This window comes from Seminibacterium arietis (genome assembly GCF_042675725.1).
GTDB classification, from domain to species: Bacteria; Pseudomonadota; Gammaproteobacteria; order Enterobacterales; family Pasteurellaceae; genus Seminibacterium; species Seminibacterium arietis.
The window spans coordinates 115,343-173,013 of the sequence record NZ_JBHTJN010000011.1 but is presented as its reverse complement, the minus strand read 5'-3'; the positions used below and the strand labels follow the sequence as shown (position 1 = coordinate 173,013).

Annotated in this window: 52 protein-coding genes, 4 tRNA genes, 1 pseudogene and 1 riboswitch (2 of these 58 running past the window's edge); of the genes and pseudogenes, 31 read left to right on the top strand and 26 right to left on the bottom strand. The window is 34.6% G+C overall.

Features of this window, described 5'->3' with window-relative positions; genetic code table 11:
• The 3 genes from tig to clpX all read left to right on the top strand — a co-directional run.
• Positions 1-395, top strand: the final stretch of a protein-coding gene (tig, locus tag ACFQ02_RS06460; RefSeq protein WP_380820780.1) for a trigger factor. Its footprint begins 904 nt before the window's first position; 395 of the gene's 1,299 nt are visible here — the last part of the coding sequence; its start codon lies off the left edge, out of view; its stop codon occupies positions 393-395.
• 82 nt (positions 396-477) lie between these two features.
• Positions 478-1,068 (top strand): ATP-dependent Clp endopeptidase proteolytic subunit ClpP, encoded by a 591-nt coding sequence (clpP, locus tag ACFQ02_RS06455; RefSeq protein WP_380820777.1) that lies wholly within the window; start codon positions 478-480, stop codon positions 1,066-1,068.
• A 1-nt stretch (position 1,069) separates the two neighbouring features.
• Positions 1,070-2,359: an ATP-dependent protease ATP-binding subunit ClpX gene (gene clpX, locus ACFQ02_RS06450; RefSeq protein ID WP_380820775.1), complete on the top strand. Its 1,290-nt coding sequence runs from the start codon at positions 1,070-1,072 to the stop codon at positions 2,357-2,359.
• Positions 2,360-2,489: 130 nt separating this feature from the next.
• On the opposite strand, the gene ACFQ02_RS06445 is transcribed toward clpX, so the two are convergent.
• The 9 genes from ACFQ02_RS06445 to ACFQ02_RS06405 form a co-directional block, all read right to left on the bottom strand.
• On the bottom strand, positions 2,490-4,334 hold the full coding sequence (locus ACFQ02_RS06445; protein ID WP_380820774.1) for a DEAD/DEAH box helicase: 1,845 nt from the start codon (positions 4,332-4,334) through the stop codon (positions 2,490-2,492).
• Between the two features lie 142 nt (positions 4,335-4,476).
• On the bottom strand, positions 4,477-5,412 hold the full coding sequence (nlpI, locus tag ACFQ02_RS06440; RefSeq protein WP_380820772.1) for a lipoprotein NlpI: 936 nt from the start codon (positions 5,410-5,412) through the stop codon (positions 4,477-4,479).
• Positions 5,413-5,491: 79 nt separating this feature from the next.
• Entirely contained in the window at positions 5,492-7,621 is a 2,130-nt protein-coding gene (pnp, locus tag ACFQ02_RS06435) for a polyribonucleotide nucleotidyltransferase (protein ID WP_380820770.1), read from the bottom strand.
• A gap of 263 nt (positions 7,622-7,884) precedes the next feature.
• A complete protein-coding gene (locus ACFQ02_RS06430; RefSeq protein WP_380820768.1) occupies positions 7,885-8,475 on the bottom strand; it encodes a NapC/NirT family cytochrome c in 591 nt (196 codons plus the stop codon).
• Positions 8,476-8,485: 10 nt separating this feature from the next.
• A complete protein-coding gene (locus ACFQ02_RS06425; protein ID WP_380820766.1) occupies positions 8,486-8,935 on the bottom strand; it encodes a nitrate reductase cytochrome c-type subunit in 450 nt (149 codons plus the stop codon).
• On the bottom strand, positions 8,932-9,801 hold the full coding sequence (gene napH, locus ACFQ02_RS06420; RefSeq protein ID WP_380820764.1) for a quinol dehydrogenase ferredoxin subunit NapH: 870 nt from the start codon (positions 9,799-9,801) through the stop codon (positions 8,932-8,934). The genes ACFQ02_RS06425 and napH overlap by 4 nt, the downstream gene beginning before the upstream one ends.
• Complete coding sequence (gene napG / locus ACFQ02_RS06415; RefSeq protein ID WP_380820761.1) at positions 9,801-10,547, bottom strand: ferredoxin-type protein NapG; 747 nt, start codon at positions 10,545-10,547, stop codon at positions 9,801-9,803. Before napG ends, napH begins: the two co-directional genes overlap by 1 nt.
• Positions 10,548-10,593: 46 nt before the next feature.
• On the bottom strand, positions 10,594-13,071 hold the full coding sequence (gene napA, locus ACFQ02_RS06410; RefSeq protein WP_380820759.1) for a nitrate reductase catalytic subunit NapA: 2,478 nt from the start codon (positions 13,069-13,071) through the stop codon (positions 10,594-10,596).
• 53 nt (positions 13,072-13,124) lie between these two features.
• Positions 13,125-13,391, bottom strand: coding sequence for a chaperone NapD (locus tag ACFQ02_RS06405; protein ID WP_380820756.1), 267 nt, complete (start codon positions 13,389-13,391; stop codon positions 13,125-13,127).
• Positions 13,392-13,629: 238 nt separating this feature from the next.
• Here ACFQ02_RS06405 and narQ point away from each other — a divergent pair, with 238 nt between their 5' ends.
• Complete coding sequence (narQ, locus tag ACFQ02_RS06400; RefSeq protein ID WP_380820753.1) at positions 13,630-15,339, top strand: nitrate/nitrite two-component system sensor histidine kinase NarQ; 1,710 nt, start codon at positions 13,630-13,632, stop codon at positions 15,337-15,339.
• A gap of 9 nt (positions 15,340-15,348) precedes the next feature.
• Positions 15,349-16,374 carry a UDP-N-acetylmuramate dehydrogenase gene (gene murB / locus ACFQ02_RS06395; RefSeq protein WP_380820750.1) on the top strand — a complete coding sequence of 342 codons (1,026 nt, stop codon included), beginning with the start codon at positions 15,349-15,351 and terminating at the stop codon, positions 16,372-16,374.
• On the opposite strand, the gene ACFQ02_RS06390 is transcribed toward murB, so the two are convergent.
• Positions 16,369-17,079, bottom strand: a complete 711-nt coding sequence (locus ACFQ02_RS06390) for a class I SAM-dependent methyltransferase (RefSeq protein WP_380820748.1) — start codon at positions 17,077-17,079, stop codon at positions 16,369-16,371. The two genes, murB and ACFQ02_RS06390, sit on opposite strands and share 6 nt — an antisense overlap.
• 21 nt (positions 17,080-17,100) lie before the next feature.
• Here ACFQ02_RS06390 and gloB point away from each other — a divergent pair, with 21 nt between their 5' ends.
• Both gloB and hemA read left to right on the top strand, forming a co-directional pair.
• Positions 17,101-17,802, top strand: a complete 702-nt coding sequence (gene gloB, locus ACFQ02_RS06385) for a hydroxyacylglutathione hydrolase (protein ID WP_380820746.1) — start codon at positions 17,101-17,103, stop codon at positions 17,800-17,802.
• Positions 17,803-17,939: 137 nt separating this feature from the next.
• A complete protein-coding gene (gene hemA, locus ACFQ02_RS06380; RefSeq protein ID WP_380820744.1) occupies positions 17,940-19,256 on the top strand; it encodes a glutamyl-tRNA reductase in 1,317 nt (438 codons plus the stop codon).
• A 78-nt stretch (positions 19,257-19,334) separates the two neighbouring features.
• On the opposite strand, the gene purU is transcribed toward hemA, so the two are convergent.
• Positions 19,335-20,171, bottom strand: a complete 837-nt coding sequence (gene purU, locus ACFQ02_RS06375) for a formyltetrahydrofolate deformylase (RefSeq protein ID WP_380820742.1) — start codon at positions 20,169-20,171, stop codon at positions 19,335-19,337.
• Positions 20,172-20,241: 70 nt separating this feature from the next.
• On the bottom strand, positions 20,242-20,637 hold the full coding sequence (locus ACFQ02_RS06370; protein WP_380820740.1) for an H-NS family histone-like protein: 396 nt from the start codon (positions 20,635-20,637) through the stop codon (positions 20,242-20,244).
• A 218-nt stretch (positions 20,638-20,855) separates the two neighbouring features.
• Positions 20,856-21,031, top strand: a riboswitch (Lysine riboswitch).
• A 97-nt stretch (positions 21,032-21,128) separates the two neighbouring features.
• Here ACFQ02_RS06370 and ACFQ02_RS06365 point away from each other — a divergent pair.
• The 3 genes from ACFQ02_RS06365 (at position 21,129) to ilvN (ending at position 25,039) form a co-directional block, all read left to right on the top strand.
• Positions 21,129-22,664 carry a Na+/H+ antiporter NhaC family protein gene (locus ACFQ02_RS06365; protein WP_380820738.1) on the top strand — a complete coding sequence of 512 codons (1,536 nt, stop codon included), beginning with the start codon at positions 21,129-21,131 and terminating at the stop codon, positions 22,662-22,664.
• 165 nt (positions 22,665-22,829) lie between these two features.
• Positions 22,830-24,548: an acetolactate synthase 3 large subunit gene (locus ACFQ02_RS06360; RefSeq protein ID WP_380820736.1), complete on the top strand. Its 1,719-nt coding sequence runs from the start codon at positions 22,830-22,832 to the stop codon at positions 24,546-24,548.
• The gene (ilvN, locus tag ACFQ02_RS06355; protein ID WP_380820734.1) at positions 24,548-25,039 is read left to right on the top strand and encodes an acetolactate synthase small subunit; all 492 of its coding nucleotides are present in this window, start codon (positions 24,548-24,550) and stop codon (positions 25,037-25,039) included. The genes ACFQ02_RS06360 and ilvN overlap by 1 nt, the downstream gene beginning before the upstream one ends.
• 98 nt (positions 25,040-25,137) lie before the next feature.
• Here ilvN and pflA read toward each other — a convergent pair whose 3' ends face one another.
• The 4 genes from pflA to focA all read right to left on the bottom strand — a co-directional run bounded on the left by pflA (position 25,138) and on the right by focA (position 30,228).
• Positions 25,138-25,878: a pyruvate formate lyase 1-activating protein gene (pflA, locus tag ACFQ02_RS06350; RefSeq protein WP_380820730.1), complete on the bottom strand. Its 741-nt coding sequence runs from the start codon at positions 25,876-25,878 to the stop codon at positions 25,138-25,140.
• 134 nt (positions 25,879-26,012) lie between these two features.
• A complete protein-coding gene (locus ACFQ02_RS06345) occupies positions 26,013-26,816 on the bottom strand; it encodes a 5'-nucleotidase, lipoprotein e(P4) family (RefSeq protein WP_380821021.1) in 804 nt (267 codons plus the stop codon).
• 157 nt (positions 26,817-26,973) lie between these two features.
• A complete protein-coding gene (gene pflB, locus ACFQ02_RS06340; protein ID WP_380820727.1) occupies positions 26,974-29,286 on the bottom strand; it encodes a formate C-acetyltransferase in 2,313 nt (770 codons plus the stop codon).
• An 87-nt stretch (positions 29,287-29,373) separates the two neighbouring features.
• A complete protein-coding gene (gene focA / locus ACFQ02_RS06335; RefSeq protein WP_380820724.1) occupies positions 29,374-30,228 on the bottom strand; it encodes a formate transporter FocA in 855 nt (284 codons plus the stop codon).
• Positions 30,229-30,492: 264 nt separating this feature from the next.
• Here focA and hinT point away from each other — a divergent pair, with 264 nt between their 5' ends.
• Genes hinT through nagZ form a run of 3 tightly spaced genes read left to right on the top strand, consistent with a single transcriptional unit; the run spans position 30,493 to position 32,254 of the window.
• Positions 30,493-30,843: a purine nucleoside phosphoramidase gene (gene hinT, locus ACFQ02_RS06330; RefSeq protein ID WP_380820723.1), complete on the top strand. Its 351-nt coding sequence runs from the start codon at positions 30,493-30,495 to the stop codon at positions 30,841-30,843.
• Positions 30,840-31,193: a YcfL family protein gene (locus ACFQ02_RS06325; RefSeq protein ID WP_380820721.1), complete on the top strand. Its 354-nt coding sequence runs from the start codon at positions 30,840-30,842 to the stop codon at positions 31,191-31,193. The genes hinT and ACFQ02_RS06325 overlap by 4 nt, the downstream gene beginning before the upstream one ends.
• Positions 31,194-31,201: 8 nt before the next feature.
• Entirely contained in the window at positions 31,202-32,254 is a 1,053-nt protein-coding gene (gene nagZ, locus ACFQ02_RS06320; RefSeq protein ID WP_380820718.1) for a beta-N-acetylhexosaminidase, read from the top strand.
• Between the two features lie 89 nt (positions 32,255-32,343).
• On the opposite strand, the gene manA is transcribed toward nagZ, so the two are convergent.
• The 6 genes from manA to manX form a co-directional block, all read right to left on the bottom strand.
• Positions 32,344-33,543, bottom strand: a complete 1,200-nt coding sequence (gene manA, locus ACFQ02_RS06315) for a mannose-6-phosphate isomerase, class I (RefSeq protein WP_380820715.1) — start codon at positions 33,541-33,543, stop codon at positions 32,344-32,346.
• 15 nt (positions 33,544-33,558) lie between these two features.
• The gene (locus ACFQ02_RS06310; protein ID WP_380820713.1) at positions 33,559-35,052 is read right to left on the bottom strand and encodes a methyltransferase regulatory domain-containing protein; all 1,494 of its coding nucleotides are present in this window, start codon (positions 35,050-35,052) and stop codon (positions 33,559-33,561) included.
• Between the two features lie 84 nt (positions 35,053-35,136).
• The gene (locus ACFQ02_RS06305) at positions 35,137-35,592 is read right to left on the bottom strand and encodes a DUF986 family protein (protein WP_380820710.1); all 456 of its coding nucleotides are present in this window, start codon (positions 35,590-35,592) and stop codon (positions 35,137-35,139) included.
• A 48-nt stretch (positions 35,593-35,640) separates the two neighbouring features.
• On the bottom strand, positions 35,641-36,477 hold the full coding sequence (locus ACFQ02_RS06300; RefSeq protein ID WP_380820708.1) for a PTS mannose transporter subunit IID: 837 nt from the start codon (positions 36,475-36,477) through the stop codon (positions 35,641-35,643).
• Positions 36,478-36,491: 14 nt separating this feature from the next.
• Entirely contained in the window at positions 36,492-37,292 is an 801-nt protein-coding gene (locus ACFQ02_RS06295; protein WP_380820705.1) for a PTS mannose/fructose/sorbose transporter subunit IIC, read from the bottom strand.
• Between the two features lie 11 nt (positions 37,293-37,303).
• Entirely contained in the window at positions 37,304-38,284 is a 981-nt protein-coding gene (gene manX / locus ACFQ02_RS06290) for a PTS mannose transporter subunit IIAB (protein ID WP_380820703.1), read from the bottom strand.
• Between the two features lie 296 nt (positions 38,285-38,580).
• On the opposite strand from manX, the gene galE reads away from it, so the two are divergent.
• Both galE and ACFQ02_RS06280 read left to right on the top strand, forming a co-directional pair.
• Entirely contained in the window at positions 38,581-39,597 is a 1,017-nt protein-coding gene (gene galE, locus ACFQ02_RS06285; RefSeq protein WP_380820701.1) for a UDP-glucose 4-epimerase GalE, read from the top strand.
• Positions 39,598-39,703: 106 nt separating this feature from the next.
• Positions 39,704-40,981 carry an AmpG family muropeptide MFS transporter gene (locus ACFQ02_RS06280; RefSeq protein WP_380820699.1) on the top strand — a complete coding sequence of 426 codons (1,278 nt, stop codon included), beginning with the start codon at positions 39,704-39,706 and terminating at the stop codon, positions 40,979-40,981.
• Positions 40,982-41,030: 49 nt separating this feature from the next.
• Here ACFQ02_RS06280 and ACFQ02_RS06275 read toward each other — a convergent pair whose 3' ends face one another.
• On the bottom strand, positions 41,031-41,393 hold the full coding sequence (locus ACFQ02_RS06275; RefSeq protein WP_380820697.1) for a c-type lysozyme inhibitor: 363 nt from the start codon (positions 41,391-41,393) through the stop codon (positions 41,031-41,033).
• A gap of 194 nt (positions 41,394-41,587) precedes the next feature.
• On the opposite strand from ACFQ02_RS06275, the gene adk reads away from it, so the two are divergent.
• Complete coding sequence (gene adk, locus ACFQ02_RS06270; RefSeq protein ID WP_380820695.1) at positions 41,588-42,232, top strand: adenylate kinase; 645 nt, start codon at positions 41,588-41,590, stop codon at positions 42,230-42,232.
• Between the two features lie 12 nt (positions 42,233-42,244).
• On the opposite strand, the gene ACFQ02_RS06265 is transcribed toward adk, so the two are convergent.
• Entirely contained in the window at positions 42,245-43,102 is an 858-nt protein-coding gene (locus ACFQ02_RS06265; protein ID WP_380820693.1) for a DNA ligase, read from the bottom strand.
• A gap of 234 nt (positions 43,103-43,336) precedes the next feature.
• On the opposite strand from ACFQ02_RS06265, the gene nagB reads away from it, so the two are divergent.
• From nagB to ACFQ02_RS06215, 10 genes are all read left to right on the top strand, one after another.
• The gene (gene nagB, locus ACFQ02_RS06260; protein WP_380820691.1) at positions 43,337-44,140 is read left to right on the top strand and encodes a glucosamine-6-phosphate deaminase; all 804 of its coding nucleotides are present in this window, start codon (positions 43,337-43,339) and stop codon (positions 44,138-44,140) included.
• A 15-nt stretch (positions 44,141-44,155) separates the two neighbouring features.
• Positions 44,156-45,295, top strand: coding sequence for an N-acetylglucosamine-6-phosphate deacetylase (nagA, locus tag ACFQ02_RS06255; RefSeq protein WP_380820690.1), 1,140 nt, complete (start codon positions 44,156-44,158; stop codon positions 45,293-45,295).
• Between the two features lie 124 nt (positions 45,296-45,419).
• Positions 45,420-46,643 carry an ROK family protein gene (locus ACFQ02_RS06250; protein WP_380820685.1) on the top strand — a complete coding sequence of 408 codons (1,224 nt, stop codon included), beginning with the start codon at positions 45,420-45,422 and terminating at the stop codon, positions 46,641-46,643.
• Positions 46,644-46,789: 146 nt separating this feature from the next.
• A tRNA-Met gene (locus tag ACFQ02_RS06245) sits at positions 46,790-46,866 on the top strand.
• Positions 46,867-46,870: 4 nt separating this feature from the next.
• A tRNA-Leu gene (locus ACFQ02_RS06240) sits at positions 46,871-46,955 on the top strand.
• Between the two features lie 27 nt (positions 46,956-46,982).
• Positions 46,983-47,057 (top strand) — tRNA-Gln (locus ACFQ02_RS06235).
• Between the two features lie 40 nt (positions 47,058-47,097).
• Positions 47,098-47,172 (top strand) — tRNA-Gln (locus ACFQ02_RS06230).
• Positions 47,173-47,463: 291 nt separating this feature from the next.
• Positions 47,464-48,729, top strand: coding sequence for an NRAMP family divalent metal transporter (locus ACFQ02_RS06225; RefSeq protein WP_380820682.1), 1,266 nt, complete (start codon positions 47,464-47,466; stop codon positions 48,727-48,729).
• A 149-nt stretch (positions 48,730-48,878) separates the two neighbouring features.
• Positions 48,879-49,763, top strand: a complete 885-nt coding sequence (gene metF / locus ACFQ02_RS06220; protein WP_380820680.1) for a methylenetetrahydrofolate reductase — start codon at positions 48,879-48,881, stop codon at positions 49,761-49,763.
• Between the two features lie 201 nt (positions 49,764-49,964).
• Complete coding sequence (locus tag ACFQ02_RS06215; protein ID WP_380820678.1) at positions 49,965-51,263, top strand: ammonium transporter; 1,299 nt, start codon at positions 49,965-49,967, stop codon at positions 51,261-51,263.
• Positions 51,264-51,325: 62 nt separating this feature from the next.
• Here ACFQ02_RS06215 and znuB read toward each other — a convergent pair whose 3' ends face one another.
• Positions 51,326-52,111, bottom strand: a complete 786-nt coding sequence (znuB, locus tag ACFQ02_RS06210) for a zinc ABC transporter permease subunit ZnuB (RefSeq protein WP_380820676.1) — start codon at positions 52,109-52,111, stop codon at positions 51,326-51,328.
• The gene (gene znuC / locus ACFQ02_RS06205; protein ID WP_380820674.1) at positions 52,104-52,913 is read right to left on the bottom strand and encodes a zinc ABC transporter ATP-binding protein ZnuC; all 810 of its coding nucleotides are present in this window, start codon (positions 52,911-52,913) and stop codon (positions 52,104-52,106) included. Before znuC ends, znuB begins: the two co-directional genes overlap by 8 nt.
• Before the next feature lie 188 nt (positions 52,914-53,101).
• Here znuC and mepM point away from each other — a divergent pair, with 188 nt between their 5' ends.
• From mepM to ACFQ02_RS06180, 5 genes and pseudogenes are all read left to right on the top strand, one after another.
• On the top strand, positions 53,102-54,532 hold the full coding sequence (gene mepM / locus ACFQ02_RS06200; protein ID WP_380820672.1) for a murein DD-endopeptidase MepM: 1,431 nt from the start codon (positions 53,102-53,104) through the stop codon (positions 54,530-54,532).
• Between the two features lie 120 nt (positions 54,533-54,652).
• The gene (locus ACFQ02_RS06195) at positions 54,653-55,606 is read left to right on the top strand and encodes an ABC transporter permease (protein WP_380820669.1); all 954 of its coding nucleotides are present in this window, start codon (positions 54,653-54,655) and stop codon (positions 55,604-55,606) included.
• Positions 55,603-56,568 (top strand): iron chelate uptake ABC transporter family permease subunit, encoded by a 966-nt coding sequence (locus ACFQ02_RS06190; protein WP_380820666.1) that lies wholly within the window; start codon positions 55,603-55,605, stop codon positions 56,566-56,568. The genes ACFQ02_RS06195 and ACFQ02_RS06190 overlap by 4 nt, the downstream gene beginning before the upstream one ends.
• The gene (locus ACFQ02_RS06185; RefSeq protein ID WP_380820664.1) at positions 56,559-57,323 is read left to right on the top strand and encodes an iron ABC transporter ATP-binding protein; all 765 of its coding nucleotides are present in this window, start codon (positions 56,559-56,561) and stop codon (positions 57,321-57,323) included. Before ACFQ02_RS06190 ends, ACFQ02_RS06185 begins: the two co-directional genes overlap by 10 nt.
• Before the next feature lie 22 nt (positions 57,324-57,345).
• Positions 57,346-57,671 (top strand): annotated as a pseudogene (locus ACFQ02_RS06180) (siderophore ABC transporter substrate-binding protein) (it continues 593 nt past the right edge of the window).

Genomic DNA, 57,671 nt, shown 5'->3' with positions numbered 1-57,671 from the left:
TGCCTGTTGCAGCAGTAGAGCAAGAGATTGAGGTGTTGCGTAATCAAGCAGCACAACGTTTTGGTGGTAAAATGGATCAAGCAGCTCAATTACCTAAAGAGTTGTTTGAGGAACAAGCAAAGCGTCGTGTTCAAGTAGGGTTATTACTAGCTGAGGTTATTGCATCAAACGAATTAAAAGTTGATGATGAACGTGTAAAAGTGATGATTCAAGAGATTGCTTCAGCTTATGAACAACCAGCAGAAGTTGTCGAATATTATAGTAAGAATAAAGAGTTAATGACTAACGTTCGCAATGTTGTATTAGAAGAGCAAGCAGTTGAGGCTGTTCTGTCTAAAGCTCAAGTAACAGAAAAATCTGCTTCATTTGATGAAGTGATGAATCCACAAGCTTAATTATTGGACTGTAGTCGAGAAAAAGTGCGGTCAAAATGACGGCACTTTTTCTTATTATCAGAATTTTAGAATGGAGAGAATTATGCCTTTGATTCCTATGGTTATTGAACAAACCTCCCGTGGGGAGCGTTCTTATGATATTTATTCTCGTTTATTAAAAGAACGTGTGATTTTTTTGAGCGGTCAGGTTGAAGATCACATGGCGAATTTAATTGTGGCTCAGCTTCTCTTTTTAGAATCTGAAAATCCTGAAAAAGATATTAGTATCTATATTAATTCTCCTGGGGGATCAGTAACGGCTGGTATGGCTATTTACGATACTATGCAGTTTATCAAGCCAGATGTTCGTACTTTATGTATAGGGCAAGCTTGTTCTATGGGAGCGTTTTTATTGGCAGCGGGAGCTAAAGGAAAACGTGCAGCACTTCCCAATGCTCGTGTTATGATCCATCAGCCTCTAGGTGGATTTCGTGGTCAAGCCTCTGATATTCAAATTCACGCTGAGGAAATTTTAAAAATTAAACGTACTTTGAATGAGCGTTTAGCATTTCATTGTGGACAATCGATTAAGAAAATTGAGAAAGATACAGATCGAGATAATTTTATGTCAGCTGAACAAGCAAAATCTTACGGATTAATTGATGAAGTATTAGTGAAACGGGAGATAGCATAAGATGACAAATCAAACCGAATTACATTGTTCTTTTTGTGGCAAAGAAAGCTCGGAAGTAAATCAAATTATAGCAGGAGATTCTGGTTGTATTTGTAATGAATGCATTGAACTTTGTCATAACTTGATAAAAACCGATGATACTTCATCGGAGCAAAGTGGGATAAAAAATAGTTTGGATTCTTCAGCTGAACAAGAAGTAACAGAAAAAAATGAGCCTAAACTACCAACTCCACATCAAATTAGAACTCATTTAGATGACTACGTTATTGGTCAAGACTATGCTAAGAAAATATTAGCTGTTGCGGTTTATAATCATTATAAACGTCATCGTTCTGGACATAAAATAAGTGACGTAGAGTTAGGGAAAAGCAATATTTTACTGATTGGTCCAACAGGAAGTGGAAAGACTCTTCTCGCAGAAACGTTAGCTCGTATGCTGAATGTGCCTTTTGCAATGGCAGATGCGACTACATTGACTGAAGCTGGATATGTTGGAGAGGATGTGGAAAATGTGTTGCATAAGTTGTTACAAAATTGCGATTTTGATGCTGAAAAAGCACAGCAAGGTATCATCTATATTGATGAAATTGATAAGATCACAAGAAAATCTGAAAATCCATCAATTACAAGGGATGTTTCAGGCGAAGGTGTTCAGCAAGCATTGCTTAAATTGATTGAAGGTACAATTGCCTCTGTTCCTCCACAAGGTGGGCGTAAGCATCCTCAGCAAGAAATGTTGAAAATTGATACATCAAAAATTTTATTCATTTGTGGTGGTGCTTTTGCTGGTTTAGATAAAATTATTGAAAAGCGTATTCATGTCGGTAGTGGGATTGGGTTTGGTGCAGAAGTCAGAAGTAAGTCAGACAAGGCAACATTAACGGAATTATTTAGTCAAGTTGAGCCTGATGATTTAATGAAGTTTGGGTTGATTCCCGAATTTATCGGGCGTTTACCTGTAATCGCTCCGCTAACTGAATTGGATGAAGACGCATTAGTTAAGATTTTGACTGAACCGAAAAATGCGTTGATAAAACAATATAAAGCTTTGTTTAGTTTAGAAAATGTTGAATTAGAATTTACTTCAGGTGCTTTGGTTGCAATGGCTAAAAAAGCACTTGAACGTAAAACGGGAGCAAGAGGATTGCGTTCAATAGTAGAAAGCTTGTTATTAGATACGATGTATGATTTGCCTTCATTAGAAAATTTACAAAAAGTGATCGTTGAGGAAAAAACTGTACTTGATAATAGTTCACCTAAATTGAAGTTCCAAAAGAGCAGTTCAGAATAAAGATAATTTATTTAAGTGACATAATTCAATAAAAAATCTGCACTTTTAAACTAAAATAGCATAGAGTGCAGATTTTTTTATTTTTATCTTTTATCACAGTAATGTGTTGTACTGAGATCGTATAAGATATTTATTTATGGCGACGTCCACCACGATCTTTGCGAGGAGATTCATGGAAAGTGCGGTAGTTTTTTTCTTTAAATTTGCGATCTCCTTGTTGGGAGTCTCTACGCACTTGGCGAGAAAAAGTACGATCATTTTGAGATGATCTTCCTTTACGTCTACTATATCCATTGTCTTCGTAACTATCACCAACTTGTTCGATAAGAGACATTTGCATTGGTTTATTCATTACTCTAGTCTTTTTAAACAGTTGTAGTAATTCTTTGGGCATACCTTGTGGTAATTCTATAGTAGAATAGTCATCATACAGTTTAATATGACCGATATAACGATTGTTAATATCTCCTTCGTTAGCTATAGCTCCCACTAAATGACGAACTTCAACACCGTCCATTCTGCCAACTTCTACACGATATAAATCCATTGGTTGTACATTACCATAACCACTACGTGCTTGATTAGATCTATCACGACGACGCTCTCCACGTTCTGATCTGTCATTTCGTTCTTTTTTACCTCGCTTTTCAACTACAGGATCAGGCGGTAGGATCAATTTCTGTTTGCCTTGCAATAGCATTAACATTGCAGCGGCAATATCTTCATGATCTTGATCGGCAGTAAATAGATCTTCTAGTAAACTGCGATATTGTTCTAGATCGTGATGCTCTAATTGTTTAGTTATTTTTTCTACAAATTTTTGACGGCGGCAAGCTTGTAACGTTTCGTGATTTGGAATGCTCACTTCATCGATTACTTTTTTAGTTAGACGTTCAATATTACCTAATAGACGACGCTCTCTTGGTTCAACAAATAAAATTGCACGCCCTGCACGTCCCGCACGCCCTGTACGTCCAATACGATGTACATAGCTTTCTGCATCAAGTGGTATATCATAATTTACAACTAAGCTAATACGTTCAACATCTAAACCACGGGCAGCAACATCTGTTGCAACTAAAATATCAAGGCTACCATTGCGTAAACGATCAAGCGTTTGTTCACGCAATTGCTGAGTCATATCTCCATTTAAAGCAGCTGCTCGGAAACCATGCTTTTCTAGTAGCTCAGTGACATCGAGAGTTCCAGTTTTGGTTCGAGTGAAAATAATGGCAGCATCAAAGTCTTCTACTTCAAGAAAACGTAATAGTGCATCATTTTTACGGAATCCACGTACATACCAACAGCTTTGAGTAATGTCAGGGGTTGTACGTTGAGTAGATTGAATTTTTACCTCATGTGGATTTTCCATAAATCGTTTAGTTATACGGCGAATTGGCTCTGGCATAGTAGCTGAGAAAAGAGCAGTTTGGTGTTGTTCAGGTAATTCTGCCATTACAGTTTCTACATCATCAATAAAGCCCATTCGTAACATCTCATCAGCTTCATCAAGTACAATAAATTGTAATTCAGATAAATCTAGAGTATTACGGCGTATGTGATCTAAAATGCGACCAGGTGTTCCTACGACTACTTGAGCTCCTTGTTTTAATGCACGTAGCTGAATATCGTAGCGTTGACCTCCATACAGGGTTACGATTCGAATCCCTTTAGCATATTTTACGAATTGTTCGCAAGCATCAGCTACTTGGATAGCCAATTCTCGAGTAGGTGCCATCACAAGCATTTGTGGACATTTTTTATTGCTATCGATTTTAGCTAGCAGAGGTAAAGAAAATGCAGCCGTTTTTCCACTTCCTGTCTGTGCCATACCAAGAACATCACATCCAGCTAATAGATGTGGAATACAAGCTTGTTGAATAGGAGATGGTGTCTCAAATCCTAAATCAGACACAGCATTAAGGATAAACTCAGGTAATCCCAAGTCATTAAAAGAGATTGTATTTTCAGTCATAAACAGTTAAATATAAAAGGAAAGTATAATACTTTCGGTTGTATAAACAAAGTGTGGCGAAAGAATAAACAGATTTAAATGTGTTTAGTCCAATCAGATGCTTGTTTTTAACTTATTGAAAAATCAAGGTTCGCAACACCAATTATGGCGAAACGGAAAATCCATTCGCACTTTTAGCTTGAATTAGCCCCAATTTTGCTGCTTCAAGCAATGCAAAACGATACTCAACAAAGTTATACACCTGATTCGCAATTGCCAATTTGAAAAGCTGTTTGGCTTTTTCTGTTTGACCAATATTGAGTTGTTGTTTTGCTAAATAAAAATAAGTTTCAGTTAAAATTTCATTGAATTTGGCACTTTCTTCTATAGAATTTTTTACAAAAGACTGAGATTTTTGCCATAATTCAGTTATTGATAGTTGTCCTAAATAATGTTGAACAATATAAGTTCCCCAACTCTGCGGAGAAAGTGCGGTAGATCTTTTTACTAAATTTTCTTTTGCACTTGCAGGTGAAAATTTTAGTTCATTGAAATATAACCATAAAACCGCATATGGATTGCTTTTATCTCTCTCATAAAAACGTAATAAATTTTGTTCAGCAAGAGAAAAACGCTCCATATAATAAAAAGTTAAGCCCAAATTAAAGTGTGCAAATTCATAATCAGGGTCAAGTTCTAGTACTCCATTTAAGGCTTCAACCGCTATACTATAGTTGTTATCCAATAACCAATATAGACCCAAATAATTATAAATTGCTGGGTTCTTTGGCTGTAAAGTCAACGCATGAATGAAATCGTAGTGAGCTAATTCCCAAAGTCCTAAACTATCATACAAAACTCCACGTTCGAACAACAAATCCGATCGCATTTTTTGTGATAAATGCTGGTTTAAAGTTTGATTAATTCGCATAATCATTACTTCTTGTTCTTGATGGATATGAGGTACTTGTAGTTTATCATTTGTAAGAACAAAATTTTCTGCTAAAAAAGGGTTTCTTACGCAACCTATAAGTACGCACAGAATTAGTAAAGTAAAAAAGTTACGTGCTAACTTTACAAAAGAAACCCCAATTTTCATTTCAGCCTATTTTTATGCTTTGGAAAGAAAAAGTATGGTATCTCCGCAAAAGGTGCATACCATACAGTGTTTTTATTGATTAGTCAATCAGTTGTTGTTCTTCTTCAGCTGTACTCTCATTATTAGATGGAGTTGATATGACATCTCTCATCGTCAAACGGATACGACCTTGTCGATCAATTTCTACTACTTTAACCATTACTTCTTGACCTACAGATAGATAATCTGCTACACGTTCTACACGTTCTTCAGCGATTTGTGAAATATGTACTAAGCCTTCTTTATTGCCAACGATGGCTACAAATGCACCGAAGTCTGCAAGGCGAGTCACTTTACCTTTGTAAGTAGCACCTGCTTCCACTTCTGCTGTAATATCTTCAATACGAGCCATTACTTGTTTTACTGCGTTGCTATCTATTGCCGCAATTTTTACTGTACCATCATCATCAATATCAATTGAGGTTCCAGTTTCTTCCGTTAATGCACGAATTACTGCACCGCCTTTGCCGATCACGTCTTTAATTTTCTTAGGATCGATTTTCATAGTATAAATTCGTGGTGCAAAATCAGAAATTTCAGAGCGTGGAGCTGGAATTGCCTGCTCCATAACACCTAAAATATGCATTCTTGCACCTTTCGCTTGATTTAAGGCAATCTGCATAATTTCTGCAGTAATACCTTCGATTTTAATATCCATTTGTAATGCAGTTACCCCTTCACGAGTACCTGCAACTTTGAAGTCCATGTCGCCAAGATGATCTTCATCACCTAAAATGTCAGATAATACTACAAATTTATCTTCCTCTTTTACTAAACCCATAGCAATACCTGCAACAGCGGATTTAATTGGTACGCCAGCATCCATTAATGCCAGAGAAGCACCGCAAACAGAAGCCATTGATGAGGAACCATTAGATTCTGTAATTTCGGAGACTACACGAACAACATAAGGGAACTCAGTCAAGCTTGGCATAACAGCAGCCACACCACGTTTAGCTAGACGACCATGACCAATTTCACGACGTTTTGGTGAACCAATCATTCCTGTTTCACCTACAGAATATGGAGGGAAGTTATAGTGGAATAAGAAATGATCAGTTTTTTCTCCTGTTAATTCATCAATAATTTGAGCATCACGTTCTGTACCTAAAGTTGCTACAGCTAACGCTTGAGTTTCACCACGAGTAAAGATAGCAGAACCATGAGTTCGAGGTAATACGCCAGTGCAAATATCCAAAGCTCGCACAGTATCCACAGTACGTCCATCAATACGAGGCTCACCATTAAGAATACGACTACGTACAATTTGACTTTCAAGTGCGGTGATAATCTCAATAATATTGCTTTCAGTAATAGTTTCATCTTCTGAAAATTGTGCTATTACATCAGCTTTAATCGCATCAATTTGCTCATAACGAGTTTGTTTTTCAGTAATTCGATAAGCTTCCCCTAAACGTTCCTCAGCTAGAGCTTTTACTTTGTTAATCAAATCAGTATTAGGCTCAGGTGCAACCCAATCCCAGCGAGGTTTACCCACTTCTTGAGTGAATTCTTTAATTGCTTGAATGACAACTTGTTGTTGTTCGTGACCAAATACCACAGCAGCTAACATTTGTTCTTCTGTCAATATATCTGCCTCAGACTCTACCATCAATACAGCCTTGTCTGTACCAGCCACTACTAAATCTAAACGACTTTGTTTTTGTTCATTCATCGTTGGGTTTAATACAAATTGATCATCAATAAATCCTACTCGTGCGGCACCAATAGGACCATTAAATGGTACTCCCGAGATTGAAAGCGCTGCCGATGCCCCTATCATTGCAACTAAATCAGGGCTAATTTGTGGATTAACCGAAACTACAGTTGCGATGATTTGAATTTCATTGAAAAAACCTTCGGGAAAGAGAGGACGAATAGGGCGATCAATTAAACGAGCAACTAAAGTTTCGCCTTCTGAAGGGCGTCCTTCACGTTTAAAAAAACCACCAGGTATACGACCTGCGGCATAAGTACGTTCTTGATAATTTACTGTTAGTGGGAAAAAGTCTTGTCCCTCTTTAACATCTTTTTTAGCAACTACAGTAACAAAAACACAAGTATCATCCATACTTGCCATTACTGCTGCTGTGGCTTGACGAGCTATTGCACCCGTTTCTAAAGTTACAGTATGTTGACCGTATTTAAATTGTTTTACAATTGGATTCATAATATTGTCCTTTTTGTGATTAATTCTTATGAGAAATTTTGTTAAAAGTAATTTCTCGTTTACTTTAGTTTTCCAATTGCGACTAGCAAAAATCATTTCAAAAAATTAAAAATTTGTACCGCACTTCATTAATTTAGCTTGTGTTAATTCAAAATAATTTTTGATAGCCGCACGCTAACAGGAAAAATAAAGCCCTGACATTATACAGGGCTTTTCAGTTTTTTGATATAAGTTTCACTCAGTTGTTTTTTTACTTTTATTGATCATTTATTTTTTAAAAAACCTGATTTGATATTTTTCATGCTAGGTAATTGATGTGCAATTCCTTTATGGCAGTCAATACAAGTTTTGTTTTCTGTTAAGGCAAAAGAGTGCATGCGGTTTGCTACAGCCTTTTGTTGAGTAAAATCCATTGTTTCAAAATTATGACAATGGCGACATTCCTGAGAGTTGTTGGTTTGCATTCTTGCCCATTCTCGTTGTGCCATTTCTAAACGAGCAGCTTCGAATTTTTCTTTCGTGTCGACATGACCCATAAAATGAGAATAAACTTCTCTAGTTGCTTTAAATTTTCTCATCCATTTGGGTATAAATTCATGGGGTACGTGACAATCGGAACAAGTTGCTTTTATTCCACTACGGTTCATATAATGAATTGTTTGACGATATTCAGGTACGACGTCATTCATGTGGCAATTTGAACAAAATTCTTCTGTATTAGTGTATTCAAGTGCGGTATTAAATCCGCCCCAGAAAATTACTCCAGCGAAAAATGATAAAACAATTACCACTCCTATAGCAATTCGACTTGGTGTAGAAAACCAACGCCAAAACTTTTTGATTATTTTTAGCATGACGTTCTCCTTATTCACCATAACCTTTTATTGGTTTAAATTCATTCGGTACAATTGGTTCAACATCAGATTGAGAAACATGGCATTGTAAACAAAAATAGCGTCTTGGAGAGGTTGAATCACCAACAAAGTTGCCATCACGGTCAGTGAAATGAGTTGGACTAATACGAGTTGCTCCAGTGATTCGAGAGTTTTCTACACTATGACAATTTAAGCACTGATTGGTATTTTTTGTCACTTGATAATTTTTCACTGAATGTGGAATTAATGGAGGTTGATTAACATAGTTCAATGCCATTAGTTGATTTTCTTTTAATTCATTGTGATAAGCTGGAGAAACGTGTTCTGATGCTCCAGTTAAATAATTGTCAATTTGATCATCAATTAATTCCGCATTGGCATAACTTGCTGCTAAAAAAGCCAAAAGTGCGGTAAAAATTAAGTTAATTTTTTTAATCATTTTGATCCCCCCGAATGATTAAATCTAGTTGTAAATGAAAATACATTTTCAGCACAAACATCAATGCAACGTCCGCAACTGATACAATCTTTTGAAAGCACTAATGGACTCTCGTTATTTTTGCCATGTAGTGGAAAACGTAAAACTTGTGGTTCAGGGCAAATGTGATAACAATCCATGCAGTTATTACATTGCTTTCGATTTTTTGCGGAAATTCGCACAATACTTTTGGCTCCAATGAGAGCATAACAAGCTCCCAAGGGGCATAAATGACCGCACCAGCCATGCTCAATAATTAATAAATCTAGTAAAAATATTGCTAAAATTAACCACAAACTTGATTCTATACCATAAATTAATATACGTCCTAGAGTAGCAACAGGATTTATCCATTCCCACAATAATGTACCGCTAACAGCACTTCCAAATAGTATGATTAGTAACATTGCATAACGAATACTTCGTAGTAATTTAGCTGTTTTTCGAATGCCAAGTTTACGCCGCAACCATGCTGCAAAGTCAGTAATGAGATTAAGTGGACATACCCAGCCGCAAAAAATCTTACTGCCAACTACGCTGTAAAAAATTACAACGATAATGAAACCCAGTAAGGCTGTAAATGCAGGAATGTACAATGTAGATAAGCTTTCTAATATAATAAGAGGATCGCTCATTGGAATCATATCAAATAGCAAACTACCACTGTAGTTTCCTTTTAAAATTGAAAAATTAAATAGTGAACCACTTAAAAACATCATTAATATTGCCAATTGTGACAATCTTCGCCAAAATAAGAAGCGATTAGATAACCACCAACCTCGTTTTATTTTTGACTCTTTTCCTGCTTGACGTGGTGAATTTGCCATTATAAGTTCTCCGGTCTGCGTACAGGTAAACTGATGATGTCATCAGGAGATAAAGAATGTCCAGCTTTAGCTTTTTCTTCCCAGCCTAAACGATAATGTTTTCCGATTTTCCCTTTTGCTAATGACATCGGCATCATTTTGATTGCAGATTCTTCTAGTACACAAGATTCTTCACATTTACCACAGCCAGTACAACTTTCTGAATGTACAGTAGGGATAAATACGGCATGTTTATTAGTACGTTCGTTACGATGTGTTTCTAAAGTAATCGCTTTGTCTATTAGTGGGCAGACTCGATAGCATACATCGCAACGCAAACCTTGCCAATTAAGACATGTTTCATGATCAAGCAATACGGCTAATCCCATTCTAGATTGAGTGATATCCTCTGCTTTAGAATCTAATGCACCACTTGGACAGGCTTTAGCACAAGGAATATCTTCACACATTTCACAAGGCTTAGAGCGAGCTGTAAAAAAGGGAGTTCCCGCAGGTAAGGGAGATAGTAATCCCGCTAAATGCAATATATCATAAGGACATGCTTGTACACATTGACCACAACGTATACAAGCTGCATTAAATTGTTTCTCGTCATCTAAAGCAAAGGGCGGTCGCAATACAACATTTTGCTGAGCGAGACTTTGGTGTTGCTGTAATCCAAGCAGTAAACCTATGCAACTTAGTCCACCTAAGTTGCGAATAGATTCCTTTAAAAACTTACGACGTGAAGCTGACATTTCTTTCATTTTTCTATCGCACTTTGCCTAAAAGTGCGGTCTCGTTCAGTAAAGTTTAAGCTTTTTCTACTTTCACGGCACATTTTTTGAAGTCCGTTTCTTTTGAAAGCGGATCAGTTGCATCTAGTGTTAATTTGTTCACGAGCTGACCTGCATCAAAAAATGTTGTAAACACAACCCCTTCAGGAGTCTTATTGCGTCCTCTAGTGTCTAAATAGGAGATTATTTCCCCACGCCGTGAACTAACTTTTACTTTATCACCGTGTTTTAATCCTCGTTTTTTTGCATCATTTGGGTGCATCCAAACTAAATTATTAGGGAAAGAACGATGTAATTCAGGAACTCGTCGAGTCATTGTGCCTGTATGCCAATGTTCTAGTACTCGTCCAGTAGTAAGCCAAAGGTCATATTCCTGATCAGGTGATTCTGCTGGTGGCTCGTAAGGAACAGCTAAAATAATCGCTTTTTTATCAGGTTTTCCGTAAAATGCTACGCCTTCACCTTTTTTAACATAGGGATCGTAACCTTCACGATAACGCCATAAAGTTTCCTTGCCATCTATTACAGGCCAACGTAAACCTCGTGATTTATGATAAGTATCAAAGTTTGCTAAATCATGTGCATGACCTCGACCAAAAGTTGCGTATTCTTCAAATAACCCTTTTTGAAGATAAAAACCAAAATGATAGGACTCATCATTTAAACGATTTTTTAATTCGTCATTGCTGTATTTATTTACTTGATCGTTTAAGTATAAAACTTCATACAAAGTTTTGCCTTTATATGATGGATTTGCATCTAGAATTTCTTTTGGCCACATTTCATCGGTAGTGAAATATTTAGAAAATTCTACTAACTGCCATAGATCTGATTTAGATTCACCAGGAGCGGTTACTTGTTGTCGCCAAAACTGAGTACGACGTTCCGCATTACCGTATGCACCTTCTTTTTCGATCCACATTGCCGTAGGTAGCATTAAATCAGCGGCTAATGCAGAAGTTGTTGGATAAGGATCTGATACTACAATGAAATTGTTTGGATTTCGCCAACCTAGAAAAGTTTCTTCGTTGATATTTGGTCCTGCTTGCATGTTATTGTTACACATTTGCCATAGCACACGCATTTTACCATCTTTTAATGCACGACTTTGTCCTACTGCATGAAAGCCTAACTTAGTAGGGATTAATCCCGATGGTAGTTTCCAAATTTTTTCAGCAATTTCACGATGTTTTGGATTACCTACTAGCATATCAGCAGGTAAGCGATGAATAAAAGTGCCTACTTCTCTTGCCGTACCACAAGCTGATGGTTGCCCTGTTAGTGAGAAAGGTCCACAGCCAGGAAGAGAAATTTTTCCTGTTAATAAATGAATATTGTAGATTAGATGATTAGCCCATACACCTCGAGTATGCTGATTAATTCCCATAGTCCAAAACGATACGACTTTTTTCGTTGGATCAGCATACAATTTTGCTACATTTTCTAATGTTTCTTTTGGTACGCCTGACATTTGATGAGCTTTTTCCAATGTGTATTCTGCGACAATAGTTTTCAATTCTTCAAAATTACTGTCATACATTTTTCCACTGTTAGGGTTTTTTGCTGCTTTTTGCAATGGATGGTTATCACGAAGACCATAACCGATATCAGTTTCTCCTCGTTTGAAGTTTGTATGCTTATTGACAAAGTCCCAATTGATAGCATTATTCTGTATTAAGTAATTAATAATATAATTCAAAATAACTAAGTCTGAGTGCGGTTTAAAGATCAATGAATAATCAGCTAACTCAAAGCAACGATGTTCAAAAGTAGAAAGTACAGCAACTTTAACTTCAGGATTTGATAGACGGCGATCAGATAAACGAGACCATAAAATAGGATGCATTTCTGCCATATTTGAACCCCATAGTACAAAGGCATCAGCTTCCTCTAAATCGTTATAGCACCCCATTGGTTCATCAATACCAAAAGTACGTATGAATGCAACCGCAGCAGATGCCATACAATGACGAGCATTTGGATCAATATTGTTGGATAGAAATCCTGCTTTCCACAATTTTGCTTTAGCATATCCTTCAAAAATTGTAGATTGTCCAGAAGTAAACATGCCTATACCATTTGGTCCAAGCTCTTTAATTGCGGACTTAAATTTTTCAGCCATAGTGCGGAATGCCATGTCCCAACTGACAGGAGTAAATTCTCCGTTTTTGTCATATTGACCATTTTTCATTCTTAACATCGGTTGTGTCAAGCGATCTTTACCGTACATGATTTTAGGTAAAAAATAACCTTTAATACAGTTCAAGCCTCGATTGACTTCTGCATCAGGATCACCCTGTGAAGCTACTAATCGATTATCTTTAATTCCGACTAATACGCCACAGCCAGTGCCACAAAAACGACAAGGTGCTTTATCCCATTTTATAGTTGTATCAGAAGCTTTTACGTCGATAGTTGGAATAGTCATTCCTGCTACTGTTGCAGCTGCTATTGCAGCATTGTTTTTCATAAAAGCACGACGACTTAAATTCATAGCATTTCCCCCCAGAACATTTAATTTGAATTGCTTGAATTTGATTATTTGAATTATTCGTCTTGTTGGTGATATACCAAAGACACATTGATTACTCCATCAATATCTTGAGCTTGTTGCATATAATTTGCTAATTTGTTTTGATTTTCTGATTGCATTACTACTACTAGCTTACCTGTATCTATATCTACAGCAGGTACTTCAGTATTCGGTATTTGTAAAAGTGCGGTCTTAATTTGTTGAATTTTTTCTGGTCTTCCCTGAATAACTAAACCACAAACATACCAACTTTTTGCATAATTAATAGTATTTTTTTTCATCAGTTTAAACATCAAAACAATAATATATATCTTTACATTCACACCAACATTCTTTTAAATTCTCTATGAGTTAAATGTTCATATCAACTACCTAGATAGGGTATTTGTAAAAAACTTCTTGTTTTATTGTTTTTGATCAATTTTTTGCTCAACTATCTTTTAGATGTACTGCCAAAATACTCCAGTGTTTAATTTAATATTTTTTGCTAGAATAATACTGTTATGTGAGGATAAGATTGTGGACGATAGAAGAACAACAGTATTAATTAAAATAGCTAACTATCTGGTTTTGATTATTGTTATTACCGTAGTTATTAGTTTGGTTATGAGTAGCATTATGGTAAGTAACAAATCTGATACAGAACTCATTAATGTTACAGGCTCTTTACGCGAGCAAAGTTATCGGCTCTTATACGAGATGGAATACGATTCTAAAAATGTTGATCAATCTTTACAGCAATACCGTTCCATTCTTTACTCAAGTTGTTTAGAAAGAATAAATCACGAATTTTGGGCGACTGAAGATGTAAAACTCTCTTACCGCACTTTAGCTGATTCTTGGGTGCAATTAGAAAAATATATTACTAATAGAGATGTCGATGCTTATCGTCTAGAGATTGTTGACTATGTAGAAACAATAGATAAATTTGTTCGAGATCTTCAGGACATGTCTGAGCGAAAACGGCAAATAGCATTCTTTTTACATATTTTTCGCTTAATTTTGATTGTGTTAATGATCTCTTACATTATTTGGTTTTTGAAAAAAGAAGTAATGAATCCTCTTGATAAATTGATATTTGCAAGTACGCAAATCAAATTAGGGCAATTTGATCATATTCCATTAGATACAGATAAAAATAATGAAATTGGTCGACTTTCATTAGCGTTTACTCAAATGGCAAAACAATTGAGAAAGTTTTATTTACAATTAGAGAATTCCGTTGATGAAAAGACGCGAGAGGTTCATCGTGTTAATCGTTCATTAAGCATGTTGTATCGATGTTCTCAATTAGTCACTACTAATAATTTGAGTACAGATATTTTATCGCAAGTACTGAAAGAAATTATGGTACACGAGAATTTACCTTATATTGAGTTGGTAGTATATGACATTCCACCTTGGCATATTGTACTGGGAGAGAAAAAATCACACTGCCAATTTAATGAAGCAGTACTAAAAGTTGGTGAACAAGAATTAGGAATGCTTTACTGGAATGAAGAAAAAACAGTATCTGATCAATATACGATGCAGAGTACTATTAGAATGTTAGCAAGATTATTGTATGTTCGAGAAAGCCAACGAAATCAAAAACAATTATTTCTTATGGAAGAGCGTTCAATTATTGCGAGAGAATTACATGATTCATTGGCTCAAGTTTTAGCTTATCTTAAACTTCAAATAGCACTATTAAAAAATAGTATGCAAAAAGATAATGCAGATGCTAAGCAGAAAAGCTTATTAATTATTAAAGATTTTGAACGAGTGTTAAATGATGGTTATGCTCAGTTGAGGGAATTATTATCGACTTTCCGTTTAACTGTGCAAGAAGCTAATTTGCAATTGGCATTGGAACAAGTTATTGATTCATTACGTAATTGTACTTCAATGAACATAACGTTGGATTGTAGTTTACCTTCGCATACTTTTGATGCATTACAACTAGTTAATGTTCTGCAAATCATTCGTGAAGCCGTGCTAAATGCGATTAAGCATTCGCAAGGAACATTAATTGAGATTATTGGAAAAGTTAATAACTATGGTGAATACGAGTTGATTGTACGAGATAACGGTATAGGTATTGCTAGTTTAGATGAACCCAAAGGACATTTCGGACTAAATATAATGTATGAACGTAGTGTACAACTTGATGCAGTGTTGACAATAGAAAAATTAAACGAAGGTGGAACAGAAGTCAAACTCACTTTACCGAACACTTTATCAGCATAGGAATAATTAATGGCAGATCTTACTCATTTTCATACTTTTGGCATTGCTACAGAAGCAAAAAAAGTTGTTAAAATCACTTCACTTGAACAAGTTAAACCTGAATGGGATGAAGCTAAAAAAGAGAAAATACCTTTATTAATTTTAGGGCAAGGAAGTAACGTTTTATTCACTGAGAATTTTAATGGTATTGTCTTGCTTAATCGTTTAGAGGGCATAGAGCATAGAGAAGACGATAATTATCATTATTTACACGTCAAAGGTGGTGAAAATTGGCATCATTTAGTGCAATGGAGCATTTCTCAAGGTATTTTTGGCTTAGAAAACTTAGCATTAATACCTGGTTGTGCAGGATCAGCTCCAATCCAAAATATTGGGGCTTATGGTGTCGAATTTAAAGATGTATGTGATTATGTAGAAGTATGGGATATTGAAAAAGAAACTGCTTTTTCTCTAAGTTGTGAACAATGTCAATTTGGTTACCGTGATAGTATTTTTAAACATCAGTATGGTGAGGGATTTATAATTAGTGCTATAGGATTAAAATTGCCTAAGAACTGGCAACCTGTTTTAAAATATGGATTTTTAGCAAAATTAGAACCTCATTTAATTTCTGCTCAAATACTGTTTGAAAAGATTTGCTCAGTACGAAAAAGCAAATTACCAGATCCTATAAGCTGTGGTAATGCGGGGAGTTTTTTTAAGAATCCAGTGATTTCAGAGCAAGATTTTCAATTATTACAGCAAGAATATGCAGATATTCCATATTTCCCTCAAAAAGAAAGAAAAGTTAAATTAGCTGCTGGCTGGTTGATTGACAAGTGCGGTCTAAAAAACTATCAGATCGGTGGAGCAGCAGTACATCAAGATCAGGCTTTAGTGCTAATTAATAAAAATAATGCGACGGCGTCAGATGTTATTGAACTTGCGCACCATATTCGTCGTAGTGTTGCAATTAAATTTAACGTTTATTTACAACCTGAAGTGCGTTTTATTGGGGCAAATGGAGAAATTAACAGCGAGTTGGCTATTTCATGAATTAATTCGTTTGAATGCAGCGACGGGTTCTAAATTTGTTCTAGTAGGAAATGATAATTTTCTTGCCTGCAACGTGAGAGGGTGAATTCTTTTTTGTGCCACAATAGCGATTAACGGTGAGAGCAAGTACGGTTTGTTTTTAATTACTAAATTTTTTTGTTCGATAATATCGAAATTTAATAGCTGCAACCAGTCAATAATTCGGCAACTTAAATAATGGCGAAAGAAGAAGGATTGTTGATGTTTTATTCCAAGTGAGTGTTTGAATAACAATGCACTAAAAGGATTAAACAAAGAAATAAATAAGTAGGCTTCGTCATCACAAACACGTTGTACTTCTCTCAATATTTGATGGGGATCTTGACTAAAATTTAAAATATTTGTTAGTAAACAGCCGTTAATGCTTTTTTCCACAAAAGGTAAATTGAGAGGATCAGCTTGTATAAATGTAGTATGTGAATTTTTTAAAAGTGCGGTCAGATTTTTAGTTATTTTATCTTGTAAAATAATTTGATGACAGAGCGGTAAATCGCACTTAATTTCACCGCTTAAGCCACCAATTTTTAATAATTGATAGCCAGATAACTTTGGAAACCACGTAGCAAAATATTGCTCTAAACAATTTCGATATTGTTTGCCATAAGGTAACAAGTCCCAGCTATATGGAAGCTGAATCTTTTTTGGATATTTTGCATGCCATTTCATTTTTCACCTAAGGAGTTTTTTATGTTAGTTTCCTTGCCAGCACTCAATGATAACTATATTTGGGTTTACAGACGAGAAAATTTTCCTGTCATTATTGTAGATATTTCAGAAGTTACCGCACTTTTACCTTTTTTACAAGAAAATCAACTTGATGTGGAAGCAGTTTTATTAACTCATAAACATGATGATCATGTTGCTGGTGTAGCAGAATTTAAAAAATATTACCTAAATGTACCTATTTATGGTCCTGCTGAGACTTTAGACAAAGGTGCAACAGAAATTATCGATCAAGGGATCATTTTTACTAAACATTATCAAATTAAAGTAATACCGACGGGAGGGCATACAGAGCAACACGTTAGTTATTTAGTCGATGATCATTTGTTTTGTGGTGATGTCCTTTTTTCTGCTGGCTGTGGCAGAGTTTTTACGGGAAACTATCAGCAGATGTTTGATTCACTTCAAACTCTTAAATCTCTTTCTGGTAACACGATACTTTGTCCAGGGCATGAATATACTTTGAGTAATCTAAAATTTACAGCAAAAGTGTGGGAAAATAATCACTTGATTGAAAAGTATATTCAGCAAGTTGAACAATATCGTTTAGAAAATAAGCCAACTGTACCGACAACATTAGAATTTGAGAAAAAAATTAATCCGTTTTTACAGACTAACAGTCTGGAGGATTTTATTGCACTTCGTCAAGCAAAAGATAATTTTTAATGAAACAATAGAGAAAAAATCAATAATCTCTATTTGTGCAATGGAAAATAATTGCTTAAAATAAACAGGTTTTTTGAATATTTTTTATTTCATTGTGGGGATTTCATCGCAAACTGCGGTTAATTTTCAAAAAGTTTATGACAATTTTGGTATTAGGCATTAATCACAAGACAGCATCAGTAACATTGCGAGAGAAAGTAGCATTTTCTGAACAAAAGAGATGGCAAGCATTAGCACAAATAGCTAAACAATCATTAGCGGAGAGTGCGGTGATTCTGTCTACTTGTAATCGAACGGAAGTTTATTTCCATAATAAACAAATTTCACCTCAAGAAACAGAAAAAGCTGAATGTTGGCAGCAAAATTGTATCCAATGGTTTGCTCAAATTCATGGTTTAAATCTTAATGAATTGGAAACTTGTCTTTACGCATCACAAAATTTTCAAGCAACCTCCCATTTAATGAGAGTAGCATGTGGTTTAGATTCTTTGATTTTAGGAGAACCACAAATTCTTGGTCAAGTGAAACAAGCTTATCGTTTTAGTGAAACCTATTATCAGCAGGAAAATCATGCTATTTCAGGTGAGTTATCTCGTTTATTTCAAAAAACTTTTTCTGTAGCAAAGCGTGTGAGAACAGAAACGGATATTGGTGGCAGTGCAGTGTCGGTAGCTTATGCTGCTTGTACTTTAGCACGCCAAATTTTTGAAAACTTATCTGAACTGAATATTTTACTTGTTGGGGCAGGAGAAACTATAGAATTGGTCAGTCGTCATCTGTTACGACATGGCGTAAAAAGCTTAACTATTGCTAACCGCACTTTATCTCGAGCAGAAGAATTAGTATCTAAACTGAATATTCCTCAATTTGTGCAAATTTTAGCTTTAGAACAATTACAGCAAGGTTTAGATAAAGCTGATATTATTATTAGTTCGACAGCAAGCCAAGATGTTTTAATAACGAAACAAATGGTGGAGCAAGCTCAGAAATTACGCCGTCAAAAACCGATGCTCATCGTAGATATTGCAGTGCCACGTGATGTTGAAGAAAGTGTTAGTGAGATCGAAACGGTTTATCATTATATGGTAGATGATTTGCAAAATATTATTCAACGTAATCTTAATCGGCGTGAGCAAGCTTCAGCACAAGCAGAAAAAATTATTGAGCAAGAAAATCAAGATTTTTTTGAATGGTTGAAAGTTAGACAATTCTCCAATCTAATTAGAGATTATCGTGAGTCTGCTGAATTGTGTAGACAAGATCTTTTAGAAAAAGCTATTATTTCTTTACAGCAGGGAGAGGGAGCGGAAAAAGTAATACAAGAATTAAGTTACAAATTAATGAATAAATTAATTCATCGTCCTACTCAAGCCCTGCAAGTTATGGTGAAAGCAGGTAATTCACAAGGCTTACGAGCATTTTCTAATGCTATTCATGATGATAAAATAGAATAGACGGAAAGAGAAAAAGAAAAAAGTGCGGTCAAATTTATACAAATTCTACCGCACTTTTGTTTTAAGTTTAATGTTTGTTTACAGTACTACAGTTTTGTTGTTGTATACAAAAACTCTATCATGGATAGCGAGATCTAATGCTCGACTTAGTACTGTTTTTTCTACATCACGTCCCGCACGCATCATTGCTTCAGCATTATAAGTATGATCTACGTTGATCACATTTTGCATGATAATTGGACCTTGATCTAATTCATTATTAATAAAATGAGCAGTAGCTCCAATAATTTTTACACCACGTTCAAAAGCTTGATGATAAGGTCTCGCACCAATAAATGCGGGTAAGAATGAATGATGAATATTAATTACTCTGTTAGGGTAACGTGCTACAAATTCAGGATTTAGTACACGCATATATTTGGCTAATACGATGTAATCAGGGTGATATTCATCAATTTTATCTGCTAATAATTTGTCATGTTCTATACGAGTTAGATTTTGATGGCTAATATAATGAAATGGAATATCAAATCGTTCAACAAGTGTTTGCAAAGTATCATGATTACCAATCACTGCTGCAATTTCTACATTTAGTCCTCCATAATAATTTTTCATTAAAATATCACCTAGACAGTGAGCTTCTTTAGTAACTAAAATTACGATGCGTTTTTTTTTCGTACTAATTAAGCGGCAGTTTGTACCTTGCGGCAAACTAAATTCTAAATCTGCTAGTAGCGTTTTTTCATTAAAAATCCCTTGTAGTTCAGTTCTCATAAAAAAATGTTTACTATCAAAATCTACAAATTCATTATTATGAATGATATTAAGTTGGTGTTTGTAACAGATATTAGTGATTTTTGCTATCAGACCTTTATCATCAGGACAGTCCGTTAATAAAATTTTATTTTCGATCATAATGTATTCTTTAGATAATTATAAAAAGTAAAAACCCATTTTCATGGGTTTTATTAAAAATCAATTTAGACTAAATTTCAAATTCAGAGAGTGATTTACCAGCATTTAAAGCTTCTTGAATTATATATGGCGTTCTACCTTGACCAGTCCAAGTTTTCATTTTGCCATTTTTGTCTAGATATTGATATTTTGCTGGACGTTGTATTTGTTTTTTATTTACATTTGAACTAAGAATTTCAGCTAATTCATCTGCTGTAATACCATCTTGTTTTAATAATTCTTTATATTTCATTAAACGTTCTTTACGTTGTTCTTTTTGACGTTCAATTTCTGCAATTTCTGTGCGTTTTTCTTCAGTGACAAATTGTATTTTTTCTAAAATACTTTCTAATTGTTCTAATGTTAATTCTCTAGCAAGAACACGTAAGCTACGGATATTAGTAAGCGTTTTAATTACGTCAGCCATTTTCTATTCCTCTATCTATTTAAAGATTAACTGATAAAAATACTAAACTACTTTCTTATAACTATAATAACTAAAATATTATTTAAGGTAAATTGTATTTTTAATAAAAGACATTCTTTTATAAATTAAACTATTTATTTAAATATTGTAAATAATACAAAAAAACTTTATTTTTAGTATTGGAGTTTTGACAATATTATTGTAATCTTTACGACTCCTACATATGTAGAGGTGCAACTATTATGAGTATTTTTTCTTAGTGGATAACGGTGAGGGAGAAGGAAAGGAATAGTTGCCGAAATTAATCGAAAGTCGTTTCGATTAGTTGGGGGCGTGTTTGAAAGAAACGTCACTGTCATAGTCTTTTTTATAACTATGGAGCGCTACTGGTTAGGTTAGGCATTTTTATTTTGCTTAGCTTTTTATTTTAAATTACTGTTATCCTTTAAAATAGCCAACTTCAGTGGTTCTCCCTAATTTTTGGGAAAACAATGGAACTCATAGATTATTCAACATCACTTTGGTCTGTCGTGCCAGCAGCACTGGCTTTATTATTAGCAATAATTACTCGTCGAGTTATTTTATCACTCAGCGTTGGTATTATTGTTGGTTCGTTAATGTTGGCGGATTTTTCAATTATAAATGCAATTAAATACTTATCGAGTAATGTGTTATCTTTGGCATATAATGCTGAAGATAGTGTGCTAAATTACAATAATATTAACATTATTTTGTTTTTATTTTTATTGGGTATTTTAACCGCACTTTTAACTGTATCTGGTAGTAATCGTGCTTTTGCAGAGTGGGCTCAAAAACGTATTAAAGGTCGTCGTGGAGCAAAAATTATGGCTGCTTCACTCGTTTTTATTACTTTTATAGATGATTATTTCCATAGCCTTGCAGTAGGTGCAATTGCTCGCCCTGTAACTGATAAGTTTAAAGTTTCTCGTGCGAAGTTGGCTTATATCTTAGATTCAACGGCGGCTCCGATGTGTGTGTTAATGCCAGTGTCTAGTTGGGGGGCATATATTATGACCCTTATTTCTGGTTTGCTTGTTACCCATGGTATTACAGATAAATCTCCAATTGGAGCCTTTATGGCAATGAGTGCAATGAACTTTTATGCTATTTTTTCTATTTTAATGGTATTTTTTGTTGCATACTTTTCTTTTGATATTGGTTCAATGGCAAAGCATGAAAAATGGGCATTAGAATCAGTTCATGAAGATGATAGTTCTCAAACAAGGGTACAGGGACATGTTCGTAATTTGATTTTACCTATCGTGGCATTGATTGTGGCAACTGTAGCAATGATGTTATATACAGGTAACCAAGCTTTGGCAGAAAATAATCAACCTTTCTCAGTTTTAGGTGCATTTGAAAATACTACAGTAGGTATTTCTTTAGTTGCAGGTGGTTTAGCATCCATTATTGTTGTAACAGTTTGTATTTTATTACAACGCCAAATTACAATGGGAGAGTATAGCAGAGCTTGTTTAGTTGGCATGAAATCTATGCTAGGTGCAATTTTGATTCTATGTTTTGCATGGGTGATTAATAATGTTGTTGGTGACATGAATGCAGGTAAATATTTATCAGGTTTTGTGTCAGAAAATCTACCAGTTTCAGTGTTACCTGCACTACTATTTGTTTTAGGTGCGGTGATGGCATTTTCAACAGGAACAAGTTGGGGAACATTTGGTATCATGTTACCTATAGCAGCAGCAATTGCCGCACATGCAGCACCTGAATTGTTATTACCTTGTTTATCCGCAGTGATGGCTGGAGCTGTTTGTGGTGATCATTGTTCACCAGTATCAGATACGACTATCCTGTCCTCTACAGGGGCAAAATGTAATCACATGGATCACGTTAAAACTCAATTACCTTACGCCTTAGTTGTAGCAGTTGCCACTATTATCGGTTATTTAGTTGTCGGTCTTAGTCATTCAGGTATTTTAGGTTTTGTAGCTACCGCACTTTCACTGTTTATTTTAATTTTTCTATTTAAGAAAAGAATAAGCTAATAACTAATATTTTAAATCTATTTTATAAAATGCGGCTTGTGTCGCATTTTTTTATTATTTTTATTGTTTTTATTTATAAAATCCTTTATTTTAGATTTAAACAATATTTAACACTTTAAGTGTGTTATTTTAAATTTTGAATGTTAAAGTGCGATGGTTTTGAAAATGAAAAAATTAACAGGTGCAGAAATGATTGTGCAATCTTTGCGTGATCAAGGTGTAAGATTTATTTTTGGTTATCCTGGCGGTTCTGTGTTAGACATTTATGATGCAATTCATACAATGGACGGAATTGAACATATTCTAGTTCGACATGAGCAAGCTGCTGTACATATGGCTGATGGTTATGCTCGTTCAACAGGAGAAGTCGGTTGTGTACTAGTAACTTCTGGTCCAGGTGCAACTAATGCAATAACTGGAATTGCGACAGCTTATATGGATTCTGTGCCATTAGTGATTTTTTCAGGTCAAGTTATGTCTGATCTAATTGGTAGAGATGCTTTTCAAGAGTGTGACATGGTGGGAATATCTCGTCCTGTAGTGAAACACAGTTTTTTAGTTAAGCATGCACAAGAGTTACCTGAGATCATTAAAAAAGCGTTTTATATTGCCTCTAGTGGACGTCCAGGTCCCGTAGTTATAGATGTGCCTAAAGATGTTCTTAATCCAGCTAATAAATTTCCTTACATATACCCACAAGAAGTGAATATGCGTTCTTATAATCCAAAAGTACAAGGGCATAAAGGGCAAATTAAAAAGGCTTTAAAGGCTTTATTAGTTGCTAAAAAGCCAGTTCTTTTTCTTGGAGGAGGGACAGTACTGTCAAATTGTAGCGAACAAGTTTATCAGTTAGCAAAACTGCTTAATTTACCAGTAACTTCATCATTAATGGGCTTGGGAGCTTTTCCTTCGACTGATAATCAATTTTTAGGTATGCTTGGTATGCATGGTACATTCGAAGCCAATAATACTATGCATCATAGTGATTTAATTTTTGCTGTTGGTGTTCGCTTTGATGATCGTACAACTAATAATTTAGAAAAATACTGCCCAAATGCAAAAGTAGTACAAATTGACATTGATCCAACTTCTATTTCTAAAAATGTATTAGCAGATATCCCAATTGTAGGCGATGCAACAAATGTGCTAAATGAAATGCTTTCTTTATTGCAGATAGAAGAATTAAGTAAATCACAATCTTGCCTTGATGAATGGTGGCATCAGATTAATCAATGGAAAGCTTGTAAATGTCTAGAGTTTGACCGCACTTCTGAGGTTATAAAGCCTCAGCAAGTGATTGAAACCGTTTATCGCATTACTCATGGGAAAGCATATATTGCTTCAGATGTGGGACAACATCAGATGTTTGCTGCACTTTATTATCCTTTTGATAAACCACGTCAATGGATTAATTCGGGTGGCTTAGGGACAATGGGATTTGGTTTGCCTGCCTCTTTAGGTGTGAAATTGGCTCATCCTAATGAAATTGTAGTTTGTATAACAGGCGACGGTAGCATTCAGATGAATATTCAAGAACTATCTACTGCACAGCAATATGGAGTAGCTGTAGTTATTGTTAGCTTAAATAACCGTTTTTTAGGCATGGTAAAACAATGGCAGGATTTAATTTACTCAGGACGACATTCTCAATCTTATATGAATTCACTTCCTGATTTTGTCAAAGTTGCAGAGGCTTATGGACATGTTGGTATTCGTATTGATAAACCTGAAGAGCTAGAAGATAAATTGAAACAGGCTTTTGAAATTAAAAATAGGCTAGTATTTGTTGATATTAGAGTTGATGAAACTGAACATGTTTATCCAATGCAAAAAAGGGGAGGAAGCATGAATGAAATGATTTTAACTAAAACGGAGATACAATAATGCGTAGAATTTTATCAGTCTTAATTGAAAATGAGTCAGGCGCATTATCTCGAGTAGTGGGTTTATTTTCACAACGAGCTTTTAATATTGAAAGCTTAACAGTTGCTCCAACAGATGATCCTACCTTATCTCGTATGACTATTGAAGCTTATGGCGATGAGCAAGTACTAGAACAAATTGAAAAGCAGCTGCATAAGCTGATTGAAATTTTTAAAGTAGTAAATTTAAGTGATTGTGATCATGTAGAAAGAGAAGTAATGTTAGTTAAAGTAAGAGCTGTGGGTTCATCAAGAGATGAATTAAAACGTTTAACGGATATTTTCCGCGGGCAGATCGTTGATGTTACTCAAAAATCTTATACAATTCAATTAGTTGGAACAAAAGATAAACTGGATTCATTTTTAACGGCAGTGAAAGAAGACACTAATTTAATTGAAGTTGTACGCTCAGGTTTAATTAGTTTATCAAGGGGAGAAAAAAACTGTCTGTGAATGCGATAAATAAGGGAAGTTTCTATTTTTTTAATGCACACAGTAATAAAAATAGGATTGATGAATCAATCCTATTTTTATATCGTAATAGTACAAATTTAAAATTTCACGACATGTCCGTAATTTTCTAAAATATGTTTAATATGTTCTAAAGAATCTTTCGAAGGAGGCATCACTTCTGCTAATTCGTATTTTTCGCCCAAAGTTTCCCATTTGTGAACACCTAAACGATGATAAGGTAATAATTCGATTTTTTCGATATTTTGCATATTTTGAGTAAATTGTCCTAAACTATGCACGTCATCATCATTATCAGTCCATCCTGGTACAACAACATAACGGATCCATGTAGGTTGATTACGCTGTTGTAAATACTGAGCAAATTGTAGAGTACGTTTGTTAGATACGCCAATTAAATTTTTATGAACATCATCATTTAGTTCTTTTAAATCAAGTAGAACTAAATCTGTTACATCTAATAATTCATCAATAATATGATCATAATGACGTACAAAACCATTTGTATCTAAGCAGGTATGAATTCCTACTTCCTTGCAGGCTCGAAACCAATCTCGTACAAATTCGGCTTGTAATATAGCCTCTCCTCCCGAAGCTGTTACACCACCGCCAGAAGCTCGCATAAAATGGCGATAGCTAACAACTTCTTTCATTAATTCATCTACAGAGATTAGCTTACCATCATGTAGATCCCAAGTATCTCGATTATGACAATATTTACAACGCATCAAGCAACCTTGTAAAAATAAAATAAATCTGATACCTGGACCATCAACAGTGCCGCAAGATTCATAAGAATGGTAACGACCTAACACTGACATTTTATACCTTTACTTTCACGAATAAATAAAAATCTAAAAAAACTCACCGCACTTCAATCTGATTCATGCAGTAAAAACAAACGATAATTCCCTATTGTATGTTGCAATAGGGAATTACTGAATTATAAAATAAATTATTTGCCATCCCATGCTTTAATTGCATCGTGACGAATTTTTACACGACTTTGAGCATCACCTTTATAATAATCTTTCGCCATACCACGCTCCCAGTCTCCATAGTTTGGATTTGGTAACATAATGAATTTTTTACCAAAAGCCTGACGATTTTGTTCAACGAAACTACGTCGTTCTGCATTTGATTTTTTGTAAGTTTCATCGCCAAAATCGTTTAAGTTATCACCAACATAAAGCACAATTTCGTAACCTTGTTGTTCAATATCAGCAAAGCGTTTTGATTTATTTGATTTATCTTTTTTCAGATATAAAGTTTCTTCGCTAACACCATTGAAACCTAATTTCTTCATATCATCAATTGTTGCAGCTTTTTCAGTTGAATCCTTACGATTAGATACATAAAACATTGTACCCTTATGGGAATTAACATAATTATTAAATTCTACTGCTCCAGCAATTGCTTGGCTTTGACGAGCATTGACCCAACGGGTCCAAACTTCAGGGTTAAAGCCTTTGCCATTTTTAACTTGCCAGCCAGCATGAGCACTATTATCAATCATAGTTTCGTCAAGATCGACAACTACAGCTTTCTTTTTCCCTTTTTTCACTTTAGCCTGATCAAATGCAACTTTTGCTGTGTTAAATGCTTGATGAGCAAGTGCTTGATATTCACCAGATTGTTGTACCCAGTTAATTCCCAGTACAGCTTGTTCTTGAAGTCTAGCATCACCATCTATTTGGGTACTACAGGCAGTTAAGACAAAAGCAGAAGCCAAAGCAAGAGTAGTAAGTTTGATTTTCATTTTTTTCATTCTGATTCTCCTATGTGAAAGTTAAGAGTAATAACGCAAACTACTTTATTGCGATTCTTTTCATTATAGCCCAAAACAAAAGGGAACAGTATGATTTTATACTGTCCCCCCTATTAAACTTAATTTTAATGTAATTTTTGTAATATTATTACATGCTCTGAGTAAATGTACGTGTAATTACATCTTGCTGTTGCTCTTTAGTCAAAGAGTTGAATCGTACAGCATAACCAGATACACGGATTGTTAATTGTGGATATTTTTCAGGATTTTCCATTGCATCTAACAACATTTCACGATTCATTACATTTACATTTAAATGTTGCCCACCTTCTATAGTAGATTCATGATGGAAATAGCCATCCATTAATCCAGCAAGATTACGTTTTTGAGCTTCCATATCTTTCCCTAAAGCGTTTGGAACAATAGAGAATGTATAAGAGATACCATCTTTAGCATAAGCAAATGGTAGTTTTGCTACAGAAGTCAAAGAAGCTACAGCACCTTTTTGATCGCGTCCATGCATTGGGTTTGCACCAGGTCCGAAAGGTGCTCCTGCACGACGACCATCAGGGGTATTACCTGTTTTCTTACCGTACACCACATTAGAAGTAATAGTAAGAACTGACTGTGTTGGAGTTGCATTACGATATGTTTTATGAGTTTGAATTTTCTTCATAAAGCGTTCGACTAAATCAACAGCTAACTCATCAACACGGCTGTCATTGTTACCAAATTGAGGGTATTCTCCTTCAATTTCGAAATCAATTGCCACATTAGATGCTACTATATTACCATCTTTGTCTTTAATATCGCCACGTACAGGTTTTACTTTTGCATATTTAATTGCAGCTAATGAATCCGCTGCAACTGAAAGTCCAGCGATACCACAAGCCATTGTGCGATATACATCACGATCATGGAATGCCATCAATGCAGCTTCATAAGCATATTTATCATGCATAAAATGGATAACATTAAGGGCAGTTACATATTGTGTAGCTAACCAATCCATAAATTGATCCATGCGTTCCATTACAGTATCGAAACTCAATACGTCATCAGTGATTGGGGCTGTTTTTGGACCAACTTGCATACCAGATTTTTCATCAATACCACCATTGATCGCATATAGCAATGTTTTAGCTAAGTTGGCTCTAGCACCAAAGAATTGCATTTGTTTACCTACAATCATTGGACTCACACAGCAAGCGATAGCATAATCATCGTTATTGAAATCTGGACGCATCAAATCGTCATTTTCATATTGTACAGAAGATGTATCAATAGAAACTTTTGCACAGTAGCGTTTAAAGGCTTCTGGTAACTGCTCAGACCACAGAATAGTTAAATTTGGTTCTGGTGAAGGTCCCATTGTATAAAGAGTATGCAACATACGGAAACTATTCTTAGTTACCAATGTGCGACCATCTAACCCCATACCAGCTAAAGTCTCTGTTGCCCACATTGGGTCACCTGAGAATAATTGATCATATTCAGGTGTGCGTAAAAAACGCACCATTCGCAATTTCATTACTAGATGATCAATTAATTCTTGAGCATCCTGTTCAGTGATTTTTCCTGCTTTTAAATCACGTTCAATATAAATATCTAAGAAAGATGATACACGACCGAATGACATCGCTGCACCGTTTTGCGATTTTACTGCTGCAAGGTAAGCGAAATAAGTCCATTGTACAGCTTCTTGAGCATTGGTTGCAGGATTAGAAATATCGCAACCATAAGAAGCAGCCATTTCTTTAATTTTTCCTAATGCACGATATTGCTCTGCAATTTCTTCACGTAATTGAATTGTAGCTTGAATATCTTCTCCGCTTTCTAAACGAGCTTGTAATGAAGTAAATTGCTTGAATTTATCTTTCATTAAGAAGTCTACGCCATATACGGCTAAGCGACGATAGTCACCAATAATACGACCACGACCGTAAGCATCTGGTAAGCCTGTTATTACTCCTGATTTACGGCAACGTAGAATATCTGGAGTATATACATCAAATACACCTTGGTTGTGTGTTTTACGATATTCAGTGAAGATATGCTCAATTTCAGGTTTAAGTTCACGATTATAAACTTGGCATGAACCTTTTACCATTTTGATTCCACCGTAAGGCATAATTGCACGTTTCAATGGAGCGTCTGTTTGTAAACCAACGATTTTTTCTAAATCTTTATTAATATAACCTGGTTTATGAGAAGTGATAGTCGATGGTGTATCTGGGTCTATGTCATAAGGTTCGTGGGTTTTATTTTCCACTTTAATTTTTTCCATGACGTTATTCCACAATGTAGTTGTTGCTTCGGTTGCCTCAGCAAGGAATGATTCATCACCTTCATAAGGAGTATAGTTTTTCTGAATAAAATCACGAACATTGACTTCAGTTTGCCAATCGCCCGCCACAAAACCTTCCCAAGCTTTTTGTTGGGCTTCTGTTAATTGTGTCATTTTATATTTCCTTTATTTTATGGAGTTAAAAATTCTACTTTGCAAATACGGTAAATTTTTTAAAAAGCGACCGCACTTACGCCTAATTTAATGATGAGATGGCTTATTGGTGTACCACTGCATTAGTGCAACACAAACGCCACCTCCAACAATATTTCCTAAGGTTACTGGAATTAAGTTTTTAACAATAAAGTGGTAAAAATCTAAATCTGCAAATTGAGCAGGGGTTAATGCAACTGATTGCCAAAATTCAGCTGGACTGAAGTGTGCCGTTAACATGCCCATTGGAATCATAAACATATTTGCTACGCTGTGTTCAAAACCAGAAGAAACAAAAAGAGCTATTGGTAAAATCATAATAAAAGCCTTATCCGTCAAACTCTTACCTGCATAAGCTAACCATACAGCAAGGCATACCATAATGTTACACAAAATGCCCAAACAAAAGGCTTGTAACCAGCTATGATGAATTTTATGTTGTGCAGTTTTTAGAATTACCAATCCCCATTGACCATCAGCTGCCATAGTTTGCCCAGCAAACCAAATTAATGTTACGATCGTTAATGCACCAACAAAATTTCCTACATAAACTACAAGCCAGTTACGTAACATTTGTAAAGTAGTAATGCGTTTTGCTACACGAGCAACAGTAGTCATAGTCGATGAAGTAAATAACTCACAACCACAAACTACAACCATAATTACGCCAATAGAGAAGACTATTCCTCCAATTAATTTTGAAATCCCCCAAGGTACATCTCCGCTGTTTACTTGTGTGGTTGCATAAAATACGAAAGCTAAAGCAATAAATGCACCAGAGGAAATTGCTGATAAAAAGGAATAAAATTGATTTTTAGTTGCTTTATACGCACCAGCCTGTTCACCAATTTGTGACATCTCGGCAGGACTTGCAATTAAGTTAATAGTGTTGTCGTTTTTCATGACATGTCCTAGAAAATAAATTGTCGCTATTTTAAGATATTCAGAACAAAGTTAAAACTAAAAAAATTTTATTTTTTATAATTTTTGGTAAAGTTACGAAATCAATAACAACCGACTAACATTTATATATAGAAAGTCTGATTTATTTTAACATTTAAAAAACAAAATAACCTAAATTGCTATTTTTTATATTTTCTGATAAAACTACAACTAGATAGAATTATCTTAATTGTTGGATATATTGAAAAATAAAGGAGAACATTTATGTCAATAGAAACTATTTTCAGTAAAATTATTCGCAAAGAAATTCCTGCCAATATTGTATATCAAGATGAATTAGTTACCGCATTTCGTGATATTTCACCGCAAGCAAAAACGCATATTTTGATTATTCCAAATAAAATTATTGCTACTGTGAATGATGTTATTTCAGAGGATGAAATAGCATTAGGTCGATTGTTTACAGTCGCAGCAAAATTAGCAAAACAAGAAGGTATTTCTGAAGACGGTTATCGTTTAATTGTAAATTGTAATAAGCATGGGGGACAAGAGGTGTTTCACTTGCATATGCACCTTGTAGGTGGAGAACCTTTAGGTAAAATGTTAGCAAAATGATGAAAAAAGTAATTATTTTATTAAGTGCTATATTATTAGTTGCTTGTTCAACAAGACCACTAAATCTAGTGCAATCTAGCACTCCAATAGTGAATATAGAATCTGTTTTAGCGAATAAGATTGAAACGATAGCTAATGATGATAAATTTTCTGTTAGTAATGTTACTACAGAACCTATAGATTTTGTTTATCATATTTTTTGGTATGATCAAAACGGCGTTACACAAGGAAATGAACCGCACTTATCAGTTCAAACTCACTTGCAAAGTAATCAAACGATAGATATAGAGTTGATAGCTCCAACCTCACAGTCACAAAATTATCGTATTTATATTCATCCAATTAGGTAGGAAAACGCATGTCAATTTTGCTCATCGATCTAGAGGGTCAACAGCTTAATGCTGAGGAAGTTGAATTATTACAACATCCGCTGGTAGCTGGTGTTATTTTATTTAGTCGAAATTTTTCAGATCGAGAACAAATACAAGCTTTGATTGCTGATTTGCGTCAACGAGTGAAAAAATCAATTTTGATTACTGTTGATCAAGAAGGTGGGCGAGTTCAACGATTTCGTAAAGGTTTTACACAGTTACCTGCTATGCAAGCTTTTGCTAATTTGCTTGAAGATCCTACCATTCAATTACAATATGCACAAGAAGCGGGCTGGCAAATGGCCGCAGAAATGACCGCACTTGATATAGATTTAAGCTTTGCCCCTGTGCTGGATATTGGGCATCAATGTAGAGCAATTGGAGATCGTAGCTTTCACGATGATCCACAAAAAATAACGTCACTTGCACGAGCCTTTATTGAGGGCATGCATGAAGTTGGAATGGCTTCCACTGGTAAACATTTTCCAGGTCATGGACACGTGACCGCAGATTCTCACTTAGAAACTCCTTGTGATTCACGTCAAAAACAAGAGATTTTTGATCAGGATATTTTGCCTTTTCGTCAGTTAATTAAACAAGATCTACTTGATGCAATCATGCCTGCACATGTTATTTATAATCAATGTAATTTATCGCCTGCTAGTGGATCTTCATATTGGCTGAAAACAGTTCTTCGCCAGACGTTAGGGTTTCAAGGCGTAATTTTTTCCGATGATCTCGGTATGAAAGGTGCTGAATTCATGGGAAGTTTTACTGAACGTTGTGAAAAAGCATATAGTGCTGGGTGTGATGTGTTGTTACTTTGTAATGAGAGACAAGGCGTAATTCAAGTATTAGATCAATTTAAACCTCAACAGACTTCAAAAAATGATTTGATTCGTCAAAAACGGCTAAGAACATTGTTTAAGAAACAGCATCTTGATTGGCAAGATCTTGCATCATCTTCGCGTTGGCGGAAAAATCAAACTAATCTTACCGCACTTCAACAGCGTTGGCTCGATGTTAATCAGAAACAGTAAGATGTTTGACTTAGTATCAAAATTAGATTTAGATAAATTGTAAGTAGATAAAATCCTTATAATTTAATTAATTATAAGGATTTTTTAGATCATTCAGGTTGTTTAGCAATAACAGCGTAGCCCGAAGTGATGCCATGAATTTGATAATCTGTATCCGCACAAATGAAAGCAGCTTCTCCTTTTTTTAATGTAAGTGTAGTGTTGTTTTGATAGATTTTTACTTCACCCTCCATGATTAATAAAATTTCTGCATACGTAGTTTCTAAAGTTAGTTTTTGATTTGATTTATAACGAATATTAGTGAGTGCGAAATCTCTGGCAGGAGTAACATAGGTAAACACCGATTGTGTTTTAGGTGCTGGAGGAATTATTTTTGGATTAATTTCATGACAGTCAATTATTTTTAATAATTCAGCAATATCAACATGTTTTGGCGTTAACCCGCCCCGTATAACATTGTCAGAGCATGACATTAATTCAATATTTTGACCTCGTAAATAGGCATGAGGAATTCCTGCATCTTGATAAATACCTTCACCTTTTTTGAGTTGTACAATATTAAATAAATAAAAACAAATCAACCCAGCATCAAGCTTATCCAGTGGAACTTCCATTGCTTCAATCGTGTAAAGTACCCAGTAGTCTGGATTATTTAATGATAATTGGTTATGTTGATAGCTAGTTTTATTTTCAATAATAATTGGATGAAGCCAACTGAAAAGTTGGGCTTGCTCCGCTTGCATAATGTGTGCATAAAATTGATCTAAATTTTGGTGAGTTAGTTGCTCAGCAAGTGCGGTCAAAGATGGACGCTTTTTTAATGTTGCAATGATTTTTTCTTTATGATTAAAACCATGTAATAACCAAAAATCAGATAGAGCAATCATCATTTCAGGTTTGTGATTATTATCTTTATAAGTACGTTTGCTATCTGTTAAAGGAATGCCTTTAGCATTTTCTCGAATAAAACCTGTTTCGGCTTGTTGCTTTGTTGGATGAAGCTGAATAGATAGCGGTTTTTCTACATCTAAAATTTTTAGTAAGTAGGGTAATGTATTAGCTAATTTTTTCTGTCCAAGTGCGGTCGGATTTTGTACTATAAATTCATTTAGTAACAACTCACCTTGTTCACTTTCTATTATTGAAGGGGCTGAATTATGTGTTCCTAACCACCATTCCGCATAGCATTGATTTGTATGATTTGGAATGTTAAGTAAAGTTGGGATATAATTTTTTCCACCCCAAACATAGTGTTGTGATTGCCCCTTAAGTTTATAAATTTTATCCATTTGGTAAGCCTTCAATTATTCATTAAACATATTAGTAATGATTAAATCTTCGATTGAATTAACGAGTTTTTCTACTTCAATTTTAAATTCACTTGCAGGTTTATTATTCCATTGGTAATTTTCTATCACAAATTGAGTAATTTCTTCTTTAGTTTTTGTGCCATCAAATAAATTAAAAATAGAATAAATTTCTTGGGACAGTTCTACATTAATAATATCATTTTCAAAATTTGCCAATGTAATAGCAGGCTTCTCACATTCTGAAAAATACTGTAAGTAGCGATTAATAGCAGGTTTCAGTTTTACCTCTCCAGATAGCGAATTTTTCCATTTTAAATCAATATGATAGAATTTTATATGGCGGTGATATATTAATTGTATAATTTCAGAACAGACGTTTTCACCGAACTTTTCCATTAATTCACGGACTTGAATTGTATTCGGATAGGCATCGGAAATGTATTTCAACATAGCTAAATTTAAATTAGTTTCTGTTAGGCATAAATCATTAAAATAATCATCGTTACCAGCTTTTGCTAATCTTCCTCGAACATACATTTCTGCTAAATGTTCGCAAATGACAGTATTAGTTAAATTGATTTTTGATTTGTTGGTCGCTTTAGTAATAATAGAATGCCTAAATTGTACATCGTGAAGAAAATCTAAATATTGCTCTTTCATTATGTAGTTATTTTCACATTCTTTTTCAAGGCTATCTGATTGTGGAGTATTGAAGATAATAGTTGATTTTTTTATATGTGTATCTATAACGTGAATTAATCCTTGTTTTTCTAATTGTTTGGCAAATTGAGTGAAGTAAAGTGGGTCGTTATATTCCTCTAAATATTCATGATAAATATAGTGGTTAGATTTAGAGGAAATTAAATCAATTCTATCTTTTACTTCGCTGCTTAGTAGAGAATGCTCTTTCAAAAAGTCTAGTATTCCGATGCCATAGGAGACAGCCTGATTTTCGCTGATCTCAATTCCCATTTCACGCAATCCATCAATTCGGAACTTCATCGCATCGCGTAAAATATCAATTTTTTTCCATCCTGGATAGCAGTTGTAAGAAACTAATGCTGAACCTGTATCTGTTAAATGATTGGAAATAACTTTTAAAATGCCCTCTTTCACATTGTCTGGTACCCAACTATAGACACCATGACAGATGATATAATCAAACTTACCAAAACTTTCATCAATATCTAAAATATTTTTATGATAAAGCTTTATATTGTCTAACTTTAAGTAGTCAATGATGTTACTTCCTTCTTCAATTTGTAATTGAGATAAATCAACTCCAACAATTTCGCAATTAGGGTAATTGATTGCGAGTGGAATGATATTGCCACCATAAGAGCAACCGAGTTCTAAAATGCGTGCTTTGGTGATATCTGGTGCATCAAAACCAAGTAATTTTAAGCAAGAGGCTTGTTTAATGGGAGTTGTTTCAGAAAAACTTTTTGAAAAATAAGGCACAATATTATAGGTGTTTTTATCATTCATTATAGCTACTCCTTTAATTATTTGAATAAATTTTAAATTAATGATATTGATTTTAAATTATTTTTATTTTAGTGAGTAGTTTTATTATTGATTATCACTGAAAAAATTAATTACTTTAGTCATGTCTTTTGAGTTTTGTATTGGGATTGTTATTTTTTTGTTGTTTTTTAATACAATAAGAAGAATGCCTTTTTCAGTGTAGGTAATTTTAGCGATTTTGTTGTATTGGATAAAGAAATTTTCAAAAAATAGACCGCTCTTTTTAAATAGGCAGTGAGGTGTACGAATAAAACCAATATATATACTTAAAGTAATAGCTACAGCAAGTAAATATAACGTAAAAGGCTGAATTTGAGTTTCAGTTTGATAAATTGAGATAGCAATTAATCCAATAAAAATTAACGCATCAATTTTTGTGTGTTTTTTTAACCGCACTTTAAGCAACGTTTTCCCTTTTAGCCAATTCATGCCAAATTGGTCATAAATAGCGTATAGGATAGATAAACTTATGCAAACAAGTAAAATAATATTAGTTGTCATAGTTAAAAGTGAAAGGTGGGAAAGTTCCCACCCTTAAATTTAGAAATATTAAGCAAGCACGCCTGTTGCTGCACCCAAAATGCCAATGACGAAAATACCAATAATAATCCATAGTGCATTGACACGGTTACGTAGTAACCACATACAAGCAAAAGTTAATAGTAATGGTAATAAACCTGGCATTAAGCTATCTAAAATATTTTGTACGGTAGTGATTTCAGTTGTTCCATCTTGTTTTTCAATAGTCGATACTACTAACGGTACATTAATGCTAGTCCATTTTTGTACTAATGCTCCCATAATAAACAGACCAAGTATAGATGCACCTTCAGTTAATTTTTGTAACAAGCCGCCACTCATATCTTGTACAACGTCCAGTCCTTTGCGATAACCATAAGTAACACCATAATAGCGTGTTGCAAGACGGACTAAATTGAATAATATGAAAAATAAAATTGGACCAAAAATACTACCATTTACCGCCAAACTAGCACCTAGTGCAGCAAAAACAGGACGAGCTGTTCCCCAGAAAATAGGGTCACCAACACCAGCGAGAGGCCCCATTAAGCCCACTTTAATCCCATTAATTGCAGCATCATCAATATCCTTACCATTTGCACGTTCTTCTTCCATTGCAATAGTTACACCCAATACAGGTGCTGCTACGAATGGTTGCGTGTTGAAAAACTCTAAATGACGTTTAATAGCATCTTTTCGCTCCTGCGAATTTGGATCAGGATACAAACGTTTAATAACAGGTACCATTGAATAAGCAAAGCCGAGAGATTGCATACGCTCAAAGTTCCATGAACCTTGGAAAATATTGGAACGTAATACTACTGAATTTAAATCACGTTGGGTTACTTTTTTTACTTCTGTTGTCATTTCCAATTACCCCATTAATCTAATCTGTTATCAAGATCGTTGTTATTTGAAACTACTTGCACCACTTGCTTACTTTGGTTGTATTTTGGGTGAAGTTGGATGTAGAAAATTGCCATAATTGCACCAAGAATACCTAGTGCCACAAGGTTGAAATCTGTAAATGCTGCAACGACAAAACCTGCATAGAAGAAAGGCATTAAATGTCCTGCACGCATCATGTTGATTACCATCGCATAACCAACTACAGCAATGATACCACCAGCGATTTTCAAGCCCGTTGTAACAACAGGTGGAATTGCTTGTAACATCGCTTGTACGCTGTCTGTTCCTGCAGTTAACGCCACAATCAAAGCTGGAATAGCGATACGCATTGCTTGTAATAATAACGCAGAACGGTGGATCCAATCTAAACGAGTTAAATTACCGTCTTCGATAGATTTATCCGCTGCATGTTGGAAACCTACTGTTATTGCACGTACTACATAAGTTAGCACTTGACCAGCCGCCGCCAATGGAATCGCAATAGCAATCCCTGTGGCAATATCTTGCCCACCAACGATAACTAAAATAGTAGAAACTACGGAAGCTAATGCCGCATCAGGAGCAAGTGCTGCACCAATATTCATCCAGCCTAGCGCTAGGAGTTCCAGTGAGCCTCCGACAATAATCCCTGTTTTTATATCCCCTAATACTAGACCAATCAAAGTACAAGCAATTAGTGGGCGGTGAGTTTGAAACTCATCAAGGATTGAACCCATACCTGATATACAGGCAATTATAAATACAAGCACTATTTGTAAAGTTGAAATTTCCATAATGCGATTCCTTAAATTAAGTTATTTTTCTTTAGTAAGTCCATCATATACTGACGGCTGTCATTAGATACTTTGCGGACATCAAGTTCCACTCCCATTTGATCAATAGCTTTGAAAGCTTCTATATCTTTTTCATCTACTGCGACCGCACTTGTAATCATTTTTTTGCCATCACGATATGCCATACCTCCGATATTTATTGATTTAATATCTAAGCCTGCTTTTAATAATGTCAACACGTCATTTGGATTAGTAAACAATAGCATCATACGCTCATTGGCGTATTCAGGATTATTATAAACACGAATCATTTTATCGACAGAAACTACATGAGCAGTTACTCCTGGAGGAGCTACACTTTTTAGCATAGTTGATCGAACTTCATCTTTTGCTACATCATCATTGACAACTACGATGCGAGTAACTCGGCTTTCTTTTGTCCAGCGTGTTGCTACTTGACCGTGAATTAATCGATCATCAATACGAGCAAGTCCAACTATTAAGTTACCTTCTTGATTCACTTGAACAGTCTGTGGTTGAGCAGATTGTTCAACTTGAGCTACAGGTGCGGTCGGTTTTTCGGTAGTTTCTGCTTTTTGTTTTAATGCACGCACCCCTTCACTACCTGCTTCTAATGCAATTGACACAAGCTCTTGTAGACTTGGATTATCGTCACGAGCCATGAATGTCTCAACCAACATGGGAATGTTTACACCCGTAACAACATCCATATTGTCTTTACCTTTTGCTACTCGATTAGCAGCATTAAATGGACTACCACCCCAAGTATCAACAAGGAATAGCACATTGTCACAATGTGTTAGCGTAGTGTTAAGTTTCTCTTGATATTTTGCCATAATTGTTTCGGCATTTTCGCCAGGAACAAAATCAATTGTGGCAACATTTTCCTGTTCACCAATCAACATTTCGGTCGTTTTTAGCAGTTGTTCTGCTGCTACGCCGTGTGTTGCTATGATGATAGCAATAGCCATAAATAACTCCTATAAAATAAAAAATAATTCGGTGGGAATTTTAAACTAAAACGCTCCATAATGATGTGATTTAGATCACATATCCAAAATCATAAATGACGTTTTTAGTGATCTAAATCACATTTTTGATTAAAAGTTTATTTTTATATAAAAAATTAATATTTATTTTTAATAATTTAGAAATAAAACTCCAATTTAATTAAATCAAAAGGAATTTTGCAACAGTACATGAATTAACTAACAAAGTATAAAAGTGTTATACTTGCACGCACTAAATATTAATTTAAGGAGCAAAAATGGCTATTTTAGTGACTGGTGGTGCAGGATATATTGGTTCACACACTGTAGTTGAGTTATTGAACGCAGGAGAAGAGGTCATTGTATTAGATAATTTATGCAATTCTTCGCTGAAGTCTCTTAAGAGAGTAGAGCAAATTACAGGAAAAACTGTCAAGTTTTATCAAGGGGACATTTTAGATGTTGTGATTTTAAAACGAGTTTTTGCGGAAAATAAAATCAAATCTGTAATGCATTTTGCAGGGTTAAAAGCAGTCGGAGAAAGTGTTAGTCAGCCAGCAAAATATTACATGAATAATGTAACAGGATCTTTATTGTTACTGCAGGAAATGAAAAATGCTGGTGTATGGAATTTAGTATTTAGTTCTTCAGCAACAGTTTACGGTGATCCTGAATGTATCCCAATTACAGAAAATTGTAAAATTGGTAACACAACTAATCCTTATGGTACGTCAAAATTTATGGTTGAAAAAATTTTAGCTGATGTTGCAGCTGCAGAACCTAAATTTAGTTTTACGATATTACGCTATTTCAATCCTGTTGGTGCCCATGAAAGTGGTTTAATTGGCGAAGATCCGAATGGAATTCCTAATAATTTATTACCTTACATTAGTCAGGTTGCAATTGGGAAGTTACCTCATTTATCTGTATTTGGTAGTGATTATGATACTCATGATGGCACAGGAGTGCGTGACTATATTCATGTAGTGGATTTAGCAATTGGTCATATAAAGGCTCTTAATCGTCATGCAGATGATGCAGGATTACATATTTATAATTTAGGTACTGGGATTGGTTATTCTGTACTGGATATGATTGCAGCTTTTGAACAAGCAAATAATATTAAAATTTCTTACTCATTAGTTGGGCGACGAGCGGGTGATATTGCTGTTTGTTATTCAGATCCTAGTTTAGCAAAAAAAGAATTAGGTTGGACTGCTCAACGAGATTTACAAAAAATGATGAAAGATACTTGGAATTGGCAGAAAAATAATCCTCGTGGTTATGATGGATAATGATTTTAATTAAGCTAATAATTGAGTTTTTAAAGCAAGATAGTGGACTGTACAAGTAAAATATAATTGCGTAAAATGATAAAAAAATCACCGCACTTTTTCACTTATGTCAACAAAATCTTCTTTATTATCACAAATTTTTAGTCGCAACATGCTAATTTGTGTTTTCACAGGATTTAGCTCAGGATTGCCTCTATATATTATTGTTTCTTTGTTACCAGTTTGGTTGAGATCTGAAAAAATAGACTTGCAAACGTTGGGCTATTTTACTGTAGTAACACTACCGTTTTCGTGGAAGTTTTTATGGTCTCCTCTGCTAGATCGCTATATTCCACCTTTTTTAGGACGGCGGCGAGGCTGGATTCTGATCTCACAAATTTTGCTGATTATATTTCTTGCAATATTTGGTTTTCTTAATCCTCATGATCAAATAGGCTTGTATATGATTGCTGCTTTAGCGGTGTTAGTTTCTTTTTTTTCAGCAAGCCAAGATATTGTTCTTGATGCTTATCGGAGAGAAATTCTTTCTGATAATGAATTAGGTTTGGGTAATTCTATTCATGTCAATGCTTACCGTATCGCTGGATTAGTACCTAGTTCCTTATCGCTGATTTTATCAGATCATTTTAGTTGGCAAATTGTATTTATTATCACCGCACTTTTTATGTTGCCAGGTATTTTCATGACGTTATTTTTAAGCAAAGAACCTCAAATTGAATTGGAAGCTCATCGTACTTTAAAAGAAAATGTTGTCAAACCTTTTAAAGAATTTTTTGGACGCAAAGGCGTTTGGTCTGCTGTTGGAATCTTAGCTTTTATTTTTTTGTATAAATTGGGTGACAGTATGGCAACTGCACTAATTTCACCCTTTTATCTTGATATGGGGTTTTCGAAAACTCAAATTGGATCAATTGTTAAAAATGCCTCTTTATGGCCAATGGTTGTTGCTGGAATTATTGGTGGTATTATTATGCTTAAAATTGGCATTAATCGTGCATTATGGTTGTTTGGCGTGGTGCAAATTGTGACAATTTTAGGTTTTGCGTGGTTGGCACAACAAGGACCTTTTGAACAAGTTGATAATTTTGCTTTGTTATCGTTAACTTTAGTGGTTGCCGCAGAGTATATTGGTATCGGGTTAGGCACATCTGCCTTTGTAGCATTTATGGCTAGAGAGACAAACCCTCTTTATACTGCAACTCAACTTGCTTTATTTACTAGTTTAGCTGCATTGCCTCGGGCCACATTTAATACACAGGCAGGAGTATTAATTGAACATTTTGGTTATTACGATTATTTTTGGTTTTGTTTTTGGTTGGCAATTCCAGGAATGTTGTGTTTAATTTGGGTCGCACCTTGGAATGAAAAGAGTAGCGAGAATTAGAAAGTTGTTTAGTTTTATTGCAAAGCCCCTTGTTAACAAGGGGCTAATGTTAATTGTCGATCTTGCAAGAAGAAAGTACAGGATTATCGTTACCTTCCACTAAATCAGCATATTCACCCTTAGTATAAAGTTTATAGGTGTAATCTTTGTTTATAGCTTGGTAGTTTGCACCAGATGCCATCTTCATAATCTCCATTGGGATCATTTCGTTCATTTGAGTAATAACAGCATAAGAACTTTCAGCCGTATTGATAAACAGAACCTCCATTGTTTTGCTATTTTTACAAGTATAGATAACTTTAGTTATTTCATTTGATGTTACTTTATTATCGTTTGCGTTTACGCAAGCGGAGACACTAAATGCTGCACAAAGTGCGGTGCTAATTGCAACGAGAGATTTACTTAATTTCATTTTTTTTCCTTTAACTTAGAAATAGAATTTAGATTTAAACGTTACATATTGCCATATGTAAAATAGTTCCTAATGATAACATGTATCTTATATTCTGAAAAATAATCCCTCATTAATAGGGGAAATAACTTGAGTTTCTTTGCAAAGAAAGGTATTTTATCGAAGTTTTTTACGTTGTTTTTTATGAGGTCGATATGAAAATTATTCTTTTAGGGGCTCCAGGTGCTGGTAAAGGAACTCAAGCTCAATTTATCATGAAAAAATTTGGTATTCCGCAAATTTCGACTGGTGATATGTTACGTGCTGCAATTAAAGCGGGTTCTGAACTAGGACAGCAAGCCAAAATATTAATGGAAACAGGTCAGCTAGTACCAGATGATTTGATTATTGCGTTAGTTCAAGAGCGTGTAGCACAACCAGACTGTGCAAAAGGTTTTTTATTAGATGGTTTTCCTCGCACTATTCCACAAGCAGATGCATTAAAAGCAGCGGGTATAAGTATAGATTATGTGTTGGAGTTTGATGTGGCAGACGATGTAATTGTTGAACGCATGAGTGGTCGTCGAGTTCATCCAGCTTCAGGGCGTACTTACCATGTGGTTTATAATCCTCCAAAAGTAGAAGGAAAAGATGATATTACAGGGGAAGATTTAATTATTCGAGCAGATGATAAACCAGAAACAGTATTAGATCGATTGAGAGTTTATCATACTACTACTAAGCCGTTGATTGATTATTATCAAGCGGAGGCTGCGATGGGTAATACTACTTACTTTCGTTTAGATGGTACTGCTAAAGTAGATGAAGTGACCGCAGAGTTAGATAAGATTTTATCTTAAGTGTTTTAATTTTTACCGCACTTTTTCGTTTAAAGTGCGGTTTGTTTTTTGACTATTTTTATCTGAATGCAATCGTTGATAAGTAGCAAATTTAGGCAGTCCATTTCTAGTTAATCCACGATATTTATAAGTAATAATTGCTCCGATTGGCGGAGGATTTATACGATCACCTAGTGTGAATCCTGAACCAATCTTAAATTCGCCACGTTGATTTTTACAACTTAATGAGCCTAATACGTTTTCAAATTGGTTTTTTCCTTTGTGATGTGCGGTGACCTCGCATTCTTCATCAAGTGCGGTCTTTAATTTAAGAATTTGTGAGCTACGTTTTCTTTCGTAAGGTGCATTTGGATTCCGTAACACTACGCCTTCACCTTTTTGAGCCTCTACTTGTTTTAGAAAAGATCGAACATGCTCCTGATCTCGAATAGGAATCTGTTTTATAATTTGAATATATGGCGTTGGATGTTCTACTAAATAATCTTGTAATTTCTTTAACCGAGAAAAGAGATTTCCTGTTGCTGTAGGAACATCAAAAACATAGAGTTTGATTTTTTCCCAACCCTTATCTTCTTCTGAGCGTACTATAGATGAAATTTCTTCAAAATGGTTTCTTTCGGAAAAAAGTTCTCCATCAATTGGAAAAGGTGGAAAATTTTTGATGAAGTAGTTTGGTGGAGATAGGACTTTATTCTGTCTAGTAAAAAGTTGTTTTCCATCCCAATAACCACGAATACCATCTAGCTTTTCGCTCATAACCCAGTTTTGCACGTTTTGACCAGTATAATTTCCTAATAACATAATATCTGATGATGTTGCATTCACAGTATAAATAGGAAAAAAGAAAACAATAAATTTGCTCCAAGTCATATGATATTCCTCCACAATTCTAGTGTGATAATGTAAAAGAGACGACTAAAAGTAAAAATCTATTTGTTTGATTTTTACGATCAAGATCGCAAAATAAAGAATATCATTCACTTTTTTGTAGTAATAAAGCTTATGAATAATAAATATTGAGTTTGGAGTTAAAATTACTTTATAATATATTTTATGAAATAATTATTCATTATTCGTGTTTAATAAATTAATAAGGAATATATTATGCGTTTAATCCCTTTAAAAACAGCGGAACAAGTTAGTCAATGGGCTGCTCGGCACATTGTTGAACGAATTAATGCTTTTGCCCCAACAGAGGAGCGTCCTTTTGTATTGGGGTTACCTACGGGTAGTACGCCTTTAGCAACTTATAGAGAATTAATTAAGCTTTATCAAGCTGGTGAAATTAGCTTCAAACATGTCGTTACTTTTAATATGGATGAGTATGTAGGATTACCTCCCGAACATTCACAAAGTTATCATTACTTTATGTACCATAACTTTTTCAATCATATTGATATTCAGATGAAAAATATCAATATCTTAAATGGCTGTACAACCGATCATGATGCTGAATGCCGTCGCTATGAAGAAAAAATTAAATCTTATGGAAAAATTAATTTATTTATAGGAGGAGTTGGAGTTGATGGGCATATTGCTTTTAATGAGCCAGCTTCTTCTTTAGCCTCTCGCACTCGAATTAAGACTTTAACAGAAGATACTTTAATTGCAAATTCTCGTTTTTTTAATAATGACGTGACTAAAGTACCAAAATATGCACTCACGATCGGAGTAGCGACTTTATTGGATGCAGAAGAAGTAATGCTATTAGTTACTGGACACAATAAAGCCCTAGCATTACAAGCTGGAGTAGAAGGTAGCGTTAATCATTTTTGGACAATTAGTGCATTGCAAATGCATCGCCATGCAATTTTTGTTTGTGATGAACCAGCAACTCAAGAATTGAAAGTAAAAACCGTGAAGTATTTTACTGAGTTAGAAGCAAAAGCGATTCATAGCTTTTTATAATAGAGAGAATAGATCATGAAATATGCACTAACTAATGCTGTTATTTATACGGCAAAAGAGATTTTATATGGTAAGTCGGTGATTATTGAAAAGGATAAAATCATTGATATTGTTGAAGAACAAAATTTATCACCATTTATGCATAAAGTTGATTTGCAAGGACAGAATTTAACAGCAGGATTTATTGATTTGCAACTTAATGGTTGTGGGGGAGTGATGTTTAACGAAGATATTAGTGTGCAAACTCTTGAAATTATGCAGGAAACTAATTTACGTTCAGGAACAACAAGCTTTTTACCAACATTTATTACATCGCCTGATGAAGGAATGAAAAGAGCGGTACAAGTTATGCGAGATTATTTAACTAAGTACCGCAATCAGGCTTTAGGTTTGCATTTTGAAGGTCCTTATTTGAGTGTAGAAAAAAAAGGAGTGCATCGGTCAGAATATATTCGTGAAATAACAGAAGAAATGAAAAGCTTTATTTGTGAAAATGCTGATGTGATTATTAAATTAACTTTGGCAGCGGAAAATCCGACAGCTCGTTATATTAAAGATTTTACTGAAAAAGGAATTATTATTTCTTTAGGGCATTCCAATGCAAACTATGATCTTGCTAAGAAAGCAATTTCGGAAGGTGCTAGTTTTGCAACACATTTGCATAACGCTATGTCTCCAATTAGCTCAGGAAGAGATTTGGGCGTTGTCGGTGCTGTATTGGATTCAGATATTTACTGTGGAATTATTGTCGATGGAATGCATGTAAACTATGCTAATGTTAAAATTGATAAGAAAGCTAAGGGAGATAAACTCTGTATTGTTACAGATGCTACCGCAGCAGCTGGATCAGATATTGATTCTTTTATTTTTGTTGGAAAAACTATCAATGTTAAAGATGGGAAATGCTATGACCAAAACGGTGCCTTAGGTGGTTCTGCGATTACAATGATTGAGTCTGTAGAAAATGCAGTGAAATATGTAGGGATCTCTTTAGAGGAAGCTTTACGAATGTGTAATTATTATCCAGCTAAAGCGATAGGAGTTGATAAAAAATTAGGTTCTATTGAGATTGGAAAAATTGCAAATTTAACTGTCTTTAGCCATGATTTCAAAGTTACAGGAACTGTAGTTAACGGAGAATGGAAACTTCATTAGAAACAAGCTAACAAGGATCATTTTAGATAAAAGAGATGATAGTCAGTTTTTCCTATCTTCAATACTATGAATTAAGATAAAATCATTTTAAAATAAGTTATCGTGTTTAATTTTTGAGGAAAGTATGCGAGAAAATCATCAGATAGCAAATGTTGATTTGGTCAAGCAAATGAATAGTGCTGTAGTTTATAAGCTAATTGATCAACAAGGTCCCATTTCCCGTATTCAAATTTCCGAATTAAGTCAGTTAGCTCCTGCAAGCGTTACTAAAATTACTAGAAATTTACTCGCTATTGGTTTAATTAAAGAAGTAGAACAGCAACAGTCTACTGGGGGACGTCGGGCGATTTCGATTATCGCTGAGCGTAAAACCTTCCATACAGTACTGATTCATTTGGGGCATCAGCATATTAGTATTGCATTAATGGATCTTTCTACTGAATTACTAAACAAAGAGCGGTTTGATTTACCCAAATTTAATGCTATTAGTGAGTTAGAACATTTTTTACAACAAAAGTTAGATTTCTTTTTACAAAATAATCGAAGTAATGATACAAAAGTTATTGCTGTGGGTATTACGGTTGCAGGATTCGTTGATGCAAAAACAAATAGCATTCAAAGTTTACCGCACTTTACTCTACAAGAGCCTTGGTTTTTGGCTGACAGTATTGCTACAAGATTTAATTTAATGACATTTGTTGGGAATGATGTACGTAGCCTTGCACTTGCTGAGCATTATTTTGGCGTGACTAAAGATTGTTATGACTCATTGTTATTGAGAATTCATCGCGGTGTAGGTGCTGGCATTGTTATTAATCACGAAGTGTTTGGTGGTTATAAAAATAGTGCTGGTGAATTAGGGCATATTCAAGTTGATCCATTGGGAAAACGTTGTATGTGCGGTAATGTAGGATGTTTGGAAACAGTAGCGAGTAATGTTGCGATTGAAAATAAAATGCAACGTTTACTAGAAGACGGTTATACAAGCAAATGGCTTTCATTAGAAAGTCATGATATTGAAGCGATTTGTAAGGCTAGTCAAGAGCAAGATAGTGCAGCTATTGAGCTAATAGAATATGTAGGTGAACAGCTAGGGCGAGTATTAGCCATGAGTGTAAACATGTTTAATCCAGAAAAAATAGTTATTTCGGGAGAAATTACAAGAGCAGGAACAGTACTATTTTCTGCAATTAGAAAAACATTGGAAGCACACGCATTGCCTAGATTTGTAGAAAGCACTCCACTAGTAGCTTCAGAATTAAAAAATGAAGATGTTATAGGTGCATTTGCATTAGTTAAGCAAGCATTAGTGGATGGTAGTTTATTACAGCGGTTATTGACCGAATAAGTGCGGTCACTTTTAGTTCTATTTGTATAATCTGTATTCGAATAAAGAGAAAATTGCAAATTTAGATAAAAAAAGAGTTGACGAAAGGGGCAGATATTAGCATAATTAGCCCCGCAAAGCCGATGAGGTGAACGCAATTGTTTTATGGCTATGTAGCTCAGTTGGTTAGAGCACAACACTCATAATGTTGGGGTCACAGGTTCGAATCCCGTCATAGCCACCATGTTGCGGGACTGGCGAAATTGGTAGACGCACCAGATTTAGGTTCTGGCGCCGCGAGGTGTGTGGGTTCAAGTCCCTCGTCCCGCACCATCATTAGCTTGCAGTCTTTATAGTAGTTGGGGTATCGCCAAGCGGTAAGGCACTGGGTTTTGATCTCAGCATTCCTAGGTTCGAATCCTAGTACCCCAGCCATACTATCAACAATCTAGTCCAATATAAAGATTCTATAATTTGGGGTATCGCCAAGCGGTAAGGCACTGGGTTTTGATCTCAGCATTCCTAGGTTCGAATCCTAGTACCCCAGCCATATTTTTATTTTCATTCCTTATTTTGATAATATCTTATTTTTTAATTTATATTAAAAGACATAAAATTTATTAATTGCTTAAATAAGTTATATTCACATTACGTTAGTTTTGTATTTTATTATCATATTGGTTTTTTATTTTGATAAATTTTTATTTTTTGGTTTTTTGTTTGGTTTTTTGTTGTGTTTAAACGCTATATTTAAGATATTTATCTAATTTTAACTTTGTTTTAACGTTGTGCTTGATGTATGATACGAAATCTTATTTATTAACAAACTGGAAAATTTCTTATGAGTGAGTATCAGAAAACTGAAAATTCAAGTTGGCGAACAAAATTTAAAGCTTTAGGTCCTGGTATTTTAATGGCTTCAGCTGCAGTGGGAGGTTCCCATATTATAGCATCAACACAAGCAGGAGCTATTTATGGTTGGCAACTTGCTATTATTGTTATTTTAGCAAATTTATTTAAGTATCCATTTTTTCGTTTCGGAGCACAATATACTTTAGATAGCGGTAAGACCTTATTAGAGGGGTATCGTGAGAAAGGGTTGTTATATCTTTGGGTGTTTTTTGTATTAAATGTATTTTCTACTATGATCAATGTTGCAGCCGTGGGATTACTTTGTGCAACAATTTTAACTTTTGTATTACCTTTCTCCGTATCTATACCCGTGCTGAGTTTTGTTGTTATTGTGGTCAGCACTTCGATTTTATTATTAGGAAAATATCGTATTTTAGATAGCTTGTCTAAATTGATAATGATTGCATTGACTATTACTACTGTAGCTGCGGTATTAATTGCTTTATTACGCAATGGTTGGCAGGGAGTTGCACCAGTAGATTATATATCACCTTCACCATGGAATTTGGGAGCATTAGCATTTATTGTTGCACTAATGGGGTGGATGCCTGCACCAATAGAAATTTCAGCTATTAATTCTATGTGGGTAATAGCTAAGCGTCGTTTAACGAAAGTTTCCTATAAAGATGGTATTTTTGATTTCAATGTTGGTTATATTGGAACTGCTATTTTAGCTTTGATTTTCTTAGCATTAGGTGCATTGGTACAGTTTGGTTCAGGTGAAACAGTACAGATGGTTGGTGGAAAGTATATAAACCAACTTATTAATATGTACGCTTCTACTATTGGTGATTGGGCAAAGACTTTAATTGCATTTATTGCTTTTATGTGTATGTTTGGTACAACTATCACCGTTATTGATGGTTATTCTCGTACTAATGTGGAAAGTTTACGCCTAATTTTAAATAGAAAAGATAGTAGAGTTAGTTTTTTAACGGCAGCAATTTTATTGGCGTCATTGTCAGGATTAGCGATTATTTTTTATTTTAATAATGCAGTTGGTCCGATGCTAAAATTTGCGATGATAGCTTCATTTGTATCTACCCCCGTTTTTGCATGGTTAAATTTATCTCTAGTATTGAGAGGGAAACATCGTATTAAAGGTCCATTATTATGGCTTTCTATTATTGGTCTGATTTATTTAACAGCTTTTGCTCTGCTATTTATTGCTAATCAAATGAATTGGATTAGTTAATTTGTTGCTAAATTAAATAATATAAAAACGAACTATCTTAGTTTTGGTTATGAATTTGATTCATCAAAATAATGAAATATTTGAAATTGACACATATTCATTTTATCTTTAATTTTAATAGCATAAAAACTTGATTAAAGGAGTAAGCGATGGGTTATGCAAAAGAAATTGATGTATTGAATCAATATATTACAGATATAAAAGGCGATATTAATGTGTCTTTTGAATTTTTTCCGCCAAAAAATGAAAAAATGGAAACATTACTTTGGGAATCTATTCATCGTTTAAAAGTATTAAAACCAAAATTTGTTTCTGTTACTTATGGTGCTAATTCAGGTGAAAGGGATCGTACTCATTCGATAGTCAAGGGAATCAAGCAACAAACGGGATTGGAAGCTGCACCTCATTTAACAGGAATTGATGCAACAGTAGAAGAACTAAAGCAAATTGCTCGTGATTATTGGCACAGTGGAATTCGTCGTATAGTTGCCTTACGTGGAGATGAACCGAAAGGTTATGCAAAAAAACCTTTTTATGCGTCTGATTTAGTTGCATTATTGCGTGAAGTGGCTGATTTTGACATTTCAGTAGCAGCATATCCTGAAGTTCATCCTGAAGCTAAATCAGCACAGTCTGATTTGATTAATTTGAAACGTAAAATTGATGCTGGAGCTAATCATGTCATTACACAATTCTTTTTTGATGTAGAAAGTTATTTACGATTTCGTGATCGATGTGCTTCTATTGGTATTGAAGCAGAGATTGTACCTGGTATTTTACCCGTTACAAATTTCAAGCAATTACAAAAGATGGCAGCTATTACTAATGTAAAAATTCCAAGTTGGTTGGGAAAAATGTATGAAGGTCTAGATAATGATCAAACAACTCGTAATTTAGTGGCTGCGAGTGTCGCAATGGATATGGTTAGAGTGTTATCTAGAGAAGGCGTTAAAGATTTTCATTTTTATACATTAAACCGTAGTGAACTTACTTTTGCGATTTGTCATACTTTAGGGATTAGACCTAGTCTATAATTACATTATTTAAATAATTTTTTTAGACCGCACTTTTTTTTAAAAAGTGCGGTTATTTTTTTATTAAAAGTTATTTTCTAAAAAATAATTTGTTATGTTGTGATATATATTGATTTTGTTTTATTTTTTAAATAAAATTTAATTTTATTTGTATTTATTTAGATTTTATATTTATATTAGCTTTGATTGATGTGGTTTTTTATGAAAAAATTATTTTTATTTGGATTATTTATTAGCATACCTTCTGTGGCTATTGCTGATTTATCTCACTGGATTAGTCCAATCACTGACTTATCAGCAGGAGATACTGCATGGGTAATGATATCTGCTATTTTAGTGCTATTTATGACAACCCCAGGGTTAGCCTTATTTTATGGTGGTATGGTGCGTAAGAAAAATGTATTAGCTACAATGGCACAAAGCTTTGCTGTTAGTTGTCTTATTGCTGTACTTTGGTTGTGTTTTGGGTATAGCTTGGCTTTTACGCCATACAATGCTTTTATTGGTGGAACAGATAGATTCTTTTTAGAAGGATTAAGTGTATTTACTGAAAAGAATATGCTTACAATTTATCCTGGAGCAAGTACTATCCCTGAATCTGTGTTTATGGTCTTTCAAATGGCATTTGCGATTATTGCTGGTGCAATCATCACAGGGGCGTTTGCTGAACGTATAAAGTTCACTGCTCTTTTGCTGTTTATTGGTTTATGGTCGTTATTGATTTATGTTCCAACTGCTCATTGGGTATGGGGTATTGGGGGCTGGTTAGCTAATGATGGAGTGTTGGATTATGCTGGTGGTACAGTAATTCATATTAATGCAGGCATTGCTGGTCTAGTTGCTGCTATGATGATTGGTAAGCGAGTTGGCTATGGACGAGAAATTATCATGCCACATAACTTAGTTTTAACGTTGATAGGTACGGCCATGCTCTGGATTGGTTGGTTTGGTTTTAATGCTGGATCGGCTTTAGCGGCAGATGCACGGGCTGGAATGGCATTAGCAACTACACAAATCGCTACTGCTGCGGGAGCATTGACGTGGATTATTATTGAAGTATTGTGTAAACATAAACCATCGGCTTTAGGGTTAGCATCAGGAGCGGTTGCTGGTTTAGTGGGTATCACGCCAGCTGCTGGTTTTGTTTCAATCCAAAGTTCTCTATTTATTGGAGCTATTACGAGTGTAGTGTGCTATTTAGGTGTAACTAAGCTGAAATATTGGTTGCGATACGATGATAGTTTAGATGCATTTGGTATTCATGGTTTAGGTGGTATCGCAGGAGCAGTTTTAACAGGTGTTTTTGTTTCTAGTGATATAGCAGGTACAGATACAACTCTATGGAAACAAATTGAAAGTGTGTTAATTACTATCGCATTCAGTGCAATAGGAAGTTTTATTTTATTAAAAATTATTGATAAAACGATTGGGTTGAGAGTTGCAAAAGATGATGAGCGACAAGGGCTAGATTTAAGTTCACATGGTGAGCGAATCGAGTAATAAATTAAAAAATCCACCGCACTTTTTTGAAATAAAAGCCGTGGATTTTGAATTATTTTTGCTCAATGATTTTGTTTTTTAAATAAAGAAAGTATAAATAAACACGCGGATCCTATTACTACTGATGGACCTGCTGCAGTATCATAAAATCCTGAAAAAGATAAGCCAATAGATACAGATATAATGCTAAGTAGAACACTAATAAATACCATTTTTTCTGGAGTATCAGAAAAACGCCGAGCAGTGGCTGCTGGGATAATTAGCAAAGATGTGATTAATAAGGCTCCAACAAATTTCATGCTGATAGCAATAGTAAGTGCGGTTAATATCATCAGTAAAAATTTCATTCTGCTAATATTAATTCCCTCTACTTGTGCTAATTCAGGACTGACTGTAGTGAAGAGCAGAGGTTTCCAAATACATAACAAGGCAATTAACACGATAGCCACACCAATTGCGATTAGTAGTACGTCATTGTAATTGATAGCTAATAAGTCACCAAATAAATATGCCATCAGATCTACCCGTACATTTTGCAATAATCCCACAGTGATAACACCCAAAGATAGACAACTGTGAGCAATAATACCAAGTAAAGTATCAGCCGAAAATTGAGTGCTGTTTTCTAGCCATATCATAAAAACAGCTAATATTAGTGTCATTAAGATGATCGCTAAATAAGGATTTATTTCCAAGAAAATTCCTAGGGCGACTCCTAGCAAAGCTGAATGTGAAAGCGTATCACCAAAATATGCCATTTTTCGCCACACTACAAATGCACCGAGTGGAGCAGTAATTAAAGATAATAAAATGCCAGCTAGCCAAGAAGGAAAGAGAATATCAAACATTGTTATTTTCCTTATTTTGATGTGTACAAACCGTGCTACGTGATTCGCTATTACAACATACATCACCATGAATATTATGTTTATGGTTGTGATGATGAGCGTAAAAGGCAATATTTTTTGATAGTTGATCGCCGAAGAAATGAATAAAAGTAGGATCATTAGATATTGTTTCAGGTGTTCCCGCACAACATAAGTGGCGATTAATACAAAGTACTTCGTGAGTTTCTTTCATTACAATATGTAAATCATGAGAAACCATTAATATAGCACAATTTAACTGACGTTTAGTTTGTTGAATAAGTTGATAAAGTTCAGCTTGTCCGTTTATATCCACTCCTTGAGTAGGTTCATCCAATACTAATAAATTTGGTTTATTTAATACAGCTCTTGCAAGTAAAACCCGTTGCATTTCACCACCAGATAGTTTTTGCATACTATTTTTGCTTAAATGAGTGATGGAAAATTGCTGCAAAACTGCTTCAATATCAGATTTTGATGCTTTTTGCTTCAAACTTAAAAATCGAGAGACTGTGATCGGCATACTTTGATCTAAATAAATTTTTTGCGGTACATAACCAATACGCACGTTTTTGTTATGGATTACTTTTCCTGTTGTAGGTTTTTGTAACTTCAGTAAAATCTTGAGTAATGTTGACTTTCCGCCACCATTGGGTCCAACAATGGTAACTACGGAATTACCATAGAGAGTAAGATTAATATTTTCTAAGACCCTATGCTGTTCAAGTGTCATATTGATATTTTTTAATTCAATCAGTGGCGAATGAATAGTTTTAGTTTGCATAATAGGCTGCGTAATTGATAAAAATTGGCGTTTAAAATAACTTATTTTGCGATTTTTAACAAGTTTAGAGTAATATAGTTTATAATGCGTACGTTTTATATTTTTTATAATATTAGTGAATTTTTTGCATTGCAATTGGTCTGAGTAGAACTTGACTCAATGTTTTAATGATAAAGGAAAAGAATAGAGTGCAGCGACGTTGGTTATTAGCTAGAGATATTAGAAAAAAGAAGTCACGCATTAAATTAATTGTATTTTTTCTAGTATCATTGTTGCTTGTTGTAGGTATCTTCCTTGCTTTATCTATTGTCACAGAAGATAAACAAAATGTTGTAAAAATTAATGGGATAGAATATCAATCCACTTCAGCTGAGAGCATCAAGGATGCTTTATCTCCAGTTAAATTTGCTGAAAATGATGCTACTTCTTATGATGACGAATTACAGGCTCATGATGATGAGGTAGAACAAGTAAATTTAGATGATGATAGTTTGTCGCAGTTACCAGAAGAAGCCCAAAATGCACTAGAAAATTTGCTCGACGTGGCTGACCAAGCAATTCGTATTAAGGAACAATTCAGTCATACAGTTGTTCGAGGTGATACTTTAAAAGATGTATTAGAGCTATCAGGTCTAGAAGATGATACAGCACAAAAACTCACCGCACTTTACCCAGAATTGAAAAAACTTGAACCAGGACAGCAGTTTTACTGGATATTAGGTAAAAATAATGAATTGGAATATTTAAATTGGTTAGTATCGCAAAGAGAAGAGCGAATTTATGAGTTAGAACAGGGTAACAATTATACTCGTCGTATCTTAGAGAAAAAAAGCATTTGGAAAACGGAAGTATTAAAGGGAAAAATTGAAGGTTCTTTGAACAAGAGTTTGAAGGCGCTGGGATTAAATAGTAAACAAATTTCTCAGTTAGCTACCGCACTTCAATGGCAAATCAATACAAAAAAATTAAAAGCAGGAGATAAATTTGCACTTTTAGTTTCTAGAGAGTATCTGGACAATAAATTAACAGGGCAAGGTAATGTAGCAGCTATTCACATTATTTCTAGCGGAAAAAGCTATTATGCAATTCAAGCGAGTAATGGTCGTTACTATAATAATCAGGGGCAAACTTTAGGTAAAGGTTTTTCTCGCTATCCAATGCGGCGGCAGGCAAGAGTTTCTTCACCTTTTAACCCTAATCGTAGGCATCCCGTCACAGGACGAGTTAGACCTCATAATGGGGTGGATTTTGCAATGTCAATAGGGACGCCAATCATCGCACCAGCAGATGGCACAGTAGAGAAGGTGGCTTACCAAGCAAGGGGGGCTGGTCGTTATATTGTAATAAGACATGGACGTGAATACCAAACTGTATATATGCACTTAAGTAAACCATTAGTTAAAGCAGGACAAGCAGTTAAGCGTGGAGAACGAATAGCATTGTCTGGTAATACTGGGATGTCAACGGGACCACATTTACACTATGAATTTCATATTAGAGGTAGACCTGTAAACCCGTTAACTGTGAAGCTACCTGGTGTAAGTAGTGAAATGTCAACTAAAGAACGCAAACAATTCTTGTTAAGAGCAAAAAAAGCGGAAAATCAATTGAAGCTTTAGTGTTTTTCTAACGAAGAGCGGTGGAAATAGAAAATTCACCGCTCTTTGTATTTTATACCTATTTTGAGGTATAATATTTCATGATTAGATTAATAATTATTTTTATTTCACTTTGTTTTTATGATTAAACGTCGCTATTTATTGATATTACTATTGCTTTTCTCAAGTATCTCCTTATTTTTAGGGGTAAGTACGATGAATTTGAAAGGGCTGATTGATTTTGATTCTGAACAGTGGCATGTTTTTTTAATCAGTAGATTACCTCGTTTGATTAGTATTCTTATTTCAGGAGCTTCATTGAGTATTTGTGGCTTCATTATGCAACAATTAAGTCGCAACCGTTTTATTTCTCCGACTACCGCAGGGACAATGGATAGTGCAAAGTTAGGAATTTTAATTACGATTTTATTTTTACCTACAGCTTCTATGCTAATAAAAACTATAGTTGCCGTAATAGTATCGTTTGTAGGTACACTGGTTTTTATAGCAATCTTATCTCGCTTGAAGTTTAGAGAACAAATATTTGTTCCTTTGGTCGGTATTATGTTTGGTAATATCATTGGCTCTATTACAGCATTTATCGCTTATCAGCAAGATTTATTGCAAAACCTATCTGGTTGGTTGCAAGGGGATTTTTCATTGATTATGTCTGGTCGGTATGAGATCTTATATTTCAGTATTCCTGCATTAATTATTGCTTATTTATTTGCTAATCGTTTTTCGATTGTAGGAATGGGAGAAGATTTTGCGATCAATCTTGGTCTTAATTACAAGCGAGTACTCTATCTTGGGCTGGCAATTGTAGCGACAGTTTCTTCTATCGTTATTGTATCTGTAGGAGTCATTCCATTTTTAGGTTTAATTATTCCAAATATTGTTACGCTTTATTTAGGGGATAATTTGAAGAAAGTTCTTTCTCACACTGCACTTTTAGGTGCTGTCTTCGTTCTATTTTGTGATATTTTAGGTCGTTCAGTAATTTATCCTTATGAAATATCAATTAATGCAATAGTAGGAGTTTTTGGTAGTGCTATTTTCTTATATTTATTACTAAGGCAGTATCAATATGATTGAAAAAAAGAAAAAACTATCATAATCGAATTATTATATTGCTAATTTTGACCGCACTTTCAGTGACGTTATATTTATTTTATGGGTTACCTAAGCGTTGGGAATATGCGTTAAATAGTAGAATATTAACTTTATCAGCGATTGTAGTAACAGGACTATCTCTTGCTTTGGCGACGATGATTTTTCAAACTATAGTAAATAATCGAATTTTGACTCCAAGTATTTTAGGATTGGATAATCTATATTTGTTAATTCAAGTGTCAATTATTTTTGTGTTCGGATCTAATGCATTGGCGGAAATTAAGTCAATTTGGTTATTTGCAGTCTGCACAGGAGCAATGATTTTATTTGCTTTATTGCTATATTATTTTTTATTTAATAAGTCAAGACAGAACATATTCTTCTTACTATTAGTGGGCATTGTGTTTGGTACATTTTTCCAAAGCATGACTACTTTCATGGAAGTATTAATTGATCCAAATGAATTTCAAATTGCACAGGATATAGGGTTTGCTAGTTTCAATAATATTAATATAGAGATTCTGTGGGTTTCGATTGTGATTTTATTATGCACTACATTGTATACTCTACGATATATCCGCTATTTTGATGTCTTGTCACTAGGACGTGATCACGCTATTAATCTGGGTATTAACTATCAGCAGATTAGTAAGAGACTTTTAGTCGCAGTTGCTATTTTAATTTCAGTTTCCACCGCACTTGTTGGACCTTTAACTTTCCTAGGATTGCTTGTGATGAATTTAACTTTTGAATTTATTCGAACTTATCGGCATTCTATCTTGATTCCATCAGCAATGTTGATTTCTGTTATCACTTTGGTTTTTGGTCAATTTTTAGCTTCACAAGTTTTTACCTTCGGTACAACCTTAAGCATTATTGTGAATTTTGTGGGAGGTAGTTATTTTGTTTACTTATTGTTGAGAGCGAATAAAAAATGGCAATAGAAATAAGAAATGTGAGTAAAGTTTATGGTAATAAGAAAGTTGTAGATAACGTTTCTTTGACTATTCCTCAAGGGAAAATTACTTCTTTTATTGGTCCAAATGGAGCTGGTAAGAGTACATTACTTGCCATAATTAGTCGTTTGCTCATGGCTGATGATGGAAAAGTTTGTTTAAATGGGAGGCTTATTCATGAGCAAAACAGTGAAGATGTTGCTAGACAACTTTCAATTTTAAAGCAATCTAATCATATTAGCTTACGTTTAACCGTAGAGGAATTAGTTGCATTTGGTCGTTTTCCCTATTCTAAAGGAAATTTAACGAAAACCGACCGTACTTTTATTAATAATGCAATAGATTATATGGACTTGAATGAAATTCGGTCTCAATATATTGATACACTCAGCGGAGGGCAACGCCAACGAGCTTATATTGCAATGACTTTAGCTCAAGATACAGATTATATTTTGTTAGATGAGCCATTGAATAACTTGGATATGAAACATTCAGTACAAATTATGCAGATATTGCGTAAGTTGACAAACGAATTAAATAAAACTGTAGTCATTGTCATTCATGATATTAATTTTGCTTCTTGTTATTCGGACTATATTGTTGCTATGCGAGAGGGTAAATTAGTTTGTCAGGGCAAAGTTGCAGATATTATGCAAGAAGCAGTTTTACATCAAATTTATGATATGAAAATTCCAATTCGGGAAATAGGTAATCATAAAATAGGCGTCTATTTTAGAACGTAAATAACAAATACAGGAGTAATTAATGAAAAAAACTTTCTTAACTTTAGCAACGTCATTATTAGCGTTATTGGCAGTATCAAGTGTAAGTGCGGTCGATATTACAGTTGAAAATGCAGCAGGAAAGCAGCTTGTTCCACAAAATCCACAACGAGTTGTGGTATTAGATTTTTCCGCTGTAGATAGCGTAAGAGCATTAGGTGAAAAAAACAAAATTGTTGGTTTGGCTAAGTCAGTCAACATACCTGATTATTTGAGTGAATTTAAAAGTGAAAATTACGTTAATTTAGGTTCTCTTAAGGAGCCAGATTTTGAAAAAATTAATGATTTGAATCCAGATTTGATCATTGC

Excerpts from the sequence above, each read along its gene's own strand:
- gloB (WP_380820746.1), top strand. The coding sequence starts at position 17,101 with ATGTTAGTTTCCTTGCCAGCACTCAATGATAACTATATTTGGGTTTAC.
- ACFQ02_RS06300 (WP_380820708.1), bottom strand. The coding sequence starts at position 36,477 with ATGACAACAGAAGTAAAAAAAGTAACCCAACGTGATTTAAATTCAGTA.
- ACFQ02_RS06185 (WP_380820664.1), top strand. The coding sequence starts at position 56,559 with ATGGCAATAGAAATAAGAAATGTGAGTAAAGTTTATGGTAATAAGAAA.
- ACFQ02_RS06265 (WP_380820693.1), bottom strand. The coding sequence starts at position 43,102 with ATGACTTGGAGCAAATTTATTGTTTTCTTTTTTCCTATTTATACTGTG.
- ACFQ02_RS06445 (WP_380820774.1), bottom strand. The coding sequence starts at position 4,334 with ATGACTGAAAATACAATCTCTTTTAATGACTTGGGATTACCTGAGTTT.
- napH (WP_380820764.1), bottom strand. The coding sequence starts at position 9,801 with ATGGCAAATTCACCACGTCAAGCAGGAAAAGAGTCAAAAATAAAACGA.
- napG (WP_380820761.1), bottom strand. The coding sequence starts at position 10,547 with ATGAAAGAAATGTCAGCTTCACGTCGTAAGTTTTTAAAGGAATCTATT.
- ACFQ02_RS06295 (WP_380820705.1), bottom strand. The coding sequence starts at position 37,292 with ATGGAAATTTCAACTTTACAAATAGTGCTTGTATTTATAATTGCCTGT.
- nlpI (WP_380820772.1), bottom strand. The coding sequence starts at position 5,412 with ATGAAAATTGGGGTTTCTTTTGTAAAGTTAGCACGTAACTTTTTTACT.
- purU (WP_380820742.1), bottom strand. The coding sequence starts at position 20,171 with ATGATCGAAAATAAAATTTTATTAACGGACTGTCCTGATGATAAAGGT.
- ACFQ02_RS06325 (WP_380820721.1), top strand. The coding sequence starts at position 30,840 with ATGATGAAAAAAGTAATTATTTTATTAAGTGCTATATTATTAGTTGCT.
- ACFQ02_RS06225 (WP_380820682.1), top strand. The coding sequence starts at position 47,464 with ATGAGTGAGTATCAGAAAACTGAAAATTCAAGTTGGCGAACAAAATTT.
- ACFQ02_RS06345 (WP_380821021.1), bottom strand. The coding sequence starts at position 26,816 with ATGAAAATCAAACTTACTACTCTTGCTTTGGCTTCTGCTTTTGTCTTA.
- ACFQ02_RS06275 (WP_380820697.1), bottom strand. The coding sequence starts at position 41,393 with ATGAAATTAAGTAAATCTCTCGTTGCAATTAGCACCGCACTTTGTGCA.
- ACFQ02_RS06280 (WP_380820699.1), top strand. The coding sequence starts at position 39,704 with ATGTCAACAAAATCTTCTTTATTATCACAAATTTTTAGTCGCAACATG.
- nagZ (WP_380820718.1), top strand. The coding sequence starts at position 31,202 with ATGTCAATTTTGCTCATCGATCTAGAGGGTCAACAGCTTAATGCTGAG.
- napA (WP_380820759.1), bottom strand. The coding sequence starts at position 13,071 with ATGAATTTAAGTCGTCGTGCTTTTATGAAAAACAATGCTGCAATAGCA.
- metF (WP_380820680.1), top strand. The coding sequence starts at position 48,879 with ATGGGTTATGCAAAAGAAATTGATGTATTGAATCAATATATTACAGAT.
- nagB (WP_380820691.1), top strand. The coding sequence starts at position 43,337 with ATGCGTTTAATCCCTTTAAAAACAGCGGAACAAGTTAGTCAATGGGCT.
- ACFQ02_RS06195 (WP_380820669.1), top strand. The coding sequence starts at position 54,653 with ATGATTAAACGTCGCTATTTATTGATATTACTATTGCTTTTCTCAAGT.
- focA (WP_380820724.1), bottom strand. The coding sequence starts at position 30,228 with ATGAAAAACGACAACACTATTAACTTAATTGCAAGTCCTGCCGAGATG.
- znuC (WP_380820674.1), bottom strand. The coding sequence starts at position 52,913 with ATGCAAACTAAAACTATTCATTCGCCACTGATTGAATTAAAAAATATC.
- ACFQ02_RS06430 (WP_380820768.1), bottom strand. The coding sequence starts at position 8,475 with ATGCTAAAAATAATCAAAAAGTTTTGGCGTTGGTTTTCTACACCAAGT.
- pflA (WP_380820730.1), bottom strand. The coding sequence starts at position 25,878 with ATGTCAGTGTTAGGTCGTTACCATTCTTATGAATCTTGCGGCACTGTT.
- ACFQ02_RS06405 (WP_380820756.1), bottom strand. The coding sequence starts at position 13,391 with ATGAAAAAAAATACTATTAATTATGCAAAAAGTTGGTATGTTTGTGGT.
- murB (WP_380820750.1), top strand. The coding sequence starts at position 15,349 with ATGGCAGATCTTACTCATTTTCATACTTTTGGCATTGCTACAGAAGCA.
- ACFQ02_RS06365 (WP_380820738.1), top strand. The coding sequence starts at position 21,129 with ATGGAACTCATAGATTATTCAACATCACTTTGGTCTGTCGTGCCAGCA.
- hemA (WP_380820744.1), top strand. The coding sequence starts at position 17,940 with ATGACAATTTTGGTATTAGGCATTAATCACAAGACAGCATCAGTAACA.
- manA (WP_380820715.1), bottom strand. The coding sequence starts at position 33,543 with ATGGATAAAATTTATAAACTTAAGGGGCAATCACAACACTATGTTTGG.
- ACFQ02_RS06360 (WP_380820736.1), top strand. The coding sequence starts at position 22,830 with ATGAAAAAATTAACAGGTGCAGAAATGATTGTGCAATCTTTGCGTGAT.
- clpP (WP_380820777.1), top strand. The coding sequence starts at position 478 with ATGCCTTTGATTCCTATGGTTATTGAACAAACCTCCCGTGGGGAGCGT.
- ACFQ02_RS06250 (WP_380820685.1), top strand. The coding sequence starts at position 45,420 with ATGCGAGAAAATCATCAGATAGCAAATGTTGATTTGGTCAAGCAAATG.
- manX (WP_380820703.1), bottom strand. The coding sequence starts at position 38,284 with ATGGCTATTGCTATCATCATAGCAACACACGGCGTAGCAGCAGAACAA.
- znuB (WP_380820676.1), bottom strand. The coding sequence starts at position 52,111 with ATGTTTGATATTCTCTTTCCTTCTTGGCTAGCTGGCATTTTATTATCT.
- adk (WP_380820695.1), top strand. The coding sequence starts at position 41,588 with ATGAAAATTATTCTTTTAGGGGCTCCAGGTGCTGGTAAAGGAACTCAA.
- ACFQ02_RS06215 (WP_380820678.1), top strand. The coding sequence starts at position 49,965 with ATGAAAAAATTATTTTTATTTGGATTATTTATTAGCATACCTTCTGTG.
- ACFQ02_RS06425 (WP_380820766.1), bottom strand. The coding sequence starts at position 8,935 with ATGATTAAAAAAATTAACTTAATTTTTACCGCACTTTTGGCTTTTTTA.
- nagA (WP_380820690.1), top strand. The coding sequence starts at position 44,156 with ATGAAATATGCACTAACTAATGCTGTTATTTATACGGCAAAAGAGATT.
- ACFQ02_RS06390 (WP_380820748.1), bottom strand. The coding sequence starts at position 17,079 with ATGAAATGGCATGCAAAATATCCAAAAAAGATTCAGCTTCCATATAGC.
- ACFQ02_RS06370 (WP_380820740.1), bottom strand. The coding sequence starts at position 20,637 with ATGGCTGACGTAATTAAAACGCTTACTAATATCCGTAGCTTACGTGTT.
- pnp (WP_380820770.1), bottom strand. The coding sequence starts at position 7,621 with ATGAATCCAATTGTAAAACAATTTAAATACGGTCAACATACTGTAACT.
- ilvN (WP_380820734.1), top strand. The coding sequence starts at position 24,548 with ATGCGTAGAATTTTATCAGTCTTAATTGAAAATGAGTCAGGCGCATTA.
- ACFQ02_RS06310 (WP_380820713.1), bottom strand. The coding sequence starts at position 35,052 with ATGAATGATAAAAACACCTATAATATTGTGCCTTATTTTTCAAAAAGT.
- hinT (WP_380820723.1), top strand. The coding sequence starts at position 30,493 with ATGTCAATAGAAACTATTTTCAGTAAAATTATTCGCAAAGAAATTCCT.
- pflB (WP_380820727.1), bottom strand. The coding sequence starts at position 29,286 with ATGACACAATTAACAGAAGCCCAACAAAAAGCTTGGGAAGGTTTTGTG.
- clpX (WP_380820775.1), top strand. The coding sequence starts at position 1,070 with ATGACAAATCAAACCGAATTACATTGTTCTTTTTGTGGCAAAGAAAGC.
- galE (WP_380820701.1), top strand. The coding sequence starts at position 38,581 with ATGGCTATTTTAGTGACTGGTGGTGCAGGATATATTGGTTCACACACT.
- ACFQ02_RS06305 (WP_380820710.1), bottom strand. The coding sequence starts at position 35,592 with ATGACAACTAATATTATTTTACTTGTTTGCATAAGTTTATCTATCCTA.